Genomic DNA, 57671 nt, shown 5'->3' with positions numbered 1-57671 from the left:
TGCCAGGCCGATGTCGCGCGCGAAGCGCCTTGTATCTTGGGCAGTGTAGCAGCTGCCGTTATCAGTCAGCCATTCGATGGTGTGGGGCAGCTTGTTCACCTGGCCGAAGCGATGCTCGACGGTGGCAACCATGAGGTCGCGCACGTCCTCGGCGGTGATGCCGCCGGTAGTGGCCACATATCCCATCGCCTCCCGGTCGCAGCAGTCGAGGGCCAAGGCGACGCGGACCTTCTCGCCATTGTCGCAGCCGATCTCGAGGCCGTCCGAACACCAGCGTGTATTGCGAGTGACGACGGCGATCTTGCCGTCATGCCGGCGTTCCTCGCGGCGTCCGGCGTGGCGCTGGAGCAGTAAGCCATGCAGCTTCATGACTCGGTAGACGCGCTTTGGATTGGGCGCTGCGCGCCCGTTTTTTTCCGCCTCGCGGCGCAGCAGGGCATGCACGCGCCGATAGCCATAGGTTGGCAGGTCGGCGATCAGCCTGCGGATATCGGCGGCGAGTTCGGCGTCGGGCAAGGGCGGCCGCCCGCGACGCCGTCGTTCTGCTGGTCGTTGCATTGCGGAGAGATGCGGTCGTGACATGCCGACGGCATTTGCAACCCCGCTCACCGTCCACCCTCGGGCCACGAGGTCGAGCGCAACAGCTGTTTTTTTGGGCCTGCGGCCCGGGAGACAGCCTCGCGCAGCAGTTCGTTCTCCATCGTCTTCTTGCCGAGCAGGCGCTGCAGTTCGCGGACTTGCGCCTCAAGCGCGCGGTAGTCGGATGCGGCCACAACTTCCTCGCCGGCCGCAGCGGCTGTGAGTGCACCCTGAGTCATCAGCCGTCGCCAGGTGAATAGCTGGTTGCCCGCGATGCCATGGCGGCGGGCGACCAGCGACACCGAGTTCCCCGGCAAATAGGTCTCCTCAACGATGCGAATCTTCTCCTCGGGCGTCCAGCGCCGACGGCGCTGCACCGAGGTAATGACCTCTACGCGGTCATACGGTCAGGCATATGCATCACACTTCCATAAGTGTGAGGGCCTGTCAGGCGTTTTTGGGGGCTACTTCATATGGTGACGACATCACATTTCGGAACAATGTAGATGTTCGAATTCCCGGCACCTTTCGCCCAAGGGGATTTGAGTGAATGGAAATCTACCGGCGAGGCGTCACGACAATGTCTATGGGTCAATCGCTTGATAATTTCGACCGCCAAGTTTTCTTTGGCGAAAAGGGCAGATCGAAACTTATCAATCGCGTAGCCGTTACAAGCAAACACATCATGCATCGATGGGGACCGTGCGCGGGCCGCGGAACGGTCTGTGGAGTAAGTGTTCACAGTGATGTAAAACTTTGAATAATATTAAAAATATGGAACTTCGATCATATACGTGAGGATATTGGATGTCGGCTTCGGTTGTATCGCCCTCCCGCAACCAACAATACTTGCGATTGTCGCAAGGTCAGATCACCCGAGGTCGCAGACCGCTTCGAACCCGCCTTTGAGGCGGTTTTTTTGCGTTCCAACGCTATCAAGAGAATGCTCGCCTGGCCTGCTGCCGGTTTGGCGTCGTGACTGTTCCAATCATGGCTCTCCTTCCGGCTCATTCGTAGGTCATCCTGCGGGAGCGTTGGAGAGCCGTCCACGTCATCATTATGCGACGTTCACGCACTGGTTTTTTTCCTCAGATGCGGTCCTTCTGCTTTTTCCTGTTGGCCTTGTAAGACTGGTCGATTGCGACGAACGGATTTTAGCGAAGCAGGTAGCCATGGCCACCGTTGCATGGGGGGGTGGCTTTCTCGTTATGACGGAGTTTCGGGAAGAGCTGGGCACCTCCATCAACCTGGTGATCTGAGCGGATGGTTGCGTAATTGGCCGGCATGGGCGTGATGACGTACTGCGTGGTGGCTCCATACCGCTGCCTTTTGGCCGAAGTTTCGGGTTTCGGGCACAGCTATCCTGCCAGTGCGCGTTGTTCGTGAAAGATCAGGCGGTGCATGTTGTAGGCGAGGTTGGCGAGGGCAATCTTGGCATCGGCGCGCTTGATGCCGATGGTGCGGATGAACAGGCCCATCTGATCCTTCTGCCGGGCGAAGACATGCTCGATGCGGGCGCGGACTTTCGATTTGGCGGCGTTCGCCTTTGCTGTGCGTTCGGGCATGGGCTTGCCGCGCGGCTTCTTGCGGTGAATGCGGCTGACCCGGCTCTGCCGCTTGAGCCATGCCTCGTTGGCCTGGCTGCGGTAGGCGGTGTCCGCCCAGACGTCGGAAGCAGTGTTGTCGCCGGTGACGACATCGCGCAGCATCCGCCCGTCGAAGCGCGCACCGTCGGTGACCTTGCATTTGCGGATGAAGCCGAAGGTCCGGCAGATCGACACGCTGCTCTTGAAGCTGAAGCTTGGGATGGCGATGCCCGGCTTGCCGTTCGCCAGCGGCCTGGCCTTGGCGAACTTGAGCGTCCAACGCGCGTCCGTATCCTTCTGCGCGGCCCGGGCGGGCTCATCGGGCCAGATCTCGCAGGCGCTCTTGCCTGCCTTGATCGCATCCTTTTCGGCCGCAGTGTTGCGCTGCTTGGGCGCGGCCACCAGCGTTGCATCGACGATCTGCCCACCCATGGCAAGATAGCCGCGTTCCTTGAGCTGCCGGTCGAAGTCGGTGAACACCGCGTCGAGCGCGCCCGCCTCGGTCAGCTTCTCGCGAAATACCGGATGGTGTTGGCATCGGGCGTCGCCGCGCCAAGGTCGAAGCCCAGGAACCGCAGCCAGCTGAGGCGATCGCGGATCAGATACTCCATCCGTGCATCGGCGACATTGGTCTGCGCCGCCAGCACTAGCACCTTGAGCATCGCTACAGGGTCATAGGGCGGGCGACCGCCCTATGACCCGTCGCCATAGGCCAGCGCGGCAACCAGTACCGGGCGAAATGCCTCGAAGTCGATGATCCGGCCCAGTTCCTCCAGCGGATCGCCATGCGCCGAAAGCCGCTTCAGATGATCCGATAACCCGAACAATCCAGCCTGACGCATCGCCGCCTCCTGTCAGTCCCAATGAATCAAATCACACGTCGATTGGCCAGGGGCTTTTTGGAGGTGCCCAGATGCCTCGCGGCGCCTCATGACGTCTGACGGTTCCCTGCGCTCAGCCCAAGGAATGTATGCGCTTATCCAGCGGCTTCTCGTTCAGCGCATCAGCAGTCCGATCGACAAATTGCCTTATGTCACCCACTTCTGCGAACAGCCCGTCATAGGCCGTGCGGATCAGAGCGGTGCATTGCTCAAATTTTGCCAGTTGCATCATGCCTTCCTCTGTGAGGTGGAATATCCTTCGCCGGGCATCATGTTGGTCGGCTTGATGCTCTATGAGACCAAGGCTGACAAGTTTGGGTATCTTTTGCATCACCAACTGATGTGAATGCCCCAATTCCCGCGCCAGATCCGACGCTGATGCCGTACCCAGCTTCGCAAGCACGATCATCAAGGAACAGGAACGAACCGGGATGACGACCCCCATCCCATCGAAGACCATTTTGGTTTGATCAGCGATCAGGACGCTCAGCCGCTCGACCGCGCGGCCAAGAAACACGCCGTCATCGATCGCGACCGGATTAGGCTTCCGCTCAGTCAAGGCGCTTGTACGTCTGGATGCTGCCGTCCTTGTTCACGCGTTCCAGCGACGTCACTTTTCCAGGCTGGCTATTGAAGCGATATCGGAAATCCGACACCCCTTCCACCGCGAAAAGATCGGGGCCAATCGGCTCCAGCGCGACGCGAAACCGGTCCCGCCAGATATAATAGAGCGTGCCGTTTTCCCGGATGATCCGGCGTCCCTCATATTTGCCCACGGCTTTCTGAACCATATCGGCATCGATGGCGGGCCGCTGAATATCTGCCGTCAGGACCGGGAGCAGCCAGGCCAATTCTGCTTGCCTGGCATCATTGCCCTTCGCCAGATTTTCGAGTGCCAGCTTATGGGCAAGGGCCAGTGCGCGAATGGAGGGGCTTTCAATATCAGGCTGCACCCCGGTGCCTTCGAAATCGCTATGATCGACGGGATCGCGTATCTGGCCGATCGGCACCTGCACCAGGAAATCGTCATTCATCGGTTTACGCGCAACCGGATGCGCGCCACCAGCGGTCCGTTCTCCGATCAGTGTCGCTCGGCCCAGCTTTTTCATCGTGTAGGAAAACCATTCGGCGGAGGAAAATGACGTGGACCCTGTCAGGATATAGACTGGCTTGTCCACCATGCGCTTGCCCGGCAGGCCGGGCAGCACCCATTGTCCGCGATCGATCCGCCTGCCGTCCTCATTATAGTAATAATCAAAGAGCAGCTGGTCTTTTTCACTGGAAAAGAAATAGCTGGCGATAAACTGCGCCATCTCCAGATAGCCGCCATTATTATAACGCAGATCGATAATCACTGCATCGCTACTGTCGATGAAACGCATGGCGGCGGCGGCCTTGTCATAGGCAGGCTCCGGATCGGCAAAATAGCTGAACCGGATATACCCGATATTGCCGCTCAGCCGCGAAACCTCGTCGAAGCCGAAATTAGTCTCCTCCTGCCTGCGCGCCTCTTCCTTGCGTATCTCCGCGTTGCGCGACGGGTCTGCCTTTGCCCGGAATTCGGCGATCCATTTCGGGTCCACCCCCACGTAAAAGTGCAGGTCGCCGCTCACCTTGATCAGGTCGTCGGTCAGCTTGCTCGCAAATGCTTCCTGCGTGGTCGCCATATCATAATCGCCGTTTTTCAAATGCTCCTGAAGCACTGGCGCGATTTTCACGGCGACGTCGGGAAAGGCATAATTGGCTTTGAGGGTGCTGTTGAGGGCCGCGACGACCGCGGCCTTTTCGTCAACCGACATGGTCGGAGCGCTGGCAATGGCCGTGGTCGACCAGAATATTGACAGCGCCGAGACGACGGCGAGCAGGGGTAGGCGATTGCGCATTCTGCCGATCTCCATGGCGATTGCCATACATACAACATATTGCGCAATATGTTGCAATTAAAATTCCTAAAGCCGGGCGGGATGCGAAGGCGGCCATAGCCCTCCGTAGTCTGGTATGCTCCACTCTGTGACTTGTCAGCCGTGATGATTGCCCCAAATGCCTCCGTTCCACGAGGTTAGCGGTGCTTGTCCTTTTGGGGAGGGGCGATGCCCGATTAGAGAAATACTTCAGGACTCTGCCATAACAGCCTCATATGGGTTTTTTGGGCATTTACATGCAATTTTCAGACAAGCTGCGTCGTGCCAGCGGCGTCAGCCTTCTTGTCTTCTCAGCAATGCTCACTGACTTTGCGATAGCCCGTTCCGCCGGTCACAAGTGGGATGACCATTTGCGATGGCGCCGATAATGAAGGTATTGTCATCACATCCGAGAATATAAGCGTCTCGCTATCCAGCGGCGCGCGGGCGGGGAATAATCTACGCCGGATTGCCCGGTCTGGAGACTGGCGGGCGGATGTGAAGGGCGAAAATCTCGACCGATCTTGAGCATTCTATTGTTGCGACGCTGATTTCCTTGGCGAATATCATCACCAAAAGTTCCATTAACTTCAAATTTTACATCTCGACAAGAATGAAGAGGCACGCCATGTCGCGATAATAGATTGAAATTTGACGCTATATCGGCGGTACATTCGGGGGGTTTTCAATGATCGGCGGGACTATGATATCGGCGCGTCGCTGGACCCTGGCGCTTGGCACCAGCGTAGCCGCCTTGGCCACCGCTTCAGCCTCGCCTGCATGGGCGCAATGTGCGCCGTCTCCGGTCGTGGCGGACAGTATAACGACTTGCAGCGGCACGGAGACCAATGGGCTGACGGTGGCCGTCGACAAGGCCCAGGTCGTGGTCGATGCTGGTGCGGTGGTTTCCGGGCCGGGGCGTGGTGGCATCATGGTGCTGCCGGTGGCTGCCGGCTATGGTTATCGGTCTTCTACCTCCACGATCACCGTTCGCGGTATGGTATCTGGCAACCATGCTGGCATATCCGTTGCCGCCGGTCCGGATGGTGCAACCTATTATCCCTACGGTATTTTGACACAGAGTGCCATCGTGGTCGAGCAGGATGGCACGATCCAGGGTGATGTCGGTATCGAAGTCAATCCAAATGGCGGAGATTATGACGGTTGGTCCTGGGTCACGCTCGACAATAGCGGGACAATAAGCGGGAGCAGCGGCATCGCCCTGCGCGGCAATGATTCGGGTTCTGGTCGCTTTGCTTCGATCCACAATCGTGCGACCGGCGTGATTGGTTCCATTTCAAGTCAGGTCGGTTCGCTCAACAATGAAGGACTTATTGACGGCGGCGCGAATAGCGCGATCAGCGATGGCCCCGGCTATTATGGCTCTTATGCCTATTACGGCCAAGGCACGATCGCCAACCGCGGCACCATTCGGTCTAACGGAGACGCTGCCACGATCTTCCAATATCGCAATTATAATTTTGGCAATTATGTCGAGAATGGCGGCCTGATCGAAAATCTGGGTTCTGGGGCTGCGATAGCGGGAAACACAAGTTTCGTTCTTGATAATGGTGTGGACGGCATCATTCGCAGCGCGTCGGGCACCGCTATAGCCGCGTCGAACTATCTGTCGATTACCAATGCTGGCCGTATCGAAAGTATAGGCAATGCGATCGAAGCGGGTAATCGCCTGCTGCTGACCAACAGCGGCACCATTAGCGGCAATGTTGTCTCCAAGACTAACAATGCCAATAGCGGCAGCTTGATCGACAATCGTGCTGGTGTGATTGAGGGTGATGTGCTGCTGGGCAGTGGCGATGATGTGTCCATCGCTGATAGCGCCGGTATGGGCACTATCACCGGTCGACTGGACGCCGGTGGTGGCGTGGACACGGTCCGCTACCTGTTTGACGAGAGTACGACCCTTAATGCGGGTATAGCGCTTCCCGCCAGTTTCGAGCAGATTGCCCTGTGGATTAGCAAAAGTTCGACGCTGACCTTGGGGGCGGACTTCATTTCAAACAAAACAATCGCTGTTGGTGGGGGCGATCCGTATCTTTACAACCCGGAAAACCGGTTCATCAATCAGGGTCTGATCGATACGGACGGCCAGGCGTTGGTCAGCGATTACGCTGCGAGCGGGGGCCTGACGGTTCGCAATGAAGGACAAATCAGAGCACGTCTTACGAACACGGACATGTTCGCGGTCCACCTGAGCAACGAGGCCAATTTCAGCAATAGTGGCTCGATCAATGTGACCGGCGGTAACGCCGTTCTGTTGACGCGGGGCGATAAGTTGGAAAATAGTGGTTCCATTATCGCCGACGGGACAGCAGTCAGTACGACGATCGCACTGGCCAATAGCGGGACGATACGGTCCACCAGCGGCACAGGCGCGCAACTCAGCTATAGCTATCAAAACCGTTCTTCCAATAGCGGCGTGATCGAGGGGGAAACCACTGGCGTACGTCTCCTTTATGCCACGCTGGTCAATAGCGGGACAATCCGTTCGGACGGAACCGCGCTGGAACTTGTCGATAACAGCAGTTTCTATAACGAGGCGGGCGCTGTCGTTCGTGGTGGCACGACCGCAGTTCAAAATTCTCCACTCTACCCCTTTGCAGGACGCTCCCTGATTTCCAATGCCGGCTTGATTCAGGGCGATGTCAACTTTGGCGATGGCTATGGTGGCATGACGTCCAATAATGTGTTCATCGCGCGCGCGGGTGGTATACTGGATGGCGACCTGAATCTGGGCAGCGGCAACGACACACTCGTAACCAGCTTCGTGAACGATGGGCTGGGCGAGTTTGCCGGGATCAGTGGCAGAGTTACGGGCAGCGGCCGCGAAAATCTTCACTACATCATCGACGGAACGGCCACGACGGATGTTGGCAAGGTCGGCATATTTTCACGAATGGGCTATGAACTGACCCCTGGCAGCGCTCTGACCCTGACTGGATCGAGTACGCCTGCCGATACGCTGGTTTTTGCCGGTCAGGGCAGCGTCGATATGGCAGCAGACATTGTCGGCAGCCTGTACGATCCGCTGATCCGTATGGATGTCGCTTCCTATCTCACCGATGGAGAGGGGCAGACGCTAGCCAACGCCGTTACACTGGTTAGTCGTGGCGCCTTGTCCAAGACAATGGTGAACAGCTATGATTATGGCGCTCCGTTGATCAACGTTGGCGCAGGCAACAGCTTTGAAAATGCCGGAACGATTTTGGTAGAGGGTGGCCAATATTCTCGGCTGTCGGCCATAGTTAATGGCGGTACGGTTATCAATAGCGGAACAATTGAAGTCAATCGGGCTGATGCCGTTAACAATTATTATTATTCTTTCGATGTCGGCTCGGAATTCATCAATAGTGGCATTATCCGGGAGGCTGGCAATGGCGATGGGACAGGCCGGGGCGTCGTCAACGCGACGACGCTGATCAACAGCGGCACGATCGATATGGGCGGGACGGCTATTGTATATGATTATGTTTATCGTGGAGCCGGGCTGACCAATAGTGGCCTGATCCGTACCGCCAGCGGGGCGGCCATTACGGGTAGCTATTATATGGCTGCGATCCGCAATGATGCTGCCGGAATCATCCAGGGGGGTATTGGTGGTGTCGCCATTTGGCTGGGCACTGGTCAAATCAGCAATGCGGGCACGATCAAGGGCGATGTTCGCTTCGGGATCGATTATTATAATGGTCCTGGTGTTTATATCGCCGACGGCGGCACGATCGAGGGCAATCTGCGCTTCGGCAGCGCGAACGACATTCTGATCCAGACCGACGACGATCTTGGCGTGACCGGTACGATCGATGGTGGCGCAGGACAGGACATGTTCGGTCGCGTCTTTACGCAGGACGCCACTGTCCTGCTGGGTGCTCGTCCGGACATCGAGTTCGAGCGCGATTATCTGCTGGCACGAGCGGGGGCCACCGTATCGATAGATGCGTCGGCGACGTCGAGCGATGCGCTGTTCGTCGGCGGCGACGGCACGATCGTCAACCTGGCTACGCTCTATTCTGCTGTTTCGACAGATATTCCCTATTATTCTTCTTCCCAAACTTTCACCGCCTATCTTCCCAGAAAATTGGCATCCTTCGTCAATAGCGGCACGCTGAACGGTGGTTTTTCCGGCAAGACCATATTTTTCGAGAATCTGGGCAACATTGGCATTAGCAATCTCAGTTACAGTTCGGCGGTCATTCAAGCTGGTTATGAGGGCGATCTCCACTTCGCCAATAGCGGCACAATCACCGGTTCCGCCTTCGGTGCGGTCGATCTGTTTGGCGAGGGTATTTCGGCCGTCAGTCTTCGTAATGATGGGCTGATTGAGGGGCGTATGACAGTGAGTGCCGCCTTTGCCAATGATGTGGCAGGCAGTATCGAAATAGCGAATAACGGTCTCGTCGATGGAAATATGTACATCACTGCGGCCTTTGCCGGAGAAAGCGCTGGCAATGTTTTGGTCAATAATAACGGTACGATCCGCGCGGATACTGGCAACGCCCTTGCAATCAGCAACGATCACTATGCGGGGATCAGCAGCGGGAATTACTCGCTGAATAACAGCGGCCTGATCGAAACGGACGGCGGGGCAACTGCTGCGGTTGGCCTGTGGCTGGACCGTTATAACACGACCGATACTGCCCATATTACTAACAGCGGTACGATCCGCGCTAATGGGGATGGGGTGACCGAAACCTATTCCTATTGGGGCTATGGCGATTTCATCTATACCACGCCGTCAGCTGCCATCGCTCTCACTGGCAATGACGCGACCACGCTGACCTTGTCCAACGCGGCGGGTGGCACGATCGAAGCGACCGGCGAGTTGTCCACCGCGATCCTCGTCACAAACGCTGCGTTGACCCTCGACAATGCCGGTACGATCCGGAGTGGTGCTGGCACGACCCTTGGCGATGCCGATCAACTCGCGCTTGCGCTCGGCAATCCCTATCTGGCCGGGGCGATCCAGACGGTCGGCGTTGCGGCGGACAGCGTTACCAACAGCGGCACGATCATCGGATCGATCGACCTGGGCTTTGGTGATGATGTTATCGTCAATCGCGGTACAATCATCGGCGACGTCTATCTACGCGATGGCGACGACAGTTTCACCCAGTTGGCGAGCGCGAACCTGCAAGGCACCGTCGATGGCGGCGCTGGCACCGACAGCTTCATCGTCGATGCGACGGGCGGCGGCGCGGTGAATGCCGACCAGTTCGTCAATTTCGAGCGCTTCTCCCAGATCGGCGCGGGCAATGTCAGCTATACCGGCGCCTTCAGCTTCGACACGATCGGCCTGGACGGCGGCACCGTCACGGTGGCGGCGGGCGAGACGCTGAGTAGCGCCAGCGCGACCACCATCACTGGTGGCGCGGGCAATGACCACGTGGTAAATGACGGTACGATTGCGGGTGGGATCGATCTTGCTGGCGGCGATGACAGTATCATCAACCGCGGTTTGATAGATGGTCCGGTGTCCCTTGGCGCAGGCGACGACAGCTTCGTCGAACATTCGGGCAGCAGGGTTACCGGAACAATCGAAGGTGGATCTGGAACAGACCTTTACCGGATCGTTTTGGCTGGCGAGGTTAAAAGAATAACCGGACACGTCGGCTTCGAACAACTATCAGTCGAAGGGCAAGGTTTGTTGACGGTGGAAATGGGCCAGGGTCAAAGTTACGATTCGATCGCTCTCAACGATAGCGGGCTTTCTCTCACGCTTATCACCAACGGGCAATTCATCGGTCGAGTTCTTGGTAGCGAAAGTCACGAACGTGTTCGCCTGATCGGTGACGTCGGTGACGTCAGATTGGGTGGCGGAAATGACAATTTGGTCATCGACATGACGCAGGCTGCTGGCATTTATAACGGCGGAGAGGGCGTGGACACTCTGACGTTCGCCAGCGAGGAACAGGTCACGTTGGCCGGAACAGTAACCGACTTCGAAACGGTTTTTTTGGCCGGTAGTCTTTTCGTGACAGGGCAACTTGGTAGCGCGGGTCGCGACCTGCGTTTCGGCGACGAAGCCGATTCGCTTGTCATCGGCGCTAGTGGCCGGTTGCTTGGCCAAATAGATTTAGGTCGCGGCGATGATACCGTTCGCGTCGCTGAAGGGGGACTGTGGCAGGGTACTCTATCAGGCGGCAGCGGGCGCAACAGTCTAATTCTGGAAATTGGAAGTGCTCGTACACTAGATGGCAGCAGCATCAATGGTTTCAGTACAATCACGGCGCAAGGGAACGGCACGCTGACGCTAGCCAATATTTTCGCCGATCAAAACCTGGACATCGAAGGTGATCTGGTCTTGGCACGTTCAGCCAGATTGACCTTTGCTAGCGTTGCATTTGGCAGCCGAGACAGTCGCTTTACTATAAACGGCCTCTTTGATGGCACGATCGATGGCGGATCGGGTCGTAGTAGCATCCTGCTGGATTCCGGCAGCGCTGTGGCACCGGTCCGCTTTGCCGGGGTTAGCAACATTGCTGGGCTCGACATGATTGGTGGCTTTGCGACCATATCGGGCAACGCCGATCTGGGTGCTGTCGACCTTAGCAGCGGGCATCTAGTAGGCCTTGCTGGATCGATCATTCGCGCCAGTAACATTGAGGTTCGGCGGAATGCCACATTTACATCGGCAGGCCATGTGATCGGCAATGTCAATGTCGCGGGCACGCTCAGCCCCGGCGCATCGCCCGGCACGATGACCGTGACCGGCAATGTCGCGCTGGCGGGCGGATCGACCACGCTGATGGAGATCACGCCTGCCATATCTGATCAGCTGCTGATTTCTGGCACGCTGACGATCGCGCAGGGGGCGGGCCTCGTCCTGACCGCTGATCAGCAGGTGAAGCCCGGCACCACGCTGGACCTCATCATCGCCAATGGCGGCATATCGGGCAGCTATGCCAGCATCTCGAAGCCCGACAGTCTGTTCGGTTTCATCATTCAGGACGATAAGCGCATCCGCCTGTTTGGCCAGTTCCTCAACAATGGCAGCTTCACGCCGCAGGTGCAGCGCGCCATCGATTACACCAATGCGGTGATCGCGGCAGGCACGGTCAGCGATGGCCTGATCGACGCGCTACCCGTGCTGGCAACGGCATCTGGCGCGTCGAACACAGCCGCCTTCGCGCGGCTGACGGCTGAGCCTTATGCTTCTGCGACCCAGATGGGCGTGGAGAATGGCCTGACGATCGCCAATGCCACGCGCAGCATTGCCCGACTGTCGGGCGACGACGCGCCGCGGGCGTTCAGCATCGGCCAATATCTGGGCGGCCTGGGCCGGATCGCGGCCGACGATCAGGCCGGCCAGTCGGCGAGCCGATCGCGCAGCTACGGCTTGCTCGGTGGCCTCGGCATCGGCACGGATCGCTGGTCGATCACGGGCTTTGGTGGCTATCTGGACGCGCGCCAGACGCTGCGTCAGTTGAGATCGCAGACCGATGCCGATGGCTGGTTTGCCGGTGTTGCGGGCAGCTATGCGATGGGCGCGCTGCGGTTCGACGCGACGCTGGCCTACCATCAGCTCGATGCCGATGCCGATCGGCTGACGCCCGATGGTGGCAAGGCGCATGGCCGCTTCCGCCTGAAGAACTGGATCGGCGACCTGTCGCTTTCTTACGAGGCCTCTCTGGGCAGAGACTGGGCGGCGCAGCCGGATATCGGCGTGACCTATGTCGCGACAACCCGCACGGGCCTGAGCGAAAACAATGGCAGCGTCTGGGCACTCGACGTCGCCAAGGACGAACATGATGCGCTGTTCGCCGATGGCGGCATCGCCTTTAGCCGCAGCCGGGCTTCGGACGCGTCATTCCGTCCGTTCGTGCGGCTGGGCGTCCAATATCAGCTGAAGGGCCGCAGCGTTGAGGTGCTGGGAGGCTTTGCAGGCTCGAACCAGAACCTGCTCTCGCTTGGCGCGCGCCGTGGCGGATTGGTAGGCAGCGTCAGCGGCGGCGCGGAGATGCGAGTCAGGTCCGCCCTCTCCCTGTTCGCCAACGCCGCCCAGACCTATAGTGAGAGCGACCGTCGGGCGTCCGCCAACATCGGGATGAAGTTCGCCTTTTAGAGCGGTTTTCGATCATTTCAGTTCGCATCCGCATGATCTGAAGTAGTTGGCGCATTCGTCCGGGTGGAAGATATCAACGAGTTTGCCGATCAAGCTCCACAGGCCGGTGACGGTACGCTCGCCCGCTTTACGGCGCATGGCCTTAAAGCGGGAGAACGCTTTCTCGATCGGGTTGAAGTCGGGGCTACAGGGCGGGAGAAAGCGCAGGGTTGCGCCTGCAGCCTCTATGAGCAACTGCACCGATACGCGCTTGTGGCTTGACAGGTGGGTACCTCCATCAACCTGGTGATCTGAGCGGATGGGTGCGTAATACCAACCAGCATTGATCACGACCCACTCGCCCATTTGCGGCGTCCGATTGTCATGATGTGCCAAGGCTGATCAATCAACCTGTTCCAGGCGTCGCAACAAAGGTCGATGACGTTGTCGTGAGACGTGAATATCCGATTGGACAGCCAGTTGTCGCGCATGAATTGCCAGATATTTTCGACCGGGTTGAGCTCCGGGCATTGCGGCGGCAGCGGGACGATGCTGATATTTTCGGGCACTTTCAGCTTCCTGGTCATGTGCCATCCGGCCTGATCCATCAGCAGCACGCCGTGGGCACCCGGCTCGATGGCGAGCGATATTTCCGCCAGGTGCAGCGACATGGTCTGGGTATTGCAGAACGGAAGGACCAGGCCAGCCCCTTTGCCCAGTTCTGGGCAGATGGCGCCAAAGATAGAGGCTGATTTCGTCCTCTGATCCTTCGGTGCCGACGGCCCAGTGCCGCGCTTGGCCCAGCGGCGGGTGATCTTGTTTTTCTGGCCAATGCGGGCTTCGTCCCTGAATCAAGTTCAGGGCAGGCTCTGAAACCAGACCTCTATCGGCGTGCCGCTCGGGAGGGCTGCTTTGACCTTTGCCAACTCGGCTGCAAAGCCCCCCTTTTTGAAGCCCTCCATCGCATATTCGTTCTGGGTGTGCTGGCGCGGGCGCGCCGTCAGTTTGACATAGCCCTGCTTCTTCAACTCCCGCCCCACGGTCGTTTCCGTCAGGGACACCCCAAATCCATCATGGAGCCACCGCGCCAGATCCATCAGTCGCCAGCGGACAACTCCATGGATCGCCGGTATCGGGCCGCTTTCAACTATCTCTGCAAGGGCCAAGCGCTGGGCATCATTCAACAAGGGGGCTTGCCCGGTGCCTTGCCGTCGAGGAGCCCAGCAGGACCTCGATCATTGAACCGCACGACCCAGTCGCGCACGATCTGCAATGTTACCCCGCCGATCCGCGCCGCATCGCTGCGGCTCCCGCCATCATATATTTCCGCCAAGGCCAGCAGTCGACGACCCTGGTTCGCGTTTCTGGTCGCGCGCGCCAGCCGTCTCAAGTCGGCCGCATCAAAGTCGTCCCGCAATCCAATCGCTGCACCCATAGCAATGCCCTCCAAACGGCACACATAGATTCAGAAATTTGCCGCTTTGGGAATCCCACACGTGAGTCAGCATCAAGCGAGCTTGGTAGAACACGCTGCGACCACGTTCGCGCGGAACGGTGGAGATCGTGTCCGCCGATCCATCCGTACTGCCGCGCATTACATTTGACCCGCTAGCGGATGAAGAGGATGTTCGTAAGCAAATTGAGCTGTTGCGCTTCGTCCGAAAGCTGGCGGCTACACCGCCGCTGTGCGATCTTATCGTCACCGAAACCAGACCTGGCGCGTCGTTCGAGACAGATGGCCAACTTAGGGATGCAATCTTGCAATTTGGTGCGGCCTCTTATCACGCCGCCGGGACGTGCCGCATGGGCAATGACGATGACTCTGTCGTTGATGCACTTGCGCGGGTTCGCGGTGTTGATGGCTTGCATGTGGTCGACCTTTCGATCGCGCCATTTTTGCTCAGCGGGAACACCTTTGCCCCCGTTGCCGCCCTTGCATGGCGCGCGACTGAACTGCTTCGCCGCTGTTAGCAATGCCAGCGAGCGGACACCCACGCATTTTATACTGGTGACGTGCGCGACGGGAGGAACCATATACCGCCCGTCAATCCGATGGTGCATGGTGAGCGTTTTTATCGGCGCGCGCCGAACAGGAGGCTTCGCGAAAATGCTGTGCGGCCCTTGCCAAGGTTCGATTGACCGCGCCGGCGTGACCCGGCCCAGCCGAGGTCGGGCCGCCCATGCCCGTGCGAAGGGTCGCGACGTTCTAGCCATTCAATTCCCCAGCACCTTGTTACCGGCGCTATCTTCCGTTAGCCAAGCGCTGCCTTTTGCTACCAATCTCTTTCCTGGCGTTTTCGATCATCTCCAGCTCCGTGACCGCCAGCAAGTCTTCCGACACGCGGGTGAGATGGCCTCGCATCGCTGATCTGGCCAAATCATTGTCGCGTGCTATGAGCGCATCATAAATGCGCCGATGTTCATGAGGCCTTGGATTGATCCCGCCTTGCCGGGCCTGCTCAAACATATGGCGACACAGCGGCGATGTTTCCCGCAAGTCCCAAAGATGCTCAATGGCTTGCTCAATAAGACTGTTTTTCGTCGCTTGAGCGATCATCAGGTGGAAAGTTCGATCCAACGCCAGTTCGGTCGTGGACGAAGGGTTCGCTGCTTCCATCTGGTCCAATATCGCTTTGAGCTCGGTCAATTCCTCGTCGGTCATGACGGCGGCCGCCAAAGCCGCGGCTTCTCCTTCAAACATCAGGCGCGCCTCGATCAACTCGAACGCGCCGACGTTCAGCTCCGCGGCGGCATGTACATTGGGCGGCGAGACAACGACATAGACACCTGAACCGTGGCGCACTTCGACAAGCTGCCGGATTTCCAGCGCGATAATCGCTTCCCGGATCGTCGGTCGGCTGACACTGAACTGTTCGGCTAGATCGCGTTCAGGCGGCAGCCGGGACCCCGGCTGATGCACGCCCTCCCGGATGCCGCGCTCGATTTCAAGCGCGACGCGCTGATATAGTTTCACACGTTCTGCCATGCCATGGGCATGTCACAGGCCATGGCCGTTCGCAAGTCATCTTACCAATTGTTCCCGCCTGTCCATCACCAGTTCCACATCGTGCCGTCTTCCAGCCGCGCGACCGGCAGATAGGCGGGCTTGTAGGGATATTTGGCGGCTAGTGCCTCGTCGATGTCCACGCCATGACCGGACGCTTCGCCGCAGAAGAGTTCGCCCTTGTCGAAACGATAGTCGTGCGGGAATACGGCGTCGGTTTCTTCTGTATGGCGCATATATTCCTGAATGCCGAAATTGGGCACCCAGGTGTCGAAATGTAGCGCGGTGCCCATGGTGACAGGCGACAGGTCAGTCGCGCCATGGCTGCCGGTGCGAATCTGATAGAGGGCGGCGAGGTCGGCGATACGGCGCAAATGCGTGACGCCGCCTGCACTGACGATGGTACAGCGGATATAATCGATCAGCTGGTTCTGGATCAGGTCCTTCGCGTCCCAGATGGTATTGAAGATCTCGCCCACCGCCAGCGGCGTGACGCTGTGCTGGCGGATCAGCTTGAAGGCTTCCTGATTTTCCGCGGGCGTCACGTCTTCCAGCCAGAACAGCTGGTAGGGTTCCAGCATCTTGGCCAGATTGGCGGCCTCCTGCGGGGTATAGCGATGATGGCCGTCATGCAGCAGACGCGGACCAAAGCCATAAGTGTCGCGCAGCGTCTCGAACAGCTTGGGGATATAGTTCAGCGCCTTGCGCGTATCCCAGCCGGTGACTGAAGGCAGCGCCGCGTCGGCCGGTTCGTAGAACAGCTTACCTCGGCCCACGCCATAGGCGTCCTTGATGCCCGGCACGCCCGTCTGCGCGCGAATGGCCTTGTAGCCAAGGTCAATATACTGCCCCACCGCATCGACCGTTTCGGCAATATCACTACCATTGGCATGACCATAGACCATGATGCCGTCACGGCTGCGCCCGCCCAGAAGCTGATAGAGCGGCATATTGGCCATCTTCGCCTTGATATCCCACAGCGCCACATCGACGGCGGCGATCGCGCGCATCGTCACCGGGCCGCGGCGCCAATAGGCACCACGATATAGATATTGCCAAATATCCTCGATCCGACGCGGGTCCATACCGATCAGACAGGGGACGACATGATCCTCCAAATAGGCGACGACCGCCTTTTCCCGTCCGTTCATGGTCGCGTCGCCAATGCCATAGACGCCCTGATCGGTCATGATCTTGAGCGTGACGAAATTGCGCCCCGGGCAGGTGACGATGACCTTGGCCGATATAATCTTCACGGACGATCTCCCCAAACCGATACGGGCGTTGCACCCAATCCCATCTCAACCTCGACCATATTGGACTTACCTATTTTTGACAATAGGTCAGATCACATGAAGGTGCGATTGGCTGATCTCGCAAACAGCGCCATGTTTCGCGGTCATGCTGCAGCGATGCTTGGGCGATTGCGCAACAACAACCAAAGCGTCGCCATCCCGATAATGTCGAGCGCGCCAAGCATCACGAACAGCGGCGAATAGCCGAATATGTCGGCGCTTTGACCGATCAGCGGGGTGATGAGCGCGCGGTTCAGCATCTGGTGCGCGAACCCGCCGACGCAAAAGAGCACGATCGCCAGCCCTGGCGAACCGGCAAGGCCGATGCACGCCGGGCCGATCATGCAGTCCGCTCCGATCGACTTGGTGATCTTGTGCGACGCGAATACGCTCTCACTCAGCGCTCATCCGTCCTGGCCACTACCCTGATGCAAGCCGACGCCGTGCCGGACCAGCTTGTACCAGCCGATGCCCTGGGTCTGATCGATCGGGCGGTTGAGCGTCGCTGCCGCCGGGCTATCGGGCAGGTAGGAGCCGATCCTGTTCCAGCTATGGGGTACTTCCACCGATTGCCATGGCGTATCGCTGGCGGGCGGCGCGGCCGCGTCGCTCAGCTGAAATCCCCAGCCAGACGTTAACACGACACCAAGCCGGACATGTTTGGCGGCGAGGGAAGTCACCGGTTGCGCCTGCGCGAAGAACGGCGTTGCAACCGAGCAGGGCAGCGCCGCCGACAGCATGGATAACCGATGGGGGATCAAGGCGCTCTCCTGAACACGCTAACACGCGAAAAAATGGTATGACCAGACTGCCTGAAACAGCTGATATTTGTCAATCCAATTGGCTAGTGTGCTTTTGCCTGTATATGGAAAGCTGGTCCGGCGTGCCGCTGATCCCTGACTACCGGAGCAGCATGACATAGGGGCGCAGCCCCGTGTCTATCAGCCTATGTCAATCTCGGATGGCGCCTCCTGTCACGGCGCGAGAAGTGACTGAGCGGAAAAAGTCCAGCTTGCGTGTCGGGCGGAGGGAGGGACGGCGGCGGCCATGATTCCCAATCCCCTCGTCAAAACCGGAAACTCAGCCAGGTCGCCAAGAAGGCGGAGTTGCGATAACCGGCCGCCTTCAAGACCTGCTGCGCTTGTAAATATTCGGCCCGCGTCGTCAGCGTCAGCCTGGGCGAGATCGCATAGACGATCTGCGCGCGGGCGAGTTGCGCAACTGCCTTGCCCGGCACCTGTTCGGTGCCGACATAGGGCGAATAATTGGCGCGATAGACAGCGTCGCGCGCATCGTCGCGCCAGCTGAACTGATATTCCAGGCTGGCGCGCACGCCCTTGATCGGCTGGAATGAGATATTGGGGGCGACCGCAATCAGGTTGGTGGCGGTCAGGAACAGGCCGTAGCTGAAATAGATATTGTTGCCGAATGGCGCATAGGCGTTACGCAGCGTACCCGTGTCATAACCACCACCGCCGCTGCCATAATCGAAGTGGACGCCAACGCGCGGCGCGCTCTTGTCCGCGCCCAGACGGACCGTTTGCGCGGCAAAGGCCTGCCAAGCGCGGATCGGGCGATCGTTGAACTGGCCATATTGATGGACCAGCGTCCAGTCGAGCGCGACCGGGCCAACGTCGCCCCACAGCCGCGCCCCGGCATAATAGCGCACCGCGGGCGACACGACGCCGCCCCATGTCCCGACGCGATTGCGCCGCCGCCAGAAGAAGGGATCGAAATAGAGGCTCGATCCGCCCAGCCAATGGGTCGGCAGCACGAAGCCCGCCGACACGCCGCTGAACCGCCGGTTCTTGTCTGGCACATCGTCGCCAAGGCCGCCATTGCCCAGATCGGTCGTTTCGAAATCGAACAGCGTTGCGCGCATGGTCGATGTCCGCGCCCAGGCGCGGGTGCCGTTCAGGACGAAGCGGATAGTGTTATTGTCGCGCTGGGAAATCAGCAGGTTGGGACCGTCGGTAAATTCCTGCCGCCCATAGCGGATGCCCAGATCGACATCGCCCACGCGCCCCTTGGCCTCGGCAAAATATTGCTGGCGCACGAAGCTGTTGCGCAGCGATCCCGACGGCGTGCTGACATTCTTGCCCGATAATTGGCCATGGGCAATTTCGCCATAGAAGCGCAGATGATCGCCAATATGCAGGTCCGCACCGCCCACCAGGCGCACAATGTCCTGCCGTTGTTCCGGCCCTTCGATCAGCTGCGGGTTGCTGGTCAGGTTCATGCGCAATCGCGCTTCACCGCTCAGCGTCAGATAGATGTCGCCATCGTCATCGAGCGGCAGATATTTGAGACGATCGAGAATGTCGTCGCGCTTGGCCGGGTCGGCATAGGCGCTCCAATCCTCTGCCCAGCGAGAGAGGTTATAGCCCCTCGTCGTCGCGCCATCGCCCTGAGCGGCGGCGGGATAGGTTTCAGGCACGGCGGTCTGGGCGGCTACGGGCATCGCCCAGGCGAGCGTCAACGCGCCGCATAGCAGGCGGGTCATGGACATGATTTTGGAACCAATCTGTCAGGGGAAGGCGGCCGTCAAGCGGCGCAGGCCTTGCTGAGAAACGTCAGGCGGCGGTCAGCACGGCCTGCGGCGAGGCTTCGACAACCTCCGGCGCAGGCAACTGCCCGTCAAGCGCGGCGTTCAACTTCTCGCGGTCCAGCCCGCCTTCCCAGCGTGCGACGACGATGGTAGCCACGGCATTGCCGATGAAATTGGTGAGGCTGCGGCATTCGCTCATGAAGCGGTCCACGCCCAGAATCAGCGCCATGCCCGCCAGCGGCACCGTCGGCACGATCGACAGGGTGGCGGCCAGCGTGATGAAGCCCGCACCAGTCACGCCCGCCGCGCCCTTGGACGACAGCATCGCAACGCCCAGCAGCAGCAATTCCTGCCCCAGCGTCAGCTCCACGCCGGTCGCCTGCGCGATGAACAAGGCCGCCAACGTCATATAGATATTGGTACCGTCCAGATTGAAGCTGTAGCCGGTGGGGACGACCAGCCCGACGATAGACTTTTCGCAACCTGCCCGCTCCATCTTCTCAATGAGGTTGGGCAGCGCGGCTTCGGACGATGATGTCCCCAGCACCAGCAGCAGTTCCGCCTTGAGGTAGCGCAGCAGCTTGAAGATGGAAAAGCCGGTCAACCGCGCCACGCTCCCCAGCACCACGACCACGAACAGCAAGGATGTGAGGTAGAATGTCGCGACCAGCGCGCCGAGATTGGCGAGGCTACCGACGCCATATTTGCCGATGGTGAAGGCGATCGCTCCGAAGGCACCGATGGGGGCCGCGCGCATCAGGATCGACACCAGCTTGAAGACGATGAGGCTGAGGCGCTCCATGAAGCGGATCACGGGTGCTGCCGGTTCGCCGACCATGCTGATCGCGATGCCGAACAGGATCGCGATCAGCAGGATTTGGAGGATGTTGCCGTCGGTGAAAGCGCTGACCAGTCTCGTGGGGATGACGCCCAGCAGGAAGCCGGTGAGCGTCGATTCATGCGCCTTGGCGGCATAATCGGCGACCGCGCCGCCATCCAGCGTGGCGGGATCGATATTCATGCCCGCGCCCGGCTGGACGAGATTGGCGACGATCAGGCCGACGACCAGCGCCAGCGTCGAGAAGGTCAGGAAATAGGCGAAGGCCTTGCCCGCCACCCGGCCAACCGACCCCAATTCCTTCATGCCCGCAATGCCGGTGACGATGGTGAGGAAAATGACCGGGGCGATGATCATCTTGACCAGCTTGATGAAGCCATCGCCGAGCGGCTTCATCGCTTCTCCATAAGCGGGCCAGACATGACCGAGCAGCGCGCCGAGGATGATCGCGACAATGACCTGGACATAGAGTTGCGAGGCGAGACCCTTGCGCACAGGGGGCGGGGAGGCTGGCGGAAAACTCTGTTTGATCATGGCGCTTGCTCCATCTCCATAAGCCGCCGCTGGCTCAGTCTTTGCGGCAAGGTGATGGTGCGGGGAAAATGATGTGGTGCCAAATATCGGCGGGATATTACATCAAAATACTGATTTAAAATGATAATGGTGTAGGATTGTCCCCCCTCGCTGTCCGTATCTATGTGGATTTCCACATCGCCATGACTAGGATTGTGTGATAATCCACACAATATGAGTCGTTTTGCTTCCCTGCCCGATTGGACCCGCAGCCTTTCGCCACTGCTGCTGGCCATCACGTTGGTCGTCCTAGCATCGGCTGTGTTTGCCGACCGCTATCATCGCAGCCTGCGCGTCCAGGCGATCAGCACGGAGCGCAACGAAACCACGCAGCAGACCCGTGCCGTGTTGCGCCTGCTGGAATCGGAGTTGCAGAAATTCCGCCTGCTGCCCGTTGTCCTGAGCGAATATCCTGATCTGCGCGCGGCGCTGCGATCGGGGCGGGTGGACATGACGCTCAATGATAAGCTGGCCGTGCTGACGGCCAAGACCGGCGCTGGCGCGATCTTCGCGCTGGATCGGTCGGGCCGAACAATTGCGGCGTCCAATGCGCGGTTGCCCGACAGTTTCGTGGGACAGGATTATAGTTTCCGCCCCTATTATCGCCTCGGCTGGACCAAAGGTGGTGGCGAATATTTCGCGCTCGGCACGGTCAGCCGCCGTCCCGGCCTCTATCTGTCCCGTCGGATCGAGGGCAGCGACGGTCCGATCGGCGTGATCGTGGTCAAGGTGGAGTTTGACGCGATCGAGCGGACCTGGCGGGACCGGCGCGCACTCAGTTTCGTGGCCGACGCCAATGGCGTGCTATTGCTCAGCAGCGACCCCGCGCTGCGATTTCGCGCGTTGCGGGCGATCGATCCGGCGCGCAAGGCGCAGATCAAGCAGGCGCTGCAATTTGGCGGTGCGCCCCTGACGCCGCTGGGTATCGCGATCGGTCCCGATGGCCTGACCCGGATGCGCGACGGGTCGCAGGCGATGACAGCAAACCTGCCCGTGCCGGTGGCTGGCTGGCGGCTTTATCATATCGAGCCGCTGGACAATGCGTTGCAGGCGACCCGACAACGGGCCAATGTTGCAGTGTTCCTGTTCATCATGCTGTTGTCGCTGCTTCTGGCGGGACTGGCCTGGGCGATTGTGCGACGCCGCAGGGCGCATGAAGTGCGAGCGATGTTGGAGCGGGAGGTGGCGTTGCGCACCGCCGATCTGGCGCGGGAAATGGATGCTCGTGCGACCGCCGACCAGCGCTATCGCCAGGCGCGCGAGGAGCTGGCCCATGCCAATCGGCTTGGCACGCTCGGCACGATTTCGGCCGGCGTCGCGCATGAAATCAATCAGCCGGTCGCCACGATCCGCACCTTTGCCGAAAATGCGGCCGCCTTTCTGGATCGCGCGCAGCCGCAGCAGGCGGCCACCAATTTGCGCGAAATCGTGGCGATGACAGACCGGATCGGCAGCATCACCGCGCAATTGCGTCGCTATGCCCGGCGCGGCGTTGGTACGATCGGCCCGGTGTCGATGGCACAGGTTATTGATGGCGTGCGGCTGCTGGTGGGTGACCAGTATCGCAGCGCCGGGGTGACGCTGTCGCTGCCGACGCCCGGCCCTGACATCCATGTACGGGCCGGGCGCGTCCGTCTGGAGCAGGTATTGGTCAACCTGCTGACCAATGCGCTGGAGGCAGTGCGCGATCAGCCTGATTCCTGGGTCCGGGTCGATCTGACGCAATCGGACGGGCGCGTCATTCTGGACGTGCGCGACAGCGGCACGGGGATTGATCGCGCCGTCGCCGACCAGCTGTTCATGCCCTTTGCCACCACCAAGACGGGCGGGCTGGGCCTTGGCCTCCACATCGCCCGCGACATCATGGTGGAGTTTGGCGGCACGCTCGACCATGTCGCCAGCGACGACCATACCTTGTTCCGCATGACATTGGATGCGCTATGACCGAGATGCCGATCCTGCTGGTCGATGACGACGATGCGCTGCGGAGTGCCTTGGTGCAGTCTTTCCAACTGGCCGACATGGCGGTGGAGGCTTTTGCCGATGGCGCGTCGGCGCTGGCGCGGCTGGACGCGGGCTTTGGCGGCGCGATCATATCGGACATCCGGATGCCGCGCATGGACGGGATGGAACTGTTCAAACGGGTCGCGGCGATCGACCATGAAATTCCGGTGATCCTGATGACCGGCCATGGCGACGTGCCGATGGCGGTCGCAGCGCTCAAGACCGGGGCGTTCGATTTCATCGCCAAGCCTTTCGCCACCGATCATCTGGTCGCATCAGCCCGCCGGGCGCTGGAGATGCGGCGGCTGGTGCTGGACAATCGCCGCTTGCGCGCAGCGGCCGACGAAAGCGCGGGCGGCGAACCGCTGATCGGCGAAACCCCGGCCATGGTCCGCCTGCGCGAAAATATGCGCCAGGTCGCCGACGCCGATGTCGACATATTGATCGAAGGGGAGACCGGCACCGGCAAGGAACTGGTCGCGACCCTGCTCCATCGCTGGAGCCGCAGGCGCGGTCGCCCCTTTGTCGCGATCAACTGCGCCGCGCTGCCCGATGCGATTGCCGAGGTCGACCTGTTCGGACAGGAAAGCGGGCGCGCCGCCCACAACCGCACGACCCAGCCGGGCAGGATAGCCCGCGCCAACAAGGGGTCGCTCTTTCTGGACGAGATAGAGAGTAGTCCGACCTGGTTGCAGGGCGCGCTGCTGCGCGTGCTGGAGGAACGGGAAATCCTGCCGGTTGGTGCGCAGCAGCCGCAAGCGATAGACCTGCGTGTGATCGCGGCGACCAAGCCGGGGATTGAGGCCAGCGTCGCCGAAGGGCGCTTTCGCGCCGACCTTCTTTACCGGCTCGACATGGTGCGCCTGCGCATCCCGCCGCTGCGCGAACGGCGCGCCGATATTCCATTACTGTTTGGTTATTTGTTGCATCAGGCAGCCGACCAGATGAAGCGCGACGTTCCCCGTATCGGCCCGGACGTTCAGGCCTATCTGGCGGACTATGACTGGCCGGGCAATGTGCGCGAACTCACCAATTTCGCCAAGCGCACCGTATTGGGCATGCAGGCGGATGGCGCGGGGGAGGGGGGTGCGCTCTCCCTCACCCAGCAGGTCGAACGTTTCGAGGCGGGCGTGATCCGGCAGGTGCTGGAGCGGGTCGGGGGCGACGCGCGGTCGGCCATGGCCGAACTGCATCTGCCGCGCAAAACCTTCTACGACAAGCTCAACCGCCACGGGATAGAGATTGACCGATACCGGCGGTGAGCCGTCCAGCAGATAGTGTCCGCCACAGGTAAGCGCTTTTTTGCAACGATCCGTGCAAGTCATTCTATTGGATCGGTAGGGCAGGATCGGCCTAAAGGGGGCCATGGTCCGCGTTTCCAAGCCTTCCTTCCTGCCCGACCCGTTTCTGCTCTGCCTGATCGCGACGGTGGCAGCCGCGTCGTTCGTGCCGGTGCGCGGTGCGGCGATCCCCTGGGTCGAGGCGGCGACGGATTTCGCGATTGCGTTGCTTTTTTTCCTGCACGGGGCGAAATTGTCTCGCGCGGCGGTGCTTGCGGGCGCGGGCAACTGGCGGCTGCACCTCTATGTGCTGGCCTCGACCTATATCCTCTTTCCCGTCATTGGCCTCAGCCTCGTCGCCCTGTTGCGGGGCCATGGCGATGGCTTGCTGCTTACCGGCCTGCTCTATCTCAGCCTGTTGCCATCGACGGTTCAGTCCTCGATCGCCTTTACTGCGATTGCGGGCGGCAATGTTGCGGCAGCGGTGTGCAGCGCGTCTCTGTCCAATATCGTCGGCATCATCCTGACGCCGCTTCTGGTCGGCTTGCTCATGGCGGTGGACGGCGGGGGCAGCGGCTTTTCCTGGCATTCGGTGCAGGCCATCACTGTGCAACTGCTCGTTCCCTTCCTGGCGGGCCATTTGCTGCGGCCGTGGATCGGGGCGTTCATCGACCGCCACAAGAAGATATTGATGCCGGTCGATCGCGGATCGATCCTGCTGGTCGTCTATACAGCGTTCAGCGCGGCGGTGGTCGGCGGCATCTGGTCGCAGGTGGGGATTGCCGACCTGCTGCTCCTGCTGCTGCTCAGCCTGGTGATGCTGATCATTGTGATGGGGGCGAATCTGGGCCTTGCGCGCCTCGTCGGTCTGCCGCGTGTGGACATGATCGTTCTGCTCTTCTGCGGGTCGAAGAAGAGCCTGGTGTCGGGTGTGCCGATGGCGGGCGCGCTATTTCCGGCGGCGCAGGTTGGCGTCATCATCCTGCCGCTGATGATCTTCCACCAGATCCAGCTGTTCCTGTGCGCCGCGCTGGCGAGCCGCTTCGCTCGGCAAGGCGCAACGCCCCAGCACCCGCCACTGCCGCGCACCGTGGCGGAAATTGAAAGCGCGGCGCAGAGGCTGGGCCTGACCATAGCCGAACCCTGCATGGCAGGCGTCACCACCAATCTGGCTCTGCTGGACCGCCATGCCGACACGCTGTTCGCGACGGACAAGCCGTGAAGCAGGCCGTCGAGATCGCCGCCGCTGTCCGGTCGGGCCAGATCAGCGCCATGGCGGTGCTGGAGCAATGCCTTGCCGGATTGGCGGCAGAGGGTGGGCGACTGGTTGCGGTAACGCGCATCCTGGCCGACCGCGCCCGGTCGGAGGCTGCTGCGGTGGATGCCGCCATCGCTGCGAGGCGTGATCCGGGGCCGTTGGCGGGCGTGCCTTATGGCGTCAAGGATCTGTTCGATGTGCGCGGGTTGCCGACCACAGCAGGGTCCAGCCTCTATGCCGATGCTCCACCCGCGCAGGCCGATGCGGACGCCATCAGCCGCCTGCACGCCGCCGGTGCGGTGCTGGTTGCGACGCTCAACATGGACGAATTCGCTTATGGCTTTGCGACGATCAACGCCCGGCACGGCACGACCCGCAATCCCCATGATCTTGAGCGGCTGGCTGGCGGATCATCGGGCGGATCGGCGGCGGTGGTTGCGGCAGGGCTGCTGCCTTTCTCGCTAGGGTCGGACACCAATGGATCGATCCGCGTCCCCGCCAGCCTGACCGGCATTTACGGTATCAAGCCCAGCCATGGCGCGCTGTCCATGGGCGGGGTGTTTCCCTTTGCCGACAGTTTCGATGATATCGGTCCCTTCACCCTGTCGGTGGCCGACATGGAGTGCCTATGGCAGGTGTTGGGCGGGACCGAGGCAACGGCCAGCGATCCTATCCGCGTTGCCCGGCTGGGCGGGCGCTTCCGCGACAATGTCGATCCCGACCAGATCGCCGCGATGGACGCCATCGCGCCCGAAGCGCCGCTGATCGAGCTGCCCGACATCGCCCGCGCGCGCTCCGCCGCGTTCCTGATTACCGCAGCAGAAGGCGGCCGGTTGCATCGCGAGGCGCTGGGCCACGACGCGATGGCGTTCGATCCGGCGACCCGCGACCGTCTGATCGCAGGCGCACTGCTCCCCGACGCTCTCTACGACGCGGCGCAGGCTTTTCGCGCGGACTATAAGCAACGCATCGTCGCCATCATGGACGATTACGACCTGCTGCTGGCCCCCGCGACGCCCTGCGTCGCGCCGCTGATCGCCGACCCGCGCATTATGATCGACGGCGCTCTGTCGCCTGCTCGCGCGGATCTGGGCATTCACAGCCAGCCGATCAGTTTTACCGGCCTGCCCTCGCTCAGCGTGCCGCTGCGCCGTCCGGGCCGCTTGCCGCTGGGGCTGCAACTGATCGGCAGGCCGGGGGGCGAAGCGACATTATTCCGCTTCGCCGCGACACTGGAATATAAGGGGCTGACCGGCGTAACATCGCCCGTCGAACAGGGGGACGCATTATGACGGATGTGGCGGTAAAGCCGGGGGCGGGGAGAGGGACAGGACGGCTCGAACGCTATTTCAGCCTGTCGGAACGGGGCACGTCGGCGCAGACGGAGGTGCTGGCGGGCTTCACCACCTTCCTGACCATGGCCTATATCGTGCTGGTCAACCCCGCGATCCTGGGGCAGGCGGGGATGCCGATCGCGGCGGTGGCGGCGGCGACCTGCTTTGCCGCCGCCTTTGGCTCCATCCTGATGGGGCTGGTCGCCAACACGCCGCTGGCGCTGGCACCGGGCATGGGCCTCAACGCCTATTTCAGCTTCACCGTGGTCCAGCAGATGGGGGTCCCCTGGCCGGTCGCGCTGGGATGCGTGTTCATTTCCGGCATCGCCTTCCTGATCCTGACGCTGACCGGCGTGCGCCAGATGATCGTCGCGGCCATCCCGATGCATCTGTTCGCGGCGGTGGCGGGCGGCATCGGCCTGTTCATCGGCTTTATCGGCCTGAAGAACGCAGGCATCGTCGTCGCCAATCCGGCCACCTTCGTGGCGTTGGGCGACCTCAAGGCCCCCGGCGCAGCGCTCGCCTTGTTCGGCCTGCTGGTTATCGGCGTGCTGAGCGTTTGGAATATACGCGGCGCGATGCTGATCGGCATCGTCGCGACCACTTTGGTGGGATGGCTGTTCGGTCAGGTGGTCATCAACCCGGAACCCTACAGTCTCGACGCGCTGACCGGCACTGCGTTCAAACTCGACCTGTCGGGCGTGTTCGGCCTGACCGGCAGCCACGGCCTCGGCCTCCTCGAAATCCTCTTCGTCTTTCTCTTCGTCGACCTGTTCGACAATATCGGCACGCTGGTCGCGGTCACCAAGCGGGCGGGGCTGATGGACAAGGCGGGGCGCATCCCCGGCCTCAACCGAATCCTCATCACTGACGCCGCCGCCACCATCGTCGGGTCGGTAGCCGGCACCAGTACCGTCACCTCCTATGTCGAAAGCGCGGCGGGCGTGCAGGCGGGCGGGCGCACCGGGCTGACGGCGGTCGTCACCGGCATATTGTTCTTGGCGACCATGTTCGTTGCCCCCTATGCGCAGATCGTCCCGCTGGCCGCGACCGCGCCCGCGCTCATCATCGTGGGCGGACTGATGCTGCTGCCGCTGACCGAAATAGAGTGGGAGGACCCGCTCTCGGCAATCCCCGCCTTCCTGACCGTGGCGATGATCCCGCTCACTTTCTCGATCGCCAATGGCCTGGCCTTCGGCATCACCGCCCACGCCATATTGAAGCTGCTGCGCGGCACCGCGACCAAAGCCGACTGGTTCCTGTTCCTGCTGGCCGCCCTGTTCGTCGTCCGCTTCATCTGGATGAGCGCGGCATGATGCGCGCGCTCTGCCTTGCCATCTGCGCGCTGCTGCTGCCGGTTTCGACGCAGGCGAAGCCGCTCGACCGGACGCCACGGACCGTGGTCATGACCGCCTTCGCACCCGAATGGGATGCGCTGGCCCACACGGTTGCAAAGCCCCGGACCTATAAGGTTAACGGTCTCACCTTCCTGACCGGCACCATGGCGGGCAAGCCCGTGCTGCTGATGCAGAGCGGCGTCAGCATGGTCAACGCCGCGATGAATACCCAATTGGTTCTCGATCGCTTCACGGTAAAGCGGATCGTCTTTTCCGGCATTGCGGGCGGTGTCGATCCCGCTCTGTCGATCGGCGACGTCATCGTGGCGGAGGATTGGGCGCAATATCTGGAAGTCTCCTTCGCGCGCCAGACGCCCCAGGGCTGGGTCGTCCCCGAACCCCTCGATGCCGACGCACCGCCGCCTTTCGGCATGATGTTCCCGCGCGGAGTGCGGGTGGGCAATGCAACTGAAACGCCGCGCCGCCAGTATCGGCAACCGGTCGATCCCGCGCTACTGGCCCTCGCCCGGAAAATCGCACCCGGCCTGACCCTGCGCCGTTGCGTGGAAGGACAGGCGACCGCGGCAAACTGCCTGACCCATGAGCCCAAATTCGTGGTCGGCGGCACCGGCGTCAGCGCCGGTGTCTATGCCGACAATGCCGAATTTCGCGACTATCTGGCCAAGGCGTGGCACGCCCGCGTCCTCGACATGGAAAGCGCGGCAGTAGTGCAGGTGGCTTATGCCAATCAGGTGCCTGCCATCGTGTTCCGCAGCCTGTCGGACCTCGCCGGGGGAGACGCGGGCGCGAACCAGATGACCACCTTCATGGCGCTCGCTTCGGTCAACAGCGCTGACGTCGTGCGCGCCTTCGTCGCTGCGCTGCCGGACTAGGATGATGACGCTTTCCACCATCAGCGGCACGAACGGCATGGTCACCGCGCCTCATTTTCTGGCGGCGCAGGCGGGCTGCGACGTGCTGAAGGACGGCGGCAATGCGGTTGAGGCGGCCGTCGCGGTCGCCGCGACGCTGGCCGTCGTCTATCCGCATATGACCGGCATTGGCGGTGACAGTTTCTGGCTGGTCGCAGAGCCGGATGGCGCGATCCATAGCGTGCATGGCTGCGGCGGCGCGGCGGCTAAAGCCGACCTTGGCCTTTATGCCGGGCTGGACGCGGTGCCGACGCGGGGACCACTTGCCGCCAACACGGTGGCAGGCACCCTGTCGGGCTGGGCGGCGATACTGGAAAGCGGCGGCGGCAATCTGCCTTTGTCCCGCCTGTTGCGCGACGCCATCCATCATGCCGAAACAGGCGTGGCCGTGACCAGTGGCGGCGCTGCTATCGCTACGGCCAAGGGCGGCGAACTGCGCGTCCAGCCCGGCGCCTATGCCGCAATCTTCGAGCCGGAGGGCCATCCCCTGCGCGAAGGTGATGTGCTGCGCCAGCCCGCGCTCGCCGCGACGCTGCGGATGATTGCAGACAATGGCCCTGCTGATTTCTACACCGGCGCGCTGGCCGATCTGGTCGCGCAGGATCTGGCGGAACTGGGCAGCCCGGTCAGCCGCGATGATCTGGCCGCGCATCAGGCCACCCGCCCCGTGCCGCTGACGACCCGCATCACGGGCATCGACCTCTATAACAGCGCCCCGCCGACGCAGGGCTTCGCCTCGCTGATGATCCTCGCTTTGTTCGACCGGATGCGTGCGACACAGGCGGACGGGTTCGACCATGTCCATGGCCTGGTGGAGGCGACCAAGCAGGCCTTCCTGCTACGCGATACCCATGTCGGCGACCCCGCCTTCCATGATTTCGATTATCAGGGACTGCTGGGCGATCCCGCCGCGCTGGACGCCATCGCCGCGTCCATCGACCCCTCCCGCGCCATGCCCTGGCCCCGCCCGTCGGCGCAGGGCGACACTTGCTGGTTCGCCGCCGCTGACCGGGAGGGCAGGGTGGTGAGCGCGATCCAGTCCACCTATCATGAATTCGGATCGGGGCTGGTTCTGCCGCGGACTGGCATCACCTGGCAAAACCGGGGCAGCAGCTTCCGGCTGGCAGCGGACGGCTGGAACGCACTCCGGCCCGGCCGCAAGCCATTCCACACGCTCAACCCCGCGCTGGCGCGCTTCGATGACGGGCGGCTCATGGCCTATGGCACGATGGGGGGCGAAGGCCAGCCCCAGACCCAGGCTGCGCTCTTCACCCGCTACGCCCGGTTCGGCGTCGATCTCCAGCAGGCGATCAGCGCCCCGCGCTGGCTGCTCGGACGCACATGGGGCGAGGGCAGCACGACATTGAAGCTGGAGGACGGGTTCGACGATACGCTCTACGCCGATCTTGCAGCGGCGGGCCATGATGTCGAGCGTGTCGGGCCTCTGACCGCGATGATGGGCCATGCCGGTGCCATCGTCCGCCACGCCGATGGCCGCCTGGACGGCGCAACCGATCCGCGCAGCGACGGGCAGGTGGCGGCATGGTGAGCAGCGGCGCAAGAGCGGTCGCACGCTGCGACGCACTGGGTGTCGCGCCCTACAGCGACATGGAAGGCGGCCTCTATCGCGGCTATCTGACCGCGGCACACCGGGCTTCGGTCGATCAGGTTGGATTGTGGATGGTCGAAGCAGGGATGTATCCGACCATCGATCCGGCGGGTAATCTGGTCGGCCATTATTATTCTGATGTGGTTGATGCGCCGTCACTCATCATCGGAAGCCATATCGACAGCGTACGCAATGGTGGGGTGTATGATGGGCCGCTCGGAATCATGCTCGGCATCGAATGCGTGGCAGCGCTCCATGCGCAAGGAAAGCGATTACCCTTCGCTATCGAAATATATGCTTTTGGCGATGAGGAGGGATCACGTTTTCCCGCTGCCATGCTGACCAGTCGTGCCGTGGCTGGAACGCTCGATGCTGACCTCACAAATATCAAAGACGATAAAGGCACTTCGCTGCCCGATGCGCTGCGCCTTTTTAATGCCGACTACGAAGCGATCATCGCGGGTCGCGCCATTTGGACTAAAGAGCAGCTTGGCCTGACCACGTTTCACAATGCGCGCCGGAAACCTGGCACGACGCTTGCCTATCTCGAAGCCCATATCGAACAGGGACCAGTGCTGGAGGCAGACGGGCTTGCGGTCGGCACCGTCACCGGCATCGCCGCCCAGCTGCGCTATCAGGTCGTCGTCAAGGGTATGTCCGGTCATGCAGGCACCAGTTCGATGCCGCTGCGCCGCGACGCACTGGCGGGCGCGGCCGAGATGATCCTGGCGATCGAAACGATAGCCCGCGCCGATGCGTCCGATCTGGTCGCGACCGTGGGACGGATCGAGGCCCTGCCGGGCGCGCCCAATGTCATAGCAGGCGAAGTCCGCTTCTCGATCGACATACGGTCCGGCGACGCAGCGCGCCGCGACCGCGCGGCAGAGGCGATACTGGACGCGCTGGCCGCCATAGCCGATCGCCGCGACCTCGATGTCGCGACCCAGCGCGTCCACGACCTCCCTGCCAGCCCCTGCGATCCAGCGCTCATGGACCTGATGGACGCCGCCATCGCCGATGCGGGCCATCCCGCCCGCCGCCTCGTATCAGGTGCGGGGCATGACGCGATGGTGATGGCCGCGCTCTGCCCCATCGCCATGCTCTTCATCCGTTGCAGGCAGGGCATCAGCCATAATCCCGCCGAACATGTCGACCCCGCCGATGCCGATGTGGCATTACAGGTCATGCTTGGCTTTATCGACCGATTGGGAGCGACCTTTGACCCCGCTTGACCCCCTGCTTTTTGGCGAGATCGACCCGCCGCAGCGCCTGTTGATGGGACCGGGACCGGTCAACGCCCATCCCCGCGTGCTGCGCGCCATGTCGGCGGATTTGCTGGGCCAGTTCGACCCCGAAATGACCGGCTATATGAACCAGGTCATGGCGCTCTATCGCCCGATTTTCGGCACGCAAAACTCATGGACCATGCTGATCGACGGCACTGCGCGCGCCGGGATAGAGGCGGCGCTGGTCTCGCTGGTCGCGCCGGGCGACACGGTGCTGGTGATTAATTTCGGGCGTTTTGGCCTGCTGCTGGGCGAGATATTGACCCGCATCGGCGCGGTCATCGAAACCGTCGATGCGCCCTGGGGCGAGGTCGTGCCGATGGACGCGATCGCCGCTGCCATCGCCCGCAACGGTCCCAAAATCGTCGCCTGCGTCCATGGCGACACGTCCACGACCATGGCCCAGCCGCTCGACGGTCTTGGCGATCTGTGCCGCGCGACAGGCGCGCTCAGCTATGTCGATGCGACCGCGACCATCGGCGGCATGGAAATCGCTGCCGACCGCTGGGGCATAGATGTCGTGACCGGGGGCTTGCAAAAATGCCTCGGCGGCCCGTCCGGCTCTGCCCCGATCACTGTTTCGGATCGCGCCGCCGACCACATCTTCGCGCGCCGCCATACCGAAGCGGGCATCCGCAGCGCCGACAGCATCGACGGTGCGGGGCCACGCATCGCCTCCAACTATTTCGACCTCGCCATGATCATGGATTATTGGTCGGAAAAGCGTTTGAACCACCATACCGAAGCGACCTCCATGCTCTACGCCGCGCGGGAATGTGCGCGGGTGATGCTGGGGGAGGGGCTGGAGGCGCGCTATGCCCGCCACGCCGCCGCTGGCCGGGCGATGAGCGCAGGCCTGCGCGCCATGGGCCTCACCCTCTTTGGCGACGACGCCCATCGCATGACCAATGTGACCGGCGTGTTCATCCCCGACGGCGTCGATAATGACCGGGTCCGCGCCGCGATGCGCGACCATTTCGAGATTGAGATTGGCACCGCTTTCGGGCCGCTACAGGGCCGCATCTGGCGCATCGGCGCGATGGGCTATAATGCGATGAAGCATAAGGTCTTGATAACGCTGGGCGCTTTGGAAGCCTGCCTGTTGCGCGAAGGCTTTGCCCTGCCGCCCGGCGCGGCGATCCCGGCGGCGCTGGAGGCATGGGACGCATGACGCTCCCTCCCACCCCCGTTCGCCCTGAGCTTGTCGAAGGGCGCCGCCGAGCGAAGCGAGGTGCCTTCGCTACGCTCAGGCGAGGGCTTCGACTTCGCTCAGCCCGAACGGGGAAGGGTGGGCCTGCATGACGCTCCCTCGCGACCTTATCGGCTATGGTCAACACCCGCCGGACCCGCGCTGGCCCGGTGGCGCGCGCATCGCTGTGCAATTCGTCGTCAATTATGAGGAAGGCGCGGAAAATAGCGTCCTCAACGGCGACAAGGGGTCCGAAGCCTTCCTCTCCGAAATGGTCGGTGCCGCTAGCCACCCCGCGCGCGCGATGGCGATGGAAAGCCTCTATGAATATGGCAGCCGCGCCGGTTTCTGGCGGCTGCATCGCCTGTTCACCGAACGCGGCCTGCCCGTCACCATATTTGGCGTCGCCAATGCGATGGCGATGAACCCGGCGGCGGTCGAGGCGATGCTGGCGGCCGATTGGGAAATTGCCAGCCACGGCCTGAAATGGATCGACTATCAATATGTCCCTGAAGAGGTGGAACGCGCCCATATCGCGCAGGCCATCGCGCTGCATGAAAAGCTGACCGGCACCCGCCCGCTAGGCTGGTATCAGGGCCGCACATCGCCCAACACCGCCCGGCTGGTGCGCGAAGACGGTGGCTTCATTTATGATGCTGACAGCTATGCCGACGACCTGCCTTATTATGCAGAGGGGCAGCTGATCGTCCCCTACACGCTCGACGCCAACGACATGAAGTGCGTCGCGCTCAACGGCTTTACCGATGGCGAGCAGTTCTTCCGCTATCTGCGCGACACGTTCGATCAGCTCCGCGCGGAGGGTGGCCGGATGATGTCGGTCGGCCTGCATGGCCGCATCGCGGGGCGACCGGCCCGCGCCGCCGCACTCGCCCGCTTCCTCGACCATGTCATCGCTTGTCGAGACGCCTGGGTCGCCCGCCGCATCGACATTGCCCGCCACTGGATGGAGGTCCACCCCGCATGACCATCGACGATCCGATCCTGCTTGCCGAAATCACCGCCGCTTTTGCCGAATATGAGCGCGCGCTGATGGCGGACGATGTGCCTGCAATGGACGCGCTGTTCCACCATGCGCCCACCACCAATCGCTATGGCGTCGGCGAAGTGCTGTACGGGATCGAGGAAATCCGCGAATTTCGCAAAGGCCGTGGCGGCTCCCCGCAGCGCAAGCTGGGGAAGGTCGCGATCACTGTCTATGGCGATAGCTTCGCCACCGCCGACGCTGAATTTTTTCGCGAGAATAGCGACCGGCGCGGCCGCCAGACCCAGAGCTGGATCAAATTTGCGGATGGCTGGAAGGTCGTGTCCGCCCATGTCAGCCTGGAGGGCAACACGCATTGACTGCGCTGTTCGAACATAGTCCCTGGATCGAGGCGCGCGCCGACGCACGGCCATCGTCGGGTGACCGCCATGCCGACCTGATGGCCGTCGTTTATGACGCGACGCCGGAGGAGCAATTGGCGCTGATCCGCGCGCATCCCGAACTGGCGGGCAAGGCGGCGATCGACAAGAGGCTGACTGACGCGTCCGCTGCGGAGCAGGCCTCCGCCGGACTGGATCGCCTGACCGCGTCGGAATATGAGCGCTTCCACGCGCTCAACGCTGCCTATCGCGCGCGCTTCGATTTCCCCTTCATCATCTGCGTGCGGCTGACCGACAAGGCGGGTATATTGGCCGCGATGGAACAGCGGCTGAGCCATGGGCGCGACGAAGAGATCGCAACCGCGCTTGCCCAGATTGGCGAGATCGTTCGGCTGCGGCTGGAGGACGCGGCATGAGCGCCGTTTGCATTCCTCCCCGGCACGGGGAGGTGGCGCCGCGAAGCGGTGACGGAGGGGGCTATCCTCCTGACGTAGCGTGTGGGGCTATCCCCCTCCACCACCCTGCGGGCGGTCCCCCTCCCCGTATCGGGGAGGAATGGATATGAGCTTACCCGCGCTGGAATCCGAACTGGCCCGGCAACTCCTGCTGATCGGCCATGGCGGCACCGACTGGACCCGCCCGCGCGCCGCCCGCGAAGGCCATGTCCATGACGTCGTCATCGTCGGCGGCGGGCAGAGCGGACTTGCCGCCGCCTTCGGCCTGCTGCGCGAGCGGGTCTCCAACATCCTCGTCATCGACGAAAACCCCGCCGGGCTGGAAGGGCCGTGGGACACTTATGCGCGGATGATCACCCTGCGCACGCCCAAGGAACTCAACCCCATCGACTTCGGCATCCCGGCGCTCACCTATCGCGCCTGGTGGGAAGCGCAGCATGGCACGGCAGGCTGGGAAGCGGTCGGCAAGATCGCGCGTGGCGACTGGATGGCCTATCTGCGCTGGTATCGCCGCGTTTTGAACCTGCCGGTGCGCAACAACACGAAACTGACCCTTGTCGAGCCGATCGGCGATGGCCTCCATCGGCTGCATCTGGATGGCCAGCCGCCGCTGCTGGCGCGCAAGGTGGTGCTGGCGACCGGCATACAGGGCGGCGGCGAATGGCACACGCCCGCCATGATCCGCGACGCCCTGCCCCGCAACCGCTATGCCCATACCAGCGAGCCGATCGACTTTGCCGCGCTTATGGGCAAGCGCATTGGCATATTGGGCGGCGGGGCGTCGGCATTTGACAATGCCAATGCCGCGCTCAGCCTGGGCGTCGCAGCGGCGCATGTGTTCATTCGGCGCCCGGTGTTACCGCGCATCAACCCCATTCGTTTCATGGAACAGGTCGGGTTTACCGGCCGCTATCCCGCGCTTGAGGACGCGGACAAATATGCGGTGATGGCGTCCTTCCTTGGCCATAACCAGCCGCCGACGAATGACACATTCGATCGCGCCGCCGCCTGGCCGGGTTTTGACCTTCATCTGGGCGCGCCCTGGCTGTCGGTCGAACTGGTCGACGATCAGGTGCGCGTGACGACGCCGCAGGGGACGCATGATTTCGATTTCGTGATCCTGTCCACCGGCCTTGTCAGCGACCCAGGCCTGCGCGGCGAACTGGGTGCGGTCGCGCCCCATATCGCCCGCTGGGCCGATCGCTTCACTCCTCCGCCCGGCACTGCCAATGCACTGATCGACGCGCATCCTTATCTCGGCGACGGCTTTGAATTGCTGCCCCGGACAGAGGCTGGCGCAGCGGCGTTGCACGGCCTGTTCGCGTTCAACTACTCCGCGCTCATCAGCCTCGGCCTGTCCGCCTCCGCCCTGTCAGGGCTGCGCACCGCGCTGCCCCGACTGGTGAAAGGCGTCACCGACCAGCTTTTCCTCGATGATCGCGCCGCACTGGTCGCTGACCTGCTCACCTATGATGAAGCGGAATTTGTCGGGCAATGGCCAAAAACAGAAGAGGAAGCGGCATGATGGCCAGCCTGTCCACCCATGTCCTCGACACCAGCCATGGCTGCCCCGCCGCCGGGGTTGCATTGCGCCTTATGGATGGCGACGGGACCGTCCTGTTCGCTGGCGTTACCGACGCGGACGGCCGATGCCCCGGCCTGCCTGCGCTCGCACCGGGCCGCTACCGGCTGGCATTTGCGGTCGCCCCCTATTTCGCCGGGCGGGGCGTCGATCTGCCCGATCCGCCCTTCCTCGATAGCATCACCCTCGACTTCGGCATTGCCGATGCGGGCCATTATCACGTCCCGCTGCTCGTCTCGCCCTATGGCTATTCGACCTATCGGGGCAGCTGAGATGAGCGTGCATTTCCTGCTGGACGGCGATCTGGTCGAGATCGCCAATGTCGATCCCACCGCCACCCTGCTCGACCATCTGCGCTACACCATGCGCCGCACCGGCACCAAGGAGGGTTGTGCTGAGGGGGATTGCGGTGCCTGCACCGTGCTGGTCGGCGATCTGGAAGGCGACACTATCCAATGGCGCGCGGTCAATGCCTGTATCCTGTTCCTGCCGATGCTGGATGGCCGCGCGCTGCTGACGGTCGAAAGCCTGGCCCCTGACGGCGCGCTCAACCCGCTTCAGGCCTGCATGGCCGCCAATGGCAGTTCGCAATGCGGCTTCTGCACCCCCGGCTTCGTCATGTCGCTTTATGGCCGCTGCGTCGGGGCCAGCGGCCATGACCTGCCGGTCGCCGATGTGCTGGCGGGCAATTTGTGCCGCTGCACCGGCTATGGCCCGATATTGGCGGCGGGCGATGCCACCGGCCCGCTGGAACGTGACGATTCAGCGACCGTCGCTGTGCTCAAAGCCTTGCGAGACAAGCCCGCTGCGTCCGGCCACCATGGCGACCGCCGCTGGTTTGCGCCGCGTAGCAGCGCCGCACTGGCCGACCTGCTCGCCGACTATCGCGACGCGCGCATGGTCGCGGGTGCCACCGATGTCGGACTGTGGGTGACGAAGGGGCTGCGCAGCATCGACACGCTTATCTTCCTGGGCGACATCGCCGAATTGCAGGCGATCGATGAAAGTCCCGCAGGCGTCCGACTGGGTGCAGGCGTGCGCTATGCCGATGCCCATGCCGCCTTTGCGCGCCTTCACCCCGATCTTGGCGAACTCACCCGCCGGATCGGCGGGTTGCAGGTCCGCAATGCCGGGACGGTCGGCGGCAATATCGCCAATGGATCGCCGATCGGCGACGGCCCGCCTGCCTTCATCGCCCTGGGCGCAGAACTGACGCTGCGCAGCCGGGACGGTCGGCGGACGATGACGCTGGAGGACTATTTCCTCGACTATGGCAAACAGGACCGCCGTCCCTGGGAATTTGTCGAAAGCCTCTGGATTCCCCGTCCCGGTCCCGATGCCATCATCCATATCGCCAAATTGTCCCGCCGCTTCGACAGCGACATTTCGGCGGTGTGCGGTGCCATTCACCTGACCGTGGATGAAGGCATGATCAGCGCCGCGCGGATCGCTTTCGGCGGCATGGCGGCCACGCCGCGTCGCGCACCACTGTGCGAAGCCGCGCTGGTCGGCCAGCCATTCACGCTGGCCACGATGGAGCAGGCCGCTGCCGCCCTGCGCGCCGACTATGCCCCACTCAGCGACGTCCGCGGCTCCGCTGCCTACCGGCTCGACGCTGCCGCCAACCTGCTGCTGCGCCTGTGGCACCGGGAGCAGGGGCAGGCCGTGTCGGTCCTCAGTCTGGACGCGGTCCATGGCTGATCGCGATCCCGCCTGGCGCGTGCTGCCCAAACCATCGCACCCGCATGACAGCGCGCCGCTCCATGTCACCGGCGCGGCCCGCTATGCCGATGACGGGCCGGAACCGGCCGACATGCTCCATTTGGCCTTTGGCCAAAGCGCCCATGCCCATGCCCGCATCCTGTCCATGGACCTGTCCGCCGTCCGCGCCGCGGAAGGGGTGGTGCAGGTCTTTACCGCCGCCGACATTCCCGGCGCGAACGATGTCAGTCCTGTCGCGGGCGACGACCGGTTGCTGGCCGATGGCGAAGTGATCTGCGTCGGACAAGCCATCTTCCTGGTCGCCGCCACCAGCCAGCGCGCCGCGCGCAAGGCCGCGCGCCTCGCCAAGATCGACTATGAGCCGCTGCCCGCCTGTCTGACGATCGAGGCGGCACAGGCGGCCAATTCGCTGATCGAACCGACCCAGCGCATGGCGCGCGGCGATGCCGACGCCGCGCTGGCGAACGCCCCCCATAGCCTGACCGGCAGTTTCGACATGGGCGGGCAGGATCATTTCTATCTGGAGGGGCAGGTCGCGCTCGCTACGCCCGGCGAAGATGGCCAGATCCATCTGCTCTGTTCCACCCAACATCCCAGCGAAGTCCAGCATCTGGTCGCCCATATGCTCCACCGCAATTCCGCCGACGTGACGGTGGAGGTGCGGCGCATGGGCGGCGCCTTTGGTGGCAAGGAGACGCAGGCCGCCCTGTTCGCCGCCGCGGCCGCGCTGGTGGCGGACAAGACTGGCCGCCCCGCCAAATTCCGTTGCGACCGCGACGATGACATGGTCATGACCGGCAAGCGCCATGCGTTCCGGGTGGGTTATGATGTCGGCTTCGACGCGCAGGGCCATGTCCTTGCGCTCCGCCTGCGCCTGGCTTCGCGCTGTGGTGCGACGGTCGATCTATCCCCGGCGATCAACGACCGGGCGATGTTCCATGCCGACAATTGCTACTGGCTGCCCGATGTCGAAATCGTCTCGGAACGGCTGAAAACCAACACTGTGTCCGACACTGCCTTCCGCGGCTTTGGCGGGCCGCAGGGGATGCTGGCGATCGAGCGCATCATGGACGATGTCGCCGCGCATCTGGGCCATGATCCGCTGGCGGTCCGCTGCATCAATCTCTACGGCCCCGGTCGCGATGTCGCCCCCTATGGCATGACGATCGCCGACAATATCGCGCCGCAGCTCATAGCCCGGCTGCGCACCGACGCTCGCTACGACGCCCGCAGCGCCGCCATCGCCGCGTTCAATGCCGCCAGCCCGATCATCAAGAAAGGCATCGCGCTCACGCCGGTCAAGTTCGGGATCAGCTTCACCACCACCCATTTGAACCAGGCTGGTGCTCTGGTGCTGGTCTATGCCGACGGGTCGATCCAGATCAACCATGGCGGCACGGAAATGGGGCAGGGGCTGTATATCAAGGTGGCGCAGGTTGTCGCGGACGTGTTCGCCGTGCCGATCGACCGGGTGCGGATCACCGCCACCCGCACCGACAAGGTGCCCAATACATCGGCCACCGCCGCCTCGTCCGGCGCCGACCTCAATGGCATGGCCGCGTACAACGCCGCGATGACGATCCGCGACCGCCTCACCGCCTTCCTCGCCCGCACCTTCGGCTGTGCCGATACCGACGTCCACTTCACCCCGGAAGGCGTCATCGCCGGGACCGAACGCCTGACCTTCGCCCAACTGTGCCGCAAGGCGCATATCGGCCGCATCTCGCTTGCCGCCACCGGCTTTTATGCGACGCCGGGCATCGCCTATGACCGCGCCGCGCATCAGGGGCGGCCCTTCTATTATTTCGCCTATGGTGCGGCAGTGTCCGAAGTCGCAATCGACACACTGACCGGCGAGCATAAGGTGCTGGCCGTCGATATCCTCCACGATGTCGGCCGCTGGCTCAATCGCCAGATCGACATCGGCCAGATCGAGGGTGGCTTCATCCAAGGGCAGGGATGGCTGACGACCGAAGAACTGATCTTCGATGATCAGGGCCGCCTGCTGACCCATTCGCCCGCCACCTATAAAATCCCGACCGCGTCGGATCGCCCGGCCCATATGACGATCAGTCTGTGGGATGGCGAGAATGTCGAACCGACCATCAACCGGTCCAAGGCAGTTGGCGAACCGCCCTTCATGCTCGCCATCTCGGTATTCTCCGCGCTGACCCGCGCCGTTGCGGCGGTCGCGCCGGACGTGCGCGCGCTGCCCCGCCTCGACGCCCCCGCCACCCCCGAACGCATATTGCGCGCGGTGAGCGAGCATCGCGCGCGATGAGCGAGTGGCTGGGCTGGCTGCGGCGCGTGGCAGGCAAGACACCAAGCGCCCTGATCAGCATCTTGGCGAGCGAAGGCTCCGCGCCGCGCGGGGCGGGGACGCGGATGCTCGTTACCGGCGAAGCGCTTTATGGCACGATCGGCGGCGGTCAGCTGGAATATCGCGCGGTCGAGCAGGCCCGCGCCATCCTCGCGCTGCCGCCCGGCCATTGGCGGGTGCAGGATTATCCGCTGGGACCATTGCTGGGCCAATGTTGCGGCGGGCGGGTAAGGCTGTTGATCGAACATCTTGACCCCTCCGCCATGGACTGGCTGACGGAGGCCACGGACGAACGCATCCTTGTCTCCACTTTCCAGCCTGACTGGGTGGACCGGCATGTCAGCGACTATACCCTGCCGTCCAGCCTGTCGGCGCGCGGCGATCGCCCGCGCGCGGGCGACAGTCTGGCGGAGATTATCGGTCAGCAGCGCCGACCACTCTATCTGTTCGGCGCTGGCCATGTCGGGCAGGCGATCGCGCGCCATGCCGCCAATCTGCCCTTTCGCCTCTCCTGGTTCGACACCCGCCCGGTGTTCGAGACGATCGAGGGCGTTGCGGTCGTGCCGGAAGCCGCGATCGAGCAATGCGTCGCCGACGCGCCCGATGACGCCGCCATCCTCATCCTGACCCATGACCATGGCCTTGACTATCGCCTGACTCACGCGGCGCTCAGCCGCTCCCCCTGCGCCTATATCGGCCTGATCGGCTCCGCTACCAAGGGTGCACGTTTCCATGCGCGGCTGACGCGCGACGGCATCGATACGGAGGCGCGCGCACGGCTGACCTCGCCGATCGGCGTGCAGGGCGTCACCGGCAAGGAACCCGATGTCATCGCCATCGCCGTACTGGCCCAACTGCTGCAATTGAGGACAGCATGATCATCCGGGGCTTTCGCGGCGAACTCCTGTCGGTATCGCGCGATCCGCATCATCATCCCGACGCTATCCGCCACGAACCAGATGGGTTATTGGTGGTGGAGGATGGCATCATTATCGCGCGGGGCGATTATCAGACGCTGGCACCCCGTTATCCCGGCCTCGCGATCGATCATCTTTCCGGCCTGATCGTCCCCGGCTTCATCGACGCCCATGTCCATTATGCGCAGATGGACCATATCGCCTCGCACGGTGAACAATTGCTGGACTGGCTCGATCGCCATATTTTCCCGGCTGAAAAGGCCTTTGCCGACCGTACCCATGCCGACCGGACGGCGAACCTGTTTCTGGACGAACTATTGCGCAACGGCACGACCAGCGCGCTCGTCTTTCCGACTGTCCATGCCCATTCGGTCGACGCCCTGTTCGATGCCGCGCTGGACCGGAACATGCGCATCCTGTCAGGCAAGATATTGATGGATCTGGGACCAGAGGGACTGGCCGACACCGTCGATAGCGCCCGCGATGAGAGCGACGCCTTGATCCGCCGCTGGCGCGGGCGCGGCCGGCTTGGCTATGCGGTAACGCCGCGCTTCGCATTGACCTCATCGGACGCCCAGTTGCAGGTCGCGGGTGCCTTGCTGGCCGATCATCCCGATGTGCTGCTGCACACCCATCTGGCCGAAAATCTGCGCGAATGTGCCGCCGTGGCTGATCGCTTTCCGACCGCGCACGACTATCTCGACGTCTATGACCGCTTTGGTCTGGTCGGCGACCGGTCGGTTTTCGCCCATGGCGTCCACCTGTCCGACCGCGCCTGCACCCGTCTGGCGGAGAGCGGCGCGGGGATTGCCATCTGCCCCAGTTCCAACCTTTTTCTGGGGTCGGGTTTCTTCGATTTTGGGCAGGCGGACGCCCATGGCGTGCGCATCGGCCTTGGCACCGATGTCGGCGCGGGAACATCCTTCTCGCTGCTCCACACGGCGGGCCTCGCCTATCAGGCCGCCCTGTCGCGCCATTATCCGCTCGATCCCTTCCGCGCGCTTTATCTGGCGACGGCAGGCAGCGCGGTCCTGCTCCACATTGACGACCGGGTCGGCGGTCTGGAGCCGGGGCAGGAGGCTGATTTCGTCCAGCTCGACTATGCCGCCACCCCGCTGCTGGCGCGCCGCACGGCCAATGCCACGCTTGCAGACCGTCTTTTCGCGCTGCAAATCCTGGGCGACGACCGCGTCATTGCGCGGACCTACATCATGGGCCAATGCGCCTGGGACCGACAAGGCATAGCATCATGACCGATCTCGACAGCTTCATCCGCGCCCTGCCCAAGGCCGAACTTCATCTGCATATCGAAGGCAGCCTGGAGCCGGAACTGATGTTCGCGCTTGCCAAGCGCAACGGCGTGGCCATCCCCTATGCCAGCGTGGAGGATGTCCGTGCCGCTTATGCGTTCGGCAACTTACAGGATTTTCTCGACATTTATTATGCCGGGGCGGACGTGCTGCGCACCAGCCAAGATTTCCATGATCTGGCCGCCGCCTATTTTGATCGCGCGGCGGCGGACGGCGTGGTCCATGCCGAACTCATGTTCGATCCGCAGACCCATACCGATCGCGGCATCCCCTTCGCCACCGTCATCGAAGGGCTGCTCTCCGCTTGTGGAGACGCGCAGGCGCGCCACGGCATCAGCAGCGCCCTCATCCTCTCCTTCCTGCGCCATCTGAGCGAAGAGGCGGCATTTGCGACGCTGGCTGCCGCAGACCCCTGGCTCGACCGGATCGCCGCCGTCGGCCTCGATTCCTCCGAAAATGGCCACCCGCCGGAAAAATTCGCCCGCGTTTTCGCCGCCGCCGCCGCCAAAGGCCTGCGCCTGACCGCCCATGCCGGCGAGGAAGGCCCGCCCGCCTATGTCTATGAAGCGCTCGACCTGCTCCATGTCGACCGGATCGACCATGGCAACCGCGCGCTGGAGGAGGATGCACTGGTCGACCGGCTGGTGCGCGAAGGCATGACGCTCACCGTCTGCCCGCTCTCCAACCTCAAACTGTGCGTCGTCCACGATCTGGCGGATCATCCGATCGACCGGATGCTGGAGCTTGGCCTGCGCGCGACGATCAATTCCGATGATCCCGCTTATTTTGGCGGCTATATCGCCGACAATTATCGCGCGGCGGCGGCGGCACGCGGCCTTAGCAGAGCGCAAATCGTCCAGCTTGCCCGCAACAGCTTCACCGGCTCCTTCCTGCCACCCGATGCCATCGCCGCCCATCTTGAACGACTGGACGCCTGTCTATGAGGCTGCTTGCCACTTTCCTCGCGCTGCTCCTGACCATCGGCCTCGCCCATGCCGACACGCCCAAACGCAAGGTCATTATCGATGATGAGGGCTTTGCGCTGATGCACCTCATGCTGCTGGAGGCGCCCGACGTCGATGTGCTGGGCATCACCACCGTGTCGGGCAATGTCTGGGCCAATCGCGCCACCGCCACGGCGCTGCGCGGGCTGGAGATCGCCCACCGCACCGACGTGCCGGTCGTGCAGGGCGCGACCTATCCGCTGCTCAATTCCGAAAGCCTGACCGACCGCTGGGAAAGCCTTTATGGCAAGCTGACATGGAAGGGCGCGTGGATGAAGCAGTGGGTCGAACCGACCCAGCAAAGCACGCCACCCTATTTCGGCCCGGACGATCCGGTAAACCTGCCCGAAGGCAATCCGACGACCAGGGCGCGTGACGAGATTGCCGCCAATTTCCTGATCCGCATGGTCCGCCAATATCCCGGCGAAGTGACGATCATCGCCGCCGGGCCGCTCACCAATCTCGCGCTTGCCCAGCGGCTCGATCCTGCCTTTGCCAGCCTGGCGAAGGAGCTTGTCTATATGGGCGGCTCGCTCAATCCCCGGCAGATGCTCGACAATCGCGCTGCTGCTGATTTCGCCCGCGAATTTGTCAACACGCCCCGCCGCGAATTCAACATTCGCTTCGATCCCGAAGCCGCCAGCATCGTCGCGCGCAGCCCGTGGAAGGCGATCACCGTGGTCCCGGTCGATCCCTCCACCGGCACCCAGCGCAGCCGCTCGCTGCTTGACCGCATGGCAAAATCCGCCAGCCCCGACCTCGCCCGCTTCATCGCCGCGATGGAACCCGGCTTCCCGCTATGGGACGAGATTGCGGCCGGCGTCTGGCTCGACCCGACGCTAGTGACTGATCAACAGACCCTCTATGTCGACTATAACAGCCAGTTCGGCCCCGGCTATGGCGACATGCTCTCCTGGTTCGCCCCCTATCGCCCCGGCCTTGGCGAACAGTCCGCTACCGTCATCCGCACGATCGACGCCCCCCGGCTGGAGGCGCTGATGGTCCGCCTGATGGCGCACAGTGTGAAAAAATGACGATCGCCAGCCCGACCGCCAAACGCTAGGATAAGCGCCATGACGATCAAGCTCATCTGCCTCGATGCCGACGACACGCTCTGGCATAATATGCGCCATTTCAACGCGACCGAGGAAGCGCTGGTGGCGATGCTCCAGCCCTTTGCCGACGCCCATATCGCCCGCGATACGCTCAACGCCTGCGAAGGACGCAATCTCAAACTTTATGGCTATGGGGCCAAGGGGTTCACCCTCTCGATGATCGAGACGGCAGCCGAACTGGCCGGGGATCAAATCTCCAAAACGATGATCGAGGAGATTTTGGCCGCCGGACGCGCGCTGCTGGCGCATCCGGTTGACCTGTTCGACGATGTTGCCGACACGCTCGATGCTCTCGCCCACCGGGGACGGCTTGTGCTGGTGACCAAGGGCGACTTGCTGCACCAGGAATCGAAACTTGCAGCCTCTGGCCTCGGCGACCTGTTCAGCGGCATCGAAATCGTCAGCGACAAGACCGAAAACACCTTCCGCCGCGTGTTCAGCCAATATGGCGTCGCTGCCGACGAGGCGATCATGGCGGGCGACTCGATGCGATCGGACATCCGCCCCGCGCTGGAGGCGGGGGCCTGGGCCGCCTATATCCCGCAGGAAGGGGCCTGGGTCCATGAAATCGCGGACACCCCGTCGGACCATGTCCGCTTCCGCCAGATCGATCGCCTTGCCGAGCTGCCGGACCTCATCGACACGATCGGTTAGACATCCCCGTCGCCCAGCCAATGCTCGGTCTGCGGCGGCAGATATTGCGCCATGCGGTCCAGCAATATGTCCGGGTCATTGTCGATCAGCAGCATCGCCCGGTGCCGGGGCTGGAGGAAGCCCTCCGCGACCACCGAATCGATGAATGTCGACATCGGCGTATAGAAGCCGTTGACGTTGAGCAGCCCGCACGGCTTTTCATGATAGCCCAGCTGCGACCAGCACCAGGCCTCGAAAATCTCCTCCAGCGTGCCGATGCCGCCGGGCAGGCACAGGAAGCCGTCGGCAAACTTGGCCATCATCGCCTTGCGTTCATGCATCGTCTTGACGACATGCAGCTGCGTGATGCCCGGATGGTCATGCTCGCGCGCCCGCAGCGCTTCGGGAATGACGCCGATCACCTCGCCGCCCGCCGCGCAGACAGTATCGGCAATTACGCCCATCAGCCCGACCGTGCCGCCGCCATAGACCAGGCCAATGCCGCGCTCGGCCAGCAGCGTGCCGACCCGTTCGGCCGCTTCACGATAGACAGGCGAGTTGCCGGGCGAGGAACCGAGATAGACACAGATCCGCATCAGGCCAGCCGCTCAGGCACGGACAGCGCTTCTTCGACGATCGTGCCTTTGGCGCCGACCGCTTCCCAGGGGAACACGAACCAGCGCTTATCCTCGTCCCGGTCGATCATCTCCGCCCAATAATCCACCGTCACGCGCGACCGGCTGTTGGTGATGATGACGGCAAAGCGCAGATTATCGCCATTGCAGCCATTATCCGCCAACAACCGCCGCACATAGTCGATCGTGCCGCCACTGTCGTTGATGTCGTCCACGAACAGCAGCCGCTGGCCCGCTGCACTCTTGGCCGCGACTTTGGCCAGCAGCTCGTCGGCAAAGCCGGGCACCTTGGAACTATGGTCGATCGAGAGCATTGGCAGCTCTGTCTGGTGCGAGATATAGACCGCCGGCACCAGCCCGCCGCGCCCGATGCCGATGATGAAATCGGGCGTCCAGTCGCCCTGTTCAACCTGCCGCGCCAGCATTTGCACATTGGCGACAAAGGCGTCGTTGGAGATATAATGGAGCTGAGGCTCGGCAGTTTGGCTCATGGCAGGGGGGTCCGTTGACGGTCAGGAAAGACTGTCCGTTATCGGGTCTGCACGCATTGGGCAATCGGCACAAAGGCGCTCATGCGACGGCGGGACCATCGATCGATATCGGATAGCTCAATTGCGGGAAGCCATTTTCGATTTCCTGCAAGGCAATGCCCGCCGCATAGGATGGCGTGCGCGCCGATGCGGTGCAGAGCGCCAGCGTCATCGGCCGCAAGATCGGGTCGGAAATCTTGGTGAAGGACAGCAGGCCGCGCCGCACCTCGGTAATGACGTCTAGCGACGTCAGCACGCCGATGCCCACGCCCTGCATGACGAGCGATGTGATCATCTGGATATTATCCGACGATACGGCCCGGTCGATCACCACGCCGGTCGTCCCTTCCAGCACCGAAATCTGCTCGTAAACCGCCAGCGGTTCGGCGGGCACGATCAGCCTGGACCCCACGCAACTGGAAAAGCGCGCCTCCCTTTTACTGCCAAGCGGATGACCGGTCGGCGTGACGAAGCCCAGCACGACCTCGACAAAGGACCGCACCGCCAGGTCGCGCACCGTTTGCGGCTCGAAGAAGATGCCGAAATCCACCTCGCCGCGCACCGTCGCCAGCCGCGCGGCATCATTTTCCAGCACCCGCACGCCAATGGTGATGCCGGGATATTTGCTCTGGAGCGCCTGGATCGCGGCGGGGACATAGCCTTTGGCCAAAGCATCAATGACGGCAATATCGACATGCCCGCGTTTTAAGCCCCGCAGATCCTCTATCTGCGCCCGGACATCGGCCATATTCTTTTGCCATTTGCTGCCAGCGGCCATCATGATCTCGCCCGCCGCCGTCAGCCGCAGCCCAGTCGGTAGCCGCTCGAACAGCGGCATCCCCAGATTGGCCTCGACATTCAAAATCTGCCGATCGATCGCGGAGGCTGACACGTTCAGCTCATCGGCTGCCCGCCGGATCGACCCCAATCGGCCTACTGCTATGAAATAGCGCAAGAAACGTGAAAGTGCCGGCATACCCACCCTATTTTTTGCAACACTGCGTCGAATTCATTGCATTTGATCGCACCACGTCAAGCCCCTAGTTGCAATGCACACCACATCGTCTGCCGACGATTGGCGGGAACCATGGCTGTGCGTGCTGCAACGCACCGTTGCAAAAGGGCGACGCCACAGGTCCCGTCCGGCCGCGGCACAAGCCTGTCGTGAAGACATATATGGCTGGAATTTCTCAATGAAATCCAGCCGCCGATCAAAAAGGGAGAGGAACAGGGAGCTTTAACAGCAGGGCGATCAATATGTGCCGCCCTGTTTCAAATGGGGGGTATCTTATTCATGGCGAACATTCATCGACTGCACGACACAGCGCCGCATCAGGACCGTCGCGGTCGGCCTTTTGGCATGATGGCCGCCGGCCTGTTGGCCTGCACCGCATTGACGACGCCTGTTTGGGCGCAGGATGGTGCCCCTGTCGATGCACCTGCTCCGGGCGATGAAATCATCGTGACCGGTGCGCTCAACGCGCTGCCGGACAAGGATGTCGGGTCGATCTTCGGTTTTGCCAAGACGCTGGTGGAAACGCCCCGTTCGGCCTCCACCATCAGCAGCGAACAGATTGAGCGCTTTGGCATCACCGACATCTACGATCTGGTCGCCCAGGCACCCGGCACCTTCACCAACAGCTTCTTTGGCGTCGGCGGCGCGCTCGACATTCGCGGCACCCCTGGCGAAGTCTATTTCCGTGGTATGCGACGCCTCGACAATCCGGGCAATTACCCCACGCCGATCGGTGCGTCGGAACGGATCGACATCGTCCGCGGTCCGGCCTCGCCCATCTATGGCCCGTCCAAGACTGGCGGTTACATGAACTTCGTGCCGAAATCGGCGCGGGTGAAGGACGGGTCGCTGCTCACCGGGCCGGAAGGCGAAATCAGCTACACCGGCGGCAGTTGGGAACGCAACGTCATCAAGGCGAGCGTGCGCGGCCCGGCCAAGATTGGATCGCAGGAATTCGGCTACAGCGTCTATGCCGAGATTGAGGATAGCGGCAGCTATTATGACAATATGTCGACCAAGCAGACCATCCTGCAGGCCGCGTTCGACACCGACGTCACCGACACGCTGCGCATCGAATTTGGCGGCCAGTATCAGAAGTTCATCGGCCAGCAGAATGGCGGCTGGAACCGCCTGACCCAGGATTTGGTCGACAACGGCACCTATATCACTGGGTCGGCCCAGCCGCTCGATACCAGCGGCGATGGGCAGATTTCCCAGGGGGAGATCAACGCGGTCATCCCCGGCGGCTTCTCCATCTTCGGTGGTTTTGGCTGTGGTAACTTCTCGGCCTTTGCGACCGCCTTCACCGACGCCTGCTTCACGTCCTCCTATCCCGCGCTGGCACTGACCAATGTTGGTACGACCAAATTGAGCCGCAGGAAGGTGCTCACCGGCAAGGACGACACGCTCGAAAACCGCGGCACCGCGCTCTATTTCGATACGATCTTCACGCCCGACAGCGGCCTGGAGATCAAGAACCAGGCCTTTTACGACAGCTATGAAAATCTCAACGAGAACAGCTACGGCTTCTCGCAATTCCACAACAGCTGGGTGTTTGAGGACAAGATCGTCGTTTCCAAGACGTTCGACAGCAGCGCGGGCAAGTTCGCCTTCCAGGTGTCACCGTCCTTCCGCTACACCAAGTTCGAACATGCCGACGATTTCAACTATGAATATTTCCACCGCGTTGACCTGAGCCAGGGCTATGATGCGCGATCGAACCGTTTGCTGTCTACCGAATGCGACTGCGATTATACCAGCTATGTGAAGGGTCATTACAGCGACATCGCGCTCGCGGGTCTGGCTGATCTCGATTTCAGTTTCGGCCTCAACCTGCTGCTCGGCGCGCGTTACGACCATGTGAAGGTTGACGTCACCAATATCGGCAGCAAGATGGAAACCGCGCCCGCCATCAGTTCGGCGCAGGAAAGCAAGGGCGGCTTCTCCTGGTCGGCCAGCGCTTCCTACAAGCTGCCGTTCGGCCTCATCCCCTATGTGACGGCTGCCAAGCAATCGACGATCATCGCCGGCCAGGGCGCGGAAATTCTGGTCGAGGATGCGGTCGCCGGGACTTTCATCTCCGCCTCTAAACTCTATGAAGGTGGCATCAAGGGCAGCTTCTTCAACAATAAGCTCTACGCTGCCTTGTCGGTTTACAAGCAGAAGCGGACGGACTTCAACGCACAGGCGATCGTCACCAACCAGTCGGTCGAGACCAAGGGCATGGAGGCGGAATTCCGCTGGTCGGTCAATGATCATCTGCTGCTGACCGGTGCTTATACCCACACCAACGTCTACAATCTGACAGCGCTCAACAGCGGTGTGCTGTTCAGCTTCTTCGGCATTGAGGATCTGGTCAACGTCACCAACCAGTCGCTGCATCTGGGCGGTCAGCCGATCGGCCTGGTGCCGATCCCCGACAAGAATGCGTCGAAGCGCGCGGGTATCCCGGAGGATATGATCTCGCTGACCGGGACCTATTCCTTCGACAATGGCATCGCGCTCAGTGGCAGCCTGGTCAATGTCAAGTCGGTCTTTTCGGGTCAGAGCCAGGCGGTCAAGCTGCCCGGCTACACGGTGGTGGATCTGGGCGCATCGTTCGAAACCGGCAACTGGCTGTTCCGCCTTGTCGTCAAAAATGCGACCAATGAAAAATATTTCCGCGCCAACTTCACCGAATTGTTCGGCAGCACCATCGTCCTGCCCGAACGGCCGCGCAGCTTCCAGGCGACGGTATCGTATAAATTCTGATGTCTGTGGAGGGCGCCGGGCGACCGGTGCCCTCCATTCTTGATCGGTTATAAGGGACGTCCCATGCGCCTCCTGTCTTATGTCGCGACACTGGCGAGTGCGACCCTGCTTTTGACGGCCCCAGTCGCGGCCAGTGCCGCGCCGCTGTCAGGTGTCGAGGACTGCCTGCCCGGCAAGGCCTGTGCCCATCCGCTCCCCGTCCGTGTCGTCATCGTGTCGCTGTTTGAAATCGGCGAGGATAGCGGCGACAAACCCGGCGAATTCCAGCTGTGGAAGGAAAGGCGGCATCTTGATACCCGCATCCCTTTCCCCCAGTCCCATCACGACCTCTATTATGATCCCAAGACCCAGATATTGGGCATGGTCACGGGCATGGGTAATATCAAATCGGCCACCGCGACCATGGCGCTGGGTCTCGATCAGCGGTTCGACCTGTCCCACGCCTATTGGCTGGTCGCGGGCATTGCGGGGATCGACCCGCAGGATGCGTCGATCGGATCAGCCGCCTGGGCGCGCTATCTGGTCGATGGCGACCTGGCCCATGAAATCGACGCGCGGGAAATCCCGGCCGACTGGAAGAGCGGCTATTTCGCGCTCCACAGCAAAGGCCCCAATGATCCCAGCCCACCGGTCGGGCAGGGCGAGATATTCGAGATCAACCCCGCGCTGCGCGACTGGGCCTTCAATCTGACCAAGGACATGGTCCTGCCCGACGATCCGTCGATCCAGAAGGAAAGGGCGCGCTTCACCAACCACCCCATGGCGCAGCGTCCCCCCTTCGTCCTGAAGGGCGATCAGCTTGCGGCAATGACCTTCTGGCATGGCGCGCGGATGACTGACTGGGCCAATGACTGGGTGAAATATTGGACGCAGGGGAAGGGCGAATTCGTCACCTCCGCCATGGAGGAAACCGGCATCTATCAATCGATCACCTATCTCGACAAGATCGGCAAGGTGGACAAGCAACGCTTCATGGTGCTGCGCGCGGGCAGCAATTTCACCATGCCGCCACCGGGCGACACTGCCGCCCATTATCTGCTGACCGAAAATGAAGGCTATGCCGGCATGAACGCCGCGCTCGAAAGCCTCTATCTGGTCGGGTCAAAGGTGGTGGATGAACTGATCGGCCATTGGGACCGCTACGAAAAGACCGTGCCGCAATAGCATGGCGCTGACCGTCATCCGCAACGCCGACGTCCTTGTCTGCATGGACGATCCCCGGCGGGAGATTGCCGACGGGGCCGTGGCTTTTCAGGATGGCGTCATCGTCGCGGTAGGGACGACAGCGGAACTGACCTCGTGGCTGGCGGAGGCTGATGAGTTGGTGGACGCGGGTGGCTGCGTTATCACTCCCGGCCTCGTCAATACCCACCATCATCTCTACCAGTCGCTGACCCGTGCGCTGCCCGGCGCTATCAACGCCTCGCTGTTCGACTGGCTGAAACGCCTCTACCCCATCTGGTCGCACTATCGCCCGGAGGACGTGTTTGCGGCCACCCAGTTGGGCCTTGCGGAACTCGCTTTTTCAGGCTGCACGCTCACCTCTGACCATCTCTATCTCTTCCCCAACGGCGTGACGCTGGACGACACCATCGCCGCCGCGCAGGGCATCGGCATCCGCTTCCACCCCACCCGCGGCGCGATGAGCGTGGGGGAAAGCGATGGCGGCCTGCCGCCCGATAGTTTGGTCGAGGATGAGCGTGCTATCCTCAACGACACGATCCGCGTGATCGACCGGTTCCATGACGCAGGGGAGGGGGCGATGGTCCGCGTCGGCGTCGCGCCCTGTTCGCCCTTTTCGGTCAGCCAAGGCTTGATGCGCGACGCCGCTTTGCTCGCCCGCGACAAGGGGGTGATGCTGCACACCCATCTCGCTGAGGATGCTGACGACGTCGCCTTCTCGCTCGAACGCTTTGGATGCCGCCCCGGCGATTATGCCGAAAGTCTGGGCTGGGTCGGCCCCGACGTTTGGCACGCCCATTGTGTCCAGCTCGACGCCCGCGAAATCGCCCTGTTCGCGCGGACCGGCACCGGCGTCGCCCATTGCCCCTGTTCCAATTGCCGCCTTGGTTCCGGTATTGCCCCGCTCAAAGCGATGTTCGAACAGGGTGTGCCGCTCGGCCTTGGCGTCGATGGCTCCGCCTCCAGCGACAGCGGCAATTTGCTGCTGGAAGCGCGGCAGGCAATGCTGCTCCAGCGCGCGATCGGCGGCCCGGCCGCCTTCGATCCGCGCGATGCGCTGTACATCGCTACCCGTGGCGGCGCAGAAATGCTGGGCCGCCACGATTGCGGTCAGATCGCACCGGGCAAGCGCGCCGACATCGTCCTGTGGGACATTGTGAACGTCGCCTCCATGGGCGCGTGGGACAAGGTCGCAGGCCTGATCCTCAGCCCGCCCACGGGCGCGCGCGATATGTTCGTCGAAGGGCGCGCGGTGGTGCGCGACGGCCAACTGGTCCAGGCCGACCGCGCCACCATCCTGCAAGCTGCCGACCGCTCGCTCACCCGCCTGATGAGTCTGGCCTGATGACTCCCATTACAGCAGATCAGGCGCGCGATCCCGATCATTTCCCCGGCCTCGCCGTGGCAATTCCCCTGGGCGTCCAGCATGTGCTGGCGATGTTCGTCAGCAATCTGACCCCGGCGATCATCGTGGCGGGCGCAGCCGGTTTCGGCTTCGGATCGGCCGATCCCACTCCCATGATTTACATGATCCAGATGGCCATGCTGTTCGCGGGCATCGCCACGCTGATGCAGACGATCGGTATCGGACCGGTCGGCGCACGTCTGCCGATCGTGCAGGGGACCAGCTTCGCCTTCCTGCCGGTGATGATCCCGATCGTCGCGGGGCAGGGGGTGGCGGCGATGGCGCAACTGACCACCGCCGCCATTATCGGCGGCCTGTTCCACGCCTGTGTCAGCAGCTGCATCGGCCGTATCCGCTTCGCCCTGCCGCCGATGGTCACGGGGCTGGTCGTGCTGATGATCGGCCTGTCGCTGATGCGCGTCGGGGTGCAATATGCCGCCGGTGGCGTCGCGGCGCAGGGAACGCCCGCCTATGGCGCGGGGAGCAGCTGGATGCTGGCGGGCATCGTCGTGGTCGTGACTTTGGGCCTCAGCTTCTACGGGCGCGGGCTGTGGTCGACCGCTTCGGTGCTGCTGGGCCTGCTGGCAGGCTATGCTGTGGCCGCGGCGATGGGGCGGGTGTCACTCGCCCCGGTCGCAACGGCGGGCTGGGTGATGGTCCCGCAACCCTTCCATTTCGGCTTTGCAGTCTCGCTTCCAGCCATATTGGGCTTCTGCCTGATGGGCTTCATCTCCGCAATCGAATCGATAGGCGCGGTATCGGCCATTTGCGAAGGGGGCGCCGGACGCCCGGCCACGAACCGCGAACTGATCGGCGCGACCAGCGCGGACGGGCTTGGCACCGCGCTGGCGGGCATGTTCGGGGCGATGCCCAACACGTCCTTCAGCCAGAATGTCGGCCTGATCGCTATCACCGGTATCATGAGCCGCCATATCGTGACGATCGGCGCGCTGTTCCTGATCCTGTGCGGCTTCGCGCCCAAGATCGGCGCGCTGATCACCACCATCCCGATCGAGATTTTGGGCGGTGGCGTGATCGTGATGTTCGGCATGGTCGCATCGGCAGCGCTCTCGATCCTGTCGGGCGTGGAATGGACTCAGCGCAACATGCTGATCTTCGGCGTCGCGCTGTCGATCGGCATCGGGCTGGAACTGGAGCCGGACGCGGTATCGCACCTGCCGCAAACGCTGCGCATCATCCTGACATCGGGTGTCCTGCCCGCCGCACTGGTGGCGGTGATCCTGAATCTTGCCGTCCCCGACCGGCTCAGCGCGGGATCGCTTCAAACGCCGTAAGATCGCGCTCCAGCCGCGCCTGAGCCGCAGCTTTGACATTTTTCGCCAGCCAGGCGCCGCATCCTGGCGCATCCATCGCCGCGCACGCCGCGACCCGCGCGCCGCCGGGCTTGTCGTGCCACAGGCTGTCGCCGGGCAGGAAGCTATAATGCAGCCCGTTGCGCACAATCTGCTTCAAATCCATGTAGCGCAGCCCCTGTTCGGTCACTGCGCGCAGATATTCGTTGGTCATGTCGCTGCGTGACACGCCTTCATCGTCGGTCGACAGCACCACCGGTACGCCCGCCTCGCGATAGAGCGAGAGCGGATGATCGCTGCCCTTCACCCCCAATATGACGGCGTTGCTGGTCAGGTTGATCTCTACCGCCACCTGATCGCGCGCCATCCGCGCCAGCAGCGACGGTGCGTCGCTCTCATAGGCGATGTCGATGCCATGGCCGATCCGCCGCGCGCCCGCGACCTCCACGGCGCTACGAATGTGAAAGGCCAGATCGCGCGATGGCACCAGCCCCAGCGTCAATTCACCCGCATGGAGCGACAGTTGCACCTTGGGATGCCGCGCTTTCAGGAAGGCAATCATCTGCATGTGCAGCGCATAGTCACGCACCGCGACGGGATCATGCTCTGGCGCGGCGATGTTGACGCCGACAAAGCGCGGATCAGCCTCGACCAGGGCAAAGCCGAACGCCAGCTGCGCGAACACCTGCGCTGGTGGGCTGGTGCGGATCGCGGTGTAAAGATAGCGCATCGCCACGTCACAGGCTGGCTTGGCACTCGCCGTCCCGCACCTGTCGATCGCCGCACCCTGCGCATCATAGCCGTCATAATCGGCCTTCGCGCTGGCGACTGCGTCCGGCAGCAACGGCACGATCTTCGCGTATAGCGCGGCCAAATCGCTGGCGTCGGCATCGGCCATCTTCATGCCCAGCATCCAGCCAGCCCGCGCCCCGCTGCCCAGTTCGACATAGGAGACATGATCAGCCGCCGCCTGCTGCCGGGTCAGCGCCATCGCTTCGCCGACATGGCGGCTATAGGCCGGGCCGAACGCATCGAAGGTCGCGAAGAAACGGTCATAGCCCGACACTTCCGGGTCACCCACGCCCGCCTCGAAACCGCGCGTGGAAAAGGCGTCGATCGCGCGCGAATAATGGGAATAGGCCTTCTCCAGCCCCGCCGCCGCTATGCGCCCCGGCGCGGTACAGGGCGGCTCGACGATATGATGATTGTCGGTCCTGATGCACAGCCCGTCCGCCGCCGCCCAGCGCAGATAATCCTCCGCGAAATTGGCGCCGCCCGCATGATTGTGCAGGTTGCCACCCTTGGGCATCGCTTGCAGGAAGATGCGCAGCCGCGGACTGCTGCCGGCGATCTTGTCCAGATAGGCGGCCGTGCGCGCTTCATTGGATAAGGGGGCAGCGGGCGTCCGCGCCATGATCGGCCCGGCACTTACCATCAGCCCCACCAATAATACAGCCACCCGCGTCATAAATATCCCCCGTTTCGCGGCCCTTCTGGCGACGACACCTGCAATGTTCAATGACGATATTGCGGACGTCCCGTTGCCAAAATCAGTGCGGCTCTGTCCACCGGGGTAGCCTAATTTTGCGATCCCTCCGTCCCGTTAACGGCAATGGACGCAACGCCCAAAGCCCAATAGGGCCGCGCTCATATCCAATTTGCGCGGACGGACGGCGGACGATGAGCCGCCAAGCGTTCTGTCAGGTTGAAGGGGGCGGCGCGCAGCCGTCTGCGGGACATGGGATCATAGTGAATGGGCCTGAACTGGCATCCGACATTGCCCAGTTGCATATTGGCGTTCAGCGCGCTGGTCGCCACGGCATCGGTTCTGGCGCGGCCTGACGATGTGCCGCAACTGCCCGCCGTTGCGGCCGTAACCGCGCCGGACGCGGCCCCCGCGATCCTGGGCGACTATTGTTCGCGCTGCCACAATGACAACGATAAGATCGCCAACCTGTCGCTCGACGATGTCCGCAATGGCGACCTGTTTCACGGCAAGAATATGGAGATTTGGGAGAAGGTGCTGCGCCGCACCCGCCAGGGCGAAATGCCGCCGCTCAACAAGCCGCAGCCAACGCCGGCCGCCAGAGCCGCCTTCGTCCAGTGGCTGGAAAAGGGGCTGGACAGCTATGCCGCCCAGCATCCCGATCCCGGTCGCGCCACTATCCGGCGCTTGAACCGCGTCGAATATGCCAATGCCGTGCGCGATCTGCTGGCGCTCAAGGTCGATGTCAGCCGCGAATTGCCGCAGGATAATTCGGGCTATGGCTTCGACAACATCGCCGATGTCCTCAGCGTCTCACCAACACTGATGGACCGTTATATCGCGGTCGCGGGAAAGGTCGGCCGCATGGCGACGGGCCTGACGTCCCGCCGTGAATTTGTGACCTCCTACGAAGTGCCCAAGGACGGATCAGTCATGAATGCCGGTCGCCCCGCCTATAATGAGCGCGCAAGCGACGACCTGCCTCTCGGCTCGCGCGGCGGCGGAGCCTTCACTTATTATGCCCGCTACGACGCGACTTATGAAATCAGCGGCTGGCTGAACGCCAACACCAATAATGAAACCGACCGGCAGAAGGAGGATAAGGTCAGCGTTCGCGTGCCGTTGAAAGCCGGGGCGCATGTCATCGGCCTGTCCTTCCGCCGCCAGATCGCGCCAGACGAAAGCATCCAGACGCTGCGCAACGATCTCGACAAGGTGCCGGTGCCGACCGCCGCGCCGGTGATGCTGCCAATGGACGTTTCGGTCGATGGCGTGCGCGTCAAAACGGTCGACGTGCCGTCCTACCGCATGTCGCCGCGCTATTCGCAGCAGAATTACCCGCGCGACGTCCTCCAGATTGACGTGGCCGGACCATTTTCGCCCAAGGGCGTCGGCAGAACGCCCAGCCGCGACCGCATTT

General features: G+C 62.5%; 41 protein-coding genes and 3 pseudogenes (2 of these 44 running past the window's edge). 28 read left to right on the top strand and 16 right to left on the bottom strand.

Features of this window, described 5'->3' with window-relative positions; all coding sequences use genetic code 11:
* The 4 genes and pseudogenes from D0Z70_RS06655 to D0Z70_RS06640 form a co-directional block, all read right to left on the bottom strand.
* A protein-coding gene (locus D0Z70_RS06655) for an IS3 family transposase (RefSeq protein ID WP_119744648.1) occupies window positions 1–965 on the bottom strand; the annotation gives its coding sequence in 2 pieces (ribosomal slippage) (window positions 1–660 and window positions 663–965; 1200 coding nt in all) (it extends 237 nt beyond the left edge of the window).
* 972 nt (window positions 966–1937) lie between these two features.
* A pseudogene (locus D0Z70_RS06650) lies at window positions 1938–3007 on the bottom strand (IS5 family transposase).
* Window positions 3008–3119: 112 nt separating this feature from the next.
* On the bottom strand, window positions 3120–3605 hold the full coding sequence (locus tag D0Z70_RS06645) for a MarR family winged helix-turn-helix transcriptional regulator (RefSeq protein WP_119744647.1): 486 nt from the start codon (window positions 3603–3605) through the stop codon (window positions 3120–3122).
* Window positions 3598–4956 carry a S41 family peptidase gene (locus tag D0Z70_RS06640; RefSeq protein ID WP_220475625.1) on the bottom strand — a complete coding sequence of 453 codons (1359 nt, stop codon included), beginning with the start codon at window positions 4954–4956 and terminating at the stop codon, window positions 3598–3600. The genes D0Z70_RS06645 and D0Z70_RS06640 overlap by 8 nt, the downstream gene beginning before the upstream one ends.
* A gap of 694 nt (window positions 4957–5650) precedes the next feature.
* Between D0Z70_RS06640 and D0Z70_RS06635 the strand changes: the two genes are divergently transcribed.
* Window positions 5651–13027 (top strand): autotransporter outer membrane beta-barrel domain-containing protein, encoded by a 7377-nt coding sequence (locus D0Z70_RS06635; RefSeq protein WP_147418746.1) that lies wholly within the window; start codon window positions 5651–5653, stop codon window positions 13025–13027.
* A gap of 12 nt (window positions 13028–13039) precedes the next feature.
* Here D0Z70_RS06635 and D0Z70_RS06630 read toward each other — a convergent pair.
* Together D0Z70_RS06630 and D0Z70_RS06625 are read right to left on the bottom strand one after the other, a co-directional pair.
* Window positions 13040–13294 (bottom strand): annotated as a pseudogene (locus D0Z70_RS06630) (transposase); the annotation flags it as partial.
* Window positions 13295–13353: 59 nt separating this feature from the next.
* Window positions 13354–14441, bottom strand: a pseudogene (locus D0Z70_RS06625) (IS630 family transposase).
* A 95-nt stretch (window positions 14442–14536) separates the two neighbouring features.
* Between D0Z70_RS06625 and D0Z70_RS06620 the strand changes: the two are divergent.
* Window positions 14537–14977, top strand: coding sequence for a GMC oxidoreductase (locus tag D0Z70_RS06620; RefSeq protein WP_119744645.1), 441 nt, complete (start codon window positions 14537–14539; stop codon window positions 14975–14977).
* A gap of 271 nt (window positions 14978–15248) precedes the next feature.
* Here the strand turns inward: D0Z70_RS06620 and D0Z70_RS06615 are convergent, their stop codons facing one another.
* The 6 genes from D0Z70_RS06615 to D0Z70_RS06590 all read right to left on the bottom strand — a co-directional run bounded on the left by D0Z70_RS06615 (window position 15249) and on the right by D0Z70_RS06590 (window position 21225).
* On the bottom strand, window positions 15249–15992 hold the full coding sequence (locus tag D0Z70_RS06615) for a FadR/GntR family transcriptional regulator (RefSeq protein WP_119744644.1): 744 nt from the start codon (window positions 15990–15992) through the stop codon (window positions 15249–15251).
* A 65-nt stretch (window positions 15993–16057) separates the two neighbouring features.
* Complete coding sequence (manD, locus tag D0Z70_RS06610; protein WP_119744643.1) at window positions 16058–17266, bottom strand: D-mannonate dehydratase ManD; 1209 nt, start codon at window positions 17264–17266, stop codon at window positions 16058–16060.
* A gap of 143 nt (window positions 17267–17409) precedes the next feature.
* On the bottom strand, window positions 17410–17649 hold the full coding sequence (locus D0Z70_RS06605; protein ID WP_239018836.1) for a hypothetical protein: 240 nt from the start codon (window positions 17647–17649) through the stop codon (window positions 17410–17412).
* Window positions 17650–17709: 60 nt separating this feature from the next.
* Window positions 17710–18066, bottom strand: a complete 357-nt coding sequence (locus D0Z70_RS06600) for a hypothetical protein (RefSeq protein WP_147418745.1) — start codon at window positions 18064–18066, stop codon at window positions 17710–17712.
* A gap of 305 nt (window positions 18067–18371) precedes the next feature.
* Complete coding sequence (locus D0Z70_RS06595; protein ID WP_119744641.1) at window positions 18372–19814, bottom strand: alginate export family protein; 1443 nt, start codon at window positions 19812–19814, stop codon at window positions 18372–18374.
* Window positions 19815–19878: 64 nt separating this feature from the next.
* Window positions 19879–21225, bottom strand: a complete 1347-nt coding sequence (locus tag D0Z70_RS06590) for a dicarboxylate/amino acid:cation symporter (protein ID WP_119744640.1) — start codon at window positions 21223–21225, stop codon at window positions 19879–19881.
* A gap of 213 nt (window positions 21226–21438) precedes the next feature.
* Between D0Z70_RS06590 and D0Z70_RS06585 the strand changes: the two genes are divergently transcribed.
* The 21 genes from D0Z70_RS06585 to D0Z70_RS06485 all read left to right on the top strand — a co-directional run bounded on the left by D0Z70_RS06585 (window position 21439) and on the right by D0Z70_RS06485 (window position 45955).
* Window positions 21439–23208 (top strand): sensor histidine kinase, encoded by a 1770-nt coding sequence (locus D0Z70_RS06585; protein WP_119744639.1) that lies wholly within the window; start codon window positions 21439–21441, stop codon window positions 23206–23208.
* Window positions 23205–24530 (top strand): sigma-54-dependent transcriptional regulator, encoded by a 1326-nt coding sequence (locus D0Z70_RS06580; RefSeq protein ID WP_119744638.1) that lies wholly within the window; start codon window positions 23205–23207, stop codon window positions 24528–24530. The genes D0Z70_RS06585 and D0Z70_RS06580 overlap by 4 nt, the downstream gene beginning before the upstream one ends.
* Window positions 24531–24633: 103 nt before the next feature.
* A complete protein-coding gene (locus D0Z70_RS06575) occupies window positions 24634–25770 on the top strand; it encodes a bile acid:sodium symporter family protein (protein WP_119744637.1) in 1137 nt (378 codons plus the stop codon).
* Entirely contained in the window at window positions 25767–27098 is a 1332-nt protein-coding gene (locus D0Z70_RS06570; protein ID WP_119744636.1) for an AtzE family amidohydrolase, read from the top strand. The genes D0Z70_RS06575 and D0Z70_RS06570 overlap by 4 nt, the downstream gene beginning before the upstream one ends.
* Window positions 27095–28456: an NCS2 family permease gene (locus D0Z70_RS06565; protein WP_119744635.1), complete on the top strand. Its 1362-nt coding sequence runs from the start codon at window positions 27095–27097 to the stop codon at window positions 28454–28456. The genes D0Z70_RS06570 and D0Z70_RS06565 overlap by 4 nt, the downstream gene beginning before the upstream one ends.
* Window positions 28453–29370: a 5'-methylthioadenosine/S-adenosylhomocysteine nucleosidase gene (locus D0Z70_RS06560; protein ID WP_119744634.1), complete on the top strand. Its 918-nt coding sequence runs from the start codon at window positions 28453–28455 to the stop codon at window positions 29368–29370. Before D0Z70_RS06565 ends, D0Z70_RS06560 begins: the two co-directional genes overlap by 4 nt.
* Before the next feature lie 4 nt (window positions 29371–29374).
* Window positions 29375–30958: a gamma-glutamyltransferase family protein gene (locus D0Z70_RS06555; protein ID WP_119744676.1), complete on the top strand. Its 1584-nt coding sequence runs from the start codon at window positions 29375–29377 to the stop codon at window positions 30956–30958.
* The gene (locus tag D0Z70_RS06550) at window positions 30952–32250 is read left to right on the top strand and encodes an allantoate amidohydrolase (protein WP_119744633.1); all 1299 of its coding nucleotides are present in this window, start codon (window positions 30952–30954) and stop codon (window positions 32248–32250) included. Before D0Z70_RS06555 ends, D0Z70_RS06550 begins: the two co-directional genes overlap by 7 nt.
* Window positions 32237–33475 carry a pyridoxal-phosphate-dependent aminotransferase family protein gene (locus tag D0Z70_RS06545; RefSeq protein WP_119744632.1) on the top strand — a complete coding sequence of 413 codons (1239 nt, stop codon included), beginning with the start codon at window positions 32237–32239 and terminating at the stop codon, window positions 33473–33475. Before D0Z70_RS06550 ends, D0Z70_RS06545 begins: the two co-directional genes overlap by 14 nt.
* Window positions 33476–33602: 127 nt before the next feature.
* Entirely contained in the window at window positions 33603–34478 is an 876-nt protein-coding gene (puuE, locus tag D0Z70_RS06540) for an allantoinase PuuE (protein ID WP_119744631.1), read from the top strand.
* Window positions 34475–34855, top strand: a complete 381-nt coding sequence (gene hpxZ, locus D0Z70_RS06535) for an oxalurate catabolism protein HpxZ (RefSeq protein WP_119744630.1) — start codon at window positions 34475–34477, stop codon at window positions 34853–34855. Before puuE ends, hpxZ begins: the two co-directional genes overlap by 4 nt.
* Window positions 34852–35292 (top strand): 2-oxo-4-hydroxy-4-carboxy-5-ureidoimidazoline decarboxylase, encoded by a 441-nt coding sequence (gene uraD / locus D0Z70_RS06530; protein WP_119744629.1) that lies wholly within the window; start codon window positions 34852–34854, stop codon window positions 35290–35292. Before hpxZ ends, uraD begins: the two co-directional genes overlap by 4 nt.
* A gap of 145 nt (window positions 35293–35437) precedes the next feature.
* Window positions 35438–36856 carry an FAD/NAD(P)-binding protein gene (locus D0Z70_RS06525; RefSeq protein WP_119744675.1) on the top strand — a complete coding sequence of 473 codons (1419 nt, stop codon included), beginning with the start codon at window positions 35438–35440 and terminating at the stop codon, window positions 36854–36856.
* Window positions 36853–37185: a hydroxyisourate hydrolase gene (gene uraH, locus D0Z70_RS06520; RefSeq protein ID WP_119744628.1), complete on the top strand. Its 333-nt coding sequence runs from the start codon at window positions 36853–36855 to the stop codon at window positions 37183–37185. The genes D0Z70_RS06525 and uraH overlap by 4 nt, the downstream gene beginning before the upstream one ends.
* Before the next feature lies 1 nt (window position 37186).
* Window positions 37187–38614 (top strand): xanthine dehydrogenase small subunit, encoded by a 1428-nt coding sequence (gene xdhA, locus D0Z70_RS06515; RefSeq protein ID WP_119744627.1) that lies wholly within the window; start codon window positions 37187–37189, stop codon window positions 38612–38614.
* Complete coding sequence (gene xdhB, locus D0Z70_RS06510) at window positions 38607–40916, top strand: xanthine dehydrogenase molybdopterin binding subunit (RefSeq protein WP_119744626.1); 2310 nt, start codon at window positions 38607–38609, stop codon at window positions 40914–40916. The genes xdhA and xdhB overlap by 8 nt, the downstream gene beginning before the upstream one ends.
* Window positions 40913–41833: a xanthine dehydrogenase accessory protein XdhC gene (xdhC, locus tag D0Z70_RS06505; protein ID WP_119744625.1), complete on the top strand. Its 921-nt coding sequence runs from the start codon at window positions 40913–40915 to the stop codon at window positions 41831–41833. Before xdhB ends, xdhC begins: the two co-directional genes overlap by 4 nt.
* Entirely contained in the window at window positions 41830–43125 is a 1296-nt protein-coding gene (gene guaD / locus D0Z70_RS06500; protein WP_119744624.1) for a guanine deaminase, read from the top strand. Before xdhC ends, guaD begins: the two co-directional genes overlap by 4 nt.
* Window positions 43122–44126, top strand: a complete 1005-nt coding sequence (locus D0Z70_RS06495; protein ID WP_119744623.1) for an adenosine deaminase — start codon at window positions 43122–43124, stop codon at window positions 44124–44126. Before guaD ends, D0Z70_RS06495 begins: the two co-directional genes overlap by 4 nt.
* Window positions 44123–45220: a nucleoside hydrolase gene (locus D0Z70_RS06490; protein ID WP_119744622.1), complete on the top strand. Its 1098-nt coding sequence runs from the start codon at window positions 44123–44125 to the stop codon at window positions 45218–45220. Before D0Z70_RS06495 ends, D0Z70_RS06490 begins: the two co-directional genes overlap by 4 nt.
* A gap of 39 nt (window positions 45221–45259) precedes the next feature.
* The gene (locus D0Z70_RS06485) at window positions 45260–45955 is read left to right on the top strand and encodes an HAD family hydrolase (RefSeq protein WP_119744621.1); all 696 of its coding nucleotides are present in this window, start codon (window positions 45260–45262) and stop codon (window positions 45953–45955) included.
* Here D0Z70_RS06485 and D0Z70_RS06480 read toward each other — a convergent pair.
* From D0Z70_RS06480 to D0Z70_RS06470, 3 genes are all read right to left on the bottom strand, one after another.
* Complete coding sequence (locus D0Z70_RS06480) at window positions 45952–46530, bottom strand: LOG family protein (protein ID WP_119744620.1); 579 nt, start codon at window positions 46528–46530, stop codon at window positions 45952–45954. The genes D0Z70_RS06485 and D0Z70_RS06480 overlap by 4 nt on opposite strands.
* Entirely contained in the window at window positions 46530–47060 is a 531-nt protein-coding gene (locus tag D0Z70_RS06475; RefSeq protein WP_119744619.1) for a phosphoribosyltransferase, read from the bottom strand. Before D0Z70_RS06475 ends, D0Z70_RS06480 begins: the two co-directional genes overlap by 1 nt.
* 79 nt (window positions 47061–47139) lie before the next feature.
* Complete coding sequence (locus D0Z70_RS06470) at window positions 47140–48075, bottom strand: LysR family transcriptional regulator (RefSeq protein ID WP_119744618.1); 936 nt, start codon at window positions 48073–48075, stop codon at window positions 47140–47142.
* Window positions 48076–48393: 318 nt separating this feature from the next.
* Here D0Z70_RS06470 and D0Z70_RS06465 point away from each other — a divergent pair, with 318 nt between their 5' ends.
* From D0Z70_RS06465 to D0Z70_RS06450, 4 genes are all read left to right on the top strand, one after another.
* The gene (locus tag D0Z70_RS06465) at window positions 48394–50865 is read left to right on the top strand and encodes a TonB-dependent siderophore receptor (RefSeq protein ID WP_119744617.1); all 2472 of its coding nucleotides are present in this window, start codon (window positions 48394–48396) and stop codon (window positions 50863–50865) included.
* A 63-nt stretch (window positions 50866–50928) separates the two neighbouring features.
* Complete coding sequence (locus D0Z70_RS06460; protein WP_119744616.1) at window positions 50929–52029, top strand: purine nucleoside permease; 1101 nt, start codon at window positions 50929–50931, stop codon at window positions 52027–52029.
* A 1-nt stretch (window position 52030) separates the two neighbouring features.
* Window positions 52031–53392 (top strand): 8-oxoguanine deaminase, encoded by a 1362-nt coding sequence (locus tag D0Z70_RS06455; protein ID WP_119744615.1) that lies wholly within the window; start codon window positions 52031–52033, stop codon window positions 53390–53392.
* Window positions 53392–54747: a uracil-xanthine permease family protein gene (locus tag D0Z70_RS06450; protein ID WP_119744614.1), complete on the top strand. Its 1356-nt coding sequence runs from the start codon at window positions 53392–53394 to the stop codon at window positions 54745–54747. The genes D0Z70_RS06455 and D0Z70_RS06450 overlap by 1 nt, the downstream gene beginning before the upstream one ends.
* Here the strand turns inward: D0Z70_RS06450 and D0Z70_RS06445 are convergent.
* The gene (locus D0Z70_RS06445; RefSeq protein WP_119744613.1) at window positions 54719–56233 is read right to left on the bottom strand and encodes an adenosine deaminase family protein; all 1515 of its coding nucleotides are present in this window, start codon (window positions 56231–56233) and stop codon (window positions 54719–54721) included. The two genes, D0Z70_RS06450 and D0Z70_RS06445, sit on opposite strands and share 29 nt — an antisense overlap.
* A 285-nt stretch (window positions 56234–56518) precedes the next feature.
* Here D0Z70_RS06445 and D0Z70_RS06440 point away from each other — a divergent pair, with 285 nt between their 5' ends.
* On the top strand, window positions 56519–57671 hold the 5' portion of the coding sequence (locus tag D0Z70_RS06440) for a DUF1592 domain-containing protein (protein ID WP_239018835.1). Its footprint extends 1280 nt past the window's final position; only the first 1153 of its 2433 coding nucleotides appear in the window; the start codon lies at window positions 56519–56521; its stop codon lies off the right edge, out of view.

The organism is Sphingobium terrigena (genome assembly GCF_003591655.1).
Taxonomy (GTDB): domain Bacteria; phylum Pseudomonadota; class Alphaproteobacteria; order Sphingomonadales; family Sphingomonadaceae; genus Sphingobium; species Sphingobium terrigena.
The sequence above is the reverse complement of the archived record's forward strand: the minus strand, read 5'-3'. Positions and strand labels throughout refer to the sequence as shown.

Excerpts from the sequence above, each read along its gene's own strand:
- D0Z70_RS06640 (WP_220475625.1), bottom strand. The coding sequence starts at position 4,956 with ATGGCAATCGCCATGGAGATCGGCAGAATGCGCAATCGCCTACCCCTG.
- D0Z70_RS06635 (WP_147418746.1), top strand. The coding sequence starts at position 5,651 with ATGATATCGGCGCGTCGCTGGACCCTGGCGCTTGGCACCAGCGTAGCC.
- D0Z70_RS06615 (WP_119744644.1), bottom strand. The coding sequence starts at position 15,992 with ATGGCAGAACGTGTGAAACTATATCAGCGCGTCGCGCTTGAAATCGAG.
- D0Z70_RS06605 (WP_239018836.1), bottom strand. The coding sequence starts at position 17,649 with ATGATCGGCCCGGCGTGCATCGGCCTTGCCGGTTCGCCAGGGCTGGCG.
- D0Z70_RS06595 (WP_119744641.1), bottom strand. The coding sequence starts at position 19,814 with ATGTCCATGACCCGCCTGCTATGCGGCGCGTTGACGCTCGCCTGGGCG.
- D0Z70_RS06590 (WP_119744640.1), bottom strand. The coding sequence starts at position 21,225 with ATGATCAAACAGAGTTTTCCGCCAGCCTCCCCGCCCCCTGTGCGCAAG.
- D0Z70_RS06585 (WP_119744639.1), top strand. The coding sequence starts at position 21,439 with ATGAGTCGTTTTGCTTCCCTGCCCGATTGGACCCGCAGCCTTTCGCCA.
- D0Z70_RS06580 (WP_119744638.1), top strand. The coding sequence starts at position 23,205 with ATGACCGAGATGCCGATCCTGCTGGTCGATGACGACGATGCGCTGCGG.
- D0Z70_RS06575 (WP_119744637.1), top strand. The coding sequence starts at position 24,634 with ATGGTCCGCGTTTCCAAGCCTTCCTTCCTGCCCGACCCGTTTCTGCTC.
- D0Z70_RS06565 (WP_119744635.1), top strand. The coding sequence starts at position 27,095 with ATGACGGATGTGGCGGTAAAGCCGGGGGCGGGGAGAGGGACAGGACGG.
- D0Z70_RS06560 (WP_119744634.1), top strand. The coding sequence starts at position 28,453 with ATGATGCGCGCGCTCTGCCTTGCCATCTGCGCGCTGCTGCTGCCGGTT.
- D0Z70_RS06555 (WP_119744676.1), top strand. The coding sequence starts at position 29,375 with ATGACGCTTTCCACCATCAGCGGCACGAACGGCATGGTCACCGCGCCT.
- D0Z70_RS06550 (WP_119744633.1), top strand. The coding sequence starts at position 30,952 with ATGGTGAGCAGCGGCGCAAGAGCGGTCGCACGCTGCGACGCACTGGGT.
- puuE (WP_119744631.1), top strand. The coding sequence starts at position 33,603 with ATGACGCTCCCTCGCGACCTTATCGGCTATGGTCAACACCCGCCGGAC.
- hpxZ (WP_119744630.1), top strand. The coding sequence starts at position 34,475 with ATGACCATCGACGATCCGATCCTGCTTGCCGAAATCACCGCCGCTTTT.
- D0Z70_RS06525 (WP_119744675.1), top strand. The coding sequence starts at position 35,438 with ATGAGCTTACCCGCGCTGGAATCCGAACTGGCCCGGCAACTCCTGCTG.
- uraH (WP_119744628.1), top strand. The coding sequence starts at position 36,853 with ATGATGGCCAGCCTGTCCACCCATGTCCTCGACACCAGCCATGGCTGC.
- xdhA (WP_119744627.1), top strand. The coding sequence starts at position 37,187 with ATGAGCGTGCATTTCCTGCTGGACGGCGATCTGGTCGAGATCGCCAAT.
- xdhB (WP_119744626.1), top strand. The coding sequence starts at position 38,607 with ATGGCTGATCGCGATCCCGCCTGGCGCGTGCTGCCCAAACCATCGCAC.
- xdhC (WP_119744625.1), top strand. The coding sequence starts at position 40,913 with ATGAGCGAGTGGCTGGGCTGGCTGCGGCGCGTGGCAGGCAAGACACCA.
- guaD (WP_119744624.1), top strand. The coding sequence starts at position 41,830 with ATGATCATCCGGGGCTTTCGCGGCGAACTCCTGTCGGTATCGCGCGAT.
- D0Z70_RS06495 (WP_119744623.1), top strand. The coding sequence starts at position 43,122 with ATGACCGATCTCGACAGCTTCATCCGCGCCCTGCCCAAGGCCGAACTT.
- D0Z70_RS06490 (WP_119744622.1), top strand. The coding sequence starts at position 44,123 with ATGAGGCTGCTTGCCACTTTCCTCGCGCTGCTCCTGACCATCGGCCTC.
- D0Z70_RS06485 (WP_119744621.1), top strand. The coding sequence starts at position 45,260 with ATGACGATCAAGCTCATCTGCCTCGATGCCGACGACACGCTCTGGCAT.
- D0Z70_RS06480 (WP_119744620.1), bottom strand. The coding sequence starts at position 46,530 with ATGCGGATCTGTGTCTATCTCGGTTCCTCGCCCGGCAACTCGCCTGTC.
- D0Z70_RS06475 (WP_119744619.1), bottom strand. The coding sequence starts at position 47,060 with ATGAGCCAAACTGCCGAGCCTCAGCTCCATTATATCTCCAACGACGCC.
- D0Z70_RS06470 (WP_119744618.1), bottom strand. The coding sequence starts at position 48,075 with ATGCCGGCACTTTCACGTTTCTTGCGCTATTTCATAGCAGTAGGCCGA.
- D0Z70_RS06465 (WP_119744617.1), top strand. The coding sequence starts at position 48,394 with ATGGCGAACATTCATCGACTGCACGACACAGCGCCGCATCAGGACCGT.
- D0Z70_RS06460 (WP_119744616.1), top strand. The coding sequence starts at position 50,929 with ATGCGCCTCCTGTCTTATGTCGCGACACTGGCGAGTGCGACCCTGCTT.
- D0Z70_RS06455 (WP_119744615.1), top strand. The coding sequence starts at position 52,031 with ATGGCGCTGACCGTCATCCGCAACGCCGACGTCCTTGTCTGCATGGAC.
- D0Z70_RS06450 (WP_119744614.1), top strand. The coding sequence starts at position 53,392 with ATGACTCCCATTACAGCAGATCAGGCGCGCGATCCCGATCATTTCCCC.
- D0Z70_RS06445 (WP_119744613.1), bottom strand. The coding sequence starts at position 56,233 with ATGACGCGGGTGGCTGTATTATTGGTGGGGCTGATGGTAAGTGCCGGG.